The organism is Candidatus Nanopelagicales bacterium (assembly GCA_028687755.1).
GTDB lineage: Bacteria > Actinomycetota > Actinomycetes > S36-B12 > S36-B12 > UBA11398.
Genome location: JAQTZL010000003.1, coordinates 115,344 through 172,016, shown reverse-complemented (window position 1 = coordinate 172,016; position 56,673 = coordinate 115,344). Strand labels below are relative to the sequence as shown.

The following is a 56,673-nucleotide window of genomic DNA, read 5'->3' as shown; positions in this document are numbered from 1 at the left end:
TGGTCGATCTCATGGAACATTGACTGCTCGGTGAGACCAAAGGTGTAGTTACCGTTGCCGTCAAAGTGCTTTGGTGACAGGCCGCGGAAGTCACGGATACGAGGAAGCGCAAGTGAAAGCAAACGATCCAAGAATTCCCACATACGATCGCCACGAAGAGTCACATGTGCACCAATTGGCTGGCCTTCGCGCAACTTAAACTGTGCGATCGACTTACGTGCCTTGGTGACCTGTGGCTTTTGGCCTGTGATCTCGGTGAGGTCGCGGATTGCGCCTTCGATGAGCTTTGAGTCACGAGCAGCTTCGCCGACACCCATGTTGACCACAATCTTGACCAACCCTGGGACCTGCATGATGTTTGCGAATTCGAATTCGCTCTTCAGTGCAGGAACGATTTCTGCGCGGTACTTAGCCTTCAAACGAGGTGAAGTTGCAGTAGTCATGCTCAGATGTCCTTACCTGTGCGGCGCGAAACACGGATGCTGCGCTGTGCTTCGTACGTTGAGCCATCTGGACGACGCTTCTCAACGGTTTCCTTACGGAAGCCAATGCGAGTTGGACGACCGTCTTCGGGATCGATGATCATGACGTTTGAGGCATGAATGGGAGCTTCAACCGTGACGATGCCACCGGTCTGAGCGCCGCCGGCGTTCTGACCAATCTTGGTGTGCTTCTTGACACGGTTAACGCCTTCGACAATGACGCGCTGGGCTTGCGGAAATACTTCGATGACCTTTCCCTTGACGCCGCGATCCTTGCCAGAAATAACCTGAACGAGGTCGCCCTTACGGATATTGAGCTGTGACATGGTTACAGCACCTCCGGAGCCAACGAAATGATCTTCATGTATTTCTTGTCGCGCAGTTCGCGACCAACAGGTCCGAAGATGCGAGTGCCGCGAGGCTCTCCGTCAGCCTTGAGGATGACAGCAGCGTTCTCGTCGAAACGGATGTATGAACCATCCGGACGGCGGCGTTCTTTCTTCGTGCGAACGATGACAGCCTTAACGACGTCACCCTTCTTTACGCCTCCACCTGGAATGGCGTCTTTAACAGTGGCGACGATGATGTCACCAATGCCGGCGTAACGGCGCCCTGAGCCACCGAGTACACGAATGCACAAGAGCTCCTTGGCACCCGTGTTGTCGGCGACACGTAGTCGCGACTCTTGCTGAATCACTTCATTCTCCTGATCGTCTGCCGGTTCTCATTTACCGAGCCTGGCGGAACTGACTTACTTGGCCTTTTCGAGGATTTCCACAACGCGCCAGCGCTTTGTCGCTGACAACGGGCGGGTCTCCATCAGAAGCACGCGGTCACCGATACCGGCTGCGTTTGCCTCGTCATGCGCCTTCAGCTTGCTCGTGCGTCGCACGACCTTGCCGTAGAGCGGGTGCTTGAAACGGTCTTCGACCGCAACAACCACTGTCTTGTCCATCTTGTCGCTGACGACAAGACCCTCACGGGTCTTGCGGTATCCGCGCTTGACGTCACTCACACTTGCCTCTTTCGCACTCATGCTGCTCCACCCTGAACTGGGGTGATGCCTAGTTCACGCTCACGCAGGATCGTGTAGATCCGTGCGATGTCTTTGCGCACTGCGCGAAGTCGACCGTGGTTCTCAAGTTGTCCGGTTGCACCTTGGAAGCGAAGGTTGAAGAGTTCTTCCTTTGCTTCACGAAGCTTTGCGGTGAGTTCTGCGTCATCAAGATTACGCAACTCGCCGGCCTGGGTACCTGCTGCCATTAGTTCTCACCTGCTTCGTCGCGCCGAACAATTCGGCACTTCATTGGAAGCTTGTGCATGGCACGGGTCAGTGCTTCATGCGCAATCTTCGCATCTGGGTAATCGAGCTCAAACATGACCCGGCCTGGCTTCACGTTAGCGACCCACCATTCAGGTGAACCCTTACCGGAACCCATGCGAGTTTCTGCTGGCTTCTTGGTCAATGGACGGTCTGGGTAGATGTTGATCCAGACCTTGCCACCACGACGGATATGACGGGTGATCGCGATACGAGCCGATTCAATCTGGCGGTTCGTGATGTACCCATGCTCAAGAGCTTGGAGACCGTAGGTACCAAAGGTCACCTCGGTGCCACCTTTTGCCACACCAGTGCGGCTTGGGTGATGCTGCTTACGGTGCTTCACGCGACGTGGAATCAACATGATTAGCCTTCCGTTCCGACTGCTGCAGCCTCAACTGCAACTGGTGCAGCTTCGGTTGCTTCTACAGCAACAGCTTCAACGGTGCCTGCATCTTCAGCGCGAGGACGACGTGGTCGGCCAGCAGCAGCTGGACCCTTGCCCAAACGTGCTGCAGCAGCTGCTGCTTCACGCTCTGAGCGGGTAGCAAGGGCATCGCCCTTGTAGATCCAGACCTTGACACCAATGCGACCGAAAGTGGTGCGTGCTTCGTAGAAGCCGTAGTCGATGTCTGCGCGCAGGGTGTGCAATGGCACGCGACCTTCGCGGTAGAACTCGGTACGTGACATTTCAGCGCCACCAAGACGACCTGACACCTGAACACGAATGCCCTTAGCGCCGCTCTTCATGGTGCTCTGCATGCCCTTACGCATTGCGCGACGGAATGACACACGTGAGTTCAACTGCTCTGCGATGCCTTGAGCAACCAACTGCGAATCAAGCTCTGGGTTCTTGACCTCGAGGATGTTCAGTTGAACCTGCTTGCCGGTGAGCTTTTCAAGATCGCCACGGATGCGATCTGCTTCGGCGCCACGGCGACCAATCACAATGCCGGGACGGGCAGTGTGAATGTCGATGCGGACACGATCGCGGGTGCGCTCGATTTCAACCTTGGCAATGCCAGCGCGTTCCATGCCTTCAGACAAGACCTTGCGGATCTTGACGTCCTCTTGCACGTAGTCGCGGTAGCGCTGTCCTGGCTTCTGCGAATCAGCAAACCAGCGAGACTTGAAGTCCGTGGTGATTCCGAGGCGGAAACCATGTGGATTTACTTTTTGACCCATGGCCTAATCACCCTTCCTTTTGGTCTGACACAACCACGGTGATGTGGCTGCTGCGCTTGCGGATTCGGTAAGCCCGACCCTGTGAGCGTGGACGGATTCGCTTCATCGTTGGACCTTCGTCAACGTATGCCGCGCTCACGACGAGCGAACGGGCGTCCATCGCGTGGTTGTTCGTTGCGTTTGCAATTGCACTGGCAAGTACCTTGCCAATTGGCTCACTTGCTGCCTGTGGTGCAAATGCCAACACCGCCTGGGCGTCGCTTGCGTTCATGCCTCGAATGAGGTCAATCACGCGGCGCGCCTTCATGGGCGTGACGCGGACGTACCGCGCCTGGGCCCTGGCTTCCATCGCTATCCCCTTGCTTCGTCGTGTAATTCAGTAATTGATGATGTTGAGTGAGCGTTCGCGCTTAGCGACGCTTTGACTTGCGGTCGTCCTTGACGTGACCCTTGAAGGTACGTGTTGGGGCGAACTCACCAAGCTTGTGGCCGACCATGTTTTCGCTGACGAAAACTGGCACGTGCTTACGTCCGTCATGCACTGCCAGGGTGTGACCCAACATTGCAGGAACGATCATTGAGCGACGTGACCAAGTCTTGATCACGTTCTTTGATCCAGACTCGTTTTGTGCGTCGACCTTCTTGAGTAGATGGCCGTCGACAAACGGGCCCTTCTTGAGGCTACGTGGCATGACTTCCCTTAGCGCTTCTTGCCGGTCTTGCGGCGACGGACGATGAACTGATCGCTGGCCTTATTGCGCTTACGCGTACGGCCTTCTGGCTTACCGTTTGGATTCACTGGGTGACGTCCACCGGAAGTCTTACCTTCACCACCACCATGTGGATGGTCGACCGGGTTCATTGCCACACCACGAACGGTTGGGCGCTTGCCCTTCCAACGCATACGGCCGGCCTTGCCCCAGTTGATGTTTGACTGCTCAGCGTTACCAACTTCGCCGATGGTTGCGCGACAGCGCAGATCGACGTTGCGAATTTCGCCAGATGGCATACGCAACTGTGCGAATGGGCCGTCCTTTGCTACCAACTGAATGCTGGTACCAGCTGATCGAGCAATCTTTGCGCCGCCGCCTGGCTTGAGTTCCACAGCGTGAATCACGGTACCGACCGGGATATTGCGCATTGGAAGGCTGTTACCTGGCTTGATGTCGGCTGCAGGGCCGGTCTCAATGAGGTCGCCCTGCTTGAGCTTGTTTGGCGCCAAGATGTAACGCTTCTCGCCGTCCGCGTAGTGCAGCAATGCAATACGTGCGGTGCGGTTTGGATCGTATTCAATGTGCGCAACCTTGGCTGGCACACCATCTTTGTCTGCACGCTTGAAGTCGATGATGCGGTACGCACGCTTGTGACCGCCACCTTGGTGACGAGTCGTGATGCGACCGCTGTTGTTACGTCCACCCTTTTTCGGCAATGGACGAACGAGCGACTTCTCCGGCGTGGAGCGCGTGATCTCGACGAAGTCGGCTACTGACGAGCCACGAAGGCCCGGCGTAGTCGGCTTGTACTTACGGATTCCCATGTCTATTCCTCTGGTGATCGATGGCCGGTCAGGAGACCGGGCCTCCGAAGATGTCGATGCGGTCGCCAGCAGCTACTGAGACGATTGCGCGCTTAGTGTCGGCACGCTTACCAAAACCGGTCTTCGTGCGAAGGCGCTTGCCTTCACGGTTCATGGTGTTGACGGCAAGAACCTTCACACCAAAAACTTCTTCAACTGCGATTTTGATCTGTGTCTTGTTTGCCTTTGGTGAAACGATGAACGTGTACTTGTTCTCGTCGAGAAGTGCGTAGCTCTTCTCTGACACCACTGGTGCAATCAGAATGTCGCGTGGATCTGCGATTCTCATGCCGAAACCTCACCCTCAGTTGCAACAGCCTTCGCGCTTTTACCAGCTGGGCTACCAGCGATGAAGGCTTCGAGTGCATCTTCGGTGAAGAGCACGTGATCATTGACCAACACGTCGTAAGTGTTGAGTTGATCGATGTAAAGCACGTGCACCGTTGGAACGTTGCGCAAGCTCAATGCTGAGATGTCATCGGTACGAGTGATCGCAACGAGTACGCGACCTTCAATGCCAAGCGCCTTGAACAATGCAATTGCTTGCTTTGTCGATGGCGTTGCACCGGTTACGAGTTCAGATACAACATGCACCTTGTTATCGCGAGCGCGATCAGACAAAGCTCCGCGAAGTGCAGCTGCCTTCATCTTCTTAGGTGTGCGCTGTGAGTAATCACGTGGGTGTGGACCATGTGCGACACCGCCACCTGCGTAATGAGGTGCGCGAATCGAACCTTGGCGTGCACGGCCGGTGCCCTTTTGCTTGTAAGGCTTACGGCCACCACCGCGAACTTCACCACGACGCTTGGTGTCGTGTGTGCCCTGGCGTGCCGCAGCAAGCTGCGCAACAACAACCTGGTGGATCAACGGAACGTTGACCTGCACATCGAAGATCTCAGCAGGAAGATCGGCCTTGCCGGCAGCTTTGCCAGCCGGGGTGCGAACGTCAACAGAAGTCATCGTTACGCCTCCTTCACTGCGGTACGGACGAACACAAGTGCGCCCTTAGGTCCTGGAACTGCACCCTTAATCAGGAGCAAACCATTGGTTGCGTCAACCTTTTGAACGATCAGGTTCAATGTGGTCTGACGATCGCCACCCATACGGCCAGCCATCTTCATACCCTTGAACACGCGACCAGGGGTTGAACAACCGCCGATTGAGCCTGGGGAACGGTGCTTGCGAGTCACACCATGCGATGCGCGAAGACCATGGAAACCATGGCGCTTCATGCCGCCGGCAAAACCCTTGCCCTTGGTGGTAGCAACGACGTCGATGCGCTGGCCATCTTCGAAGGTTTCCGCAGTGAGCTCTTGGCCCAATGTGTATTCCGAAGCGTCTGCGGTGCGGATCTCAACGAGGTGGCGGCGAGGCGTAACGCCTGCCTTTTCGAAGTGACCTGCAGCAGGCTTGTTGACCTTGCGTGGATCGATCGCGCCGAAGGCGATTTGGACGGCTGAGTAACCGTCGTTCTCTGGAGTGCGGACCTGGGTCACAACACAAGGACCAGCCTGCACAACCGTGACAGGAACAACTTTGTTGTTCTCATCCCAGACCTGTGTCATGCCGAGCTTGGTGCCCAGTACACCCTTTACGTTGGTGCTCATTGTCTTCGTCGTCCCTACAGCTTGATCTCGATGTCGACACCAGCCGGAAGGTCAAGACGCATCAGCGAATCAACTGTCTTTGGCGTGGGGTCAAGAATGTCAATGAGGCGCTTGTGTGTGCGCATCTCGAAGTGCTCGCGAGAGTCCTTGTACTTGTGAGGTGAGCGAATCACGCAGTACACGTTCTTCTCAGTTGGCAGTGGCACTGGGCCAGCAACCGATGCACCAGTACGAATCACCGTCTCGACAATTTTGCGTGCCGATGAATCGATGACCTCGTGGTCATAGGCCTTAAGCCGGATTCGGATCTTTTGTCCCGCCATGGTGGCTGGTGTCCTTACTTCTCGTGTGCCAATGCTGTGATGTTGCTTTGTGGTGCAGGTCGTACTTTTGAGTTGATGTTGGGGGCGGTTACCCGCCCCCAACAATCAGCTACTAGTTCGTGATCTTGGTGACGCGGCCTGCGCCAACCGTGCGGCCACCTTCGCGGATTGCGAAGCGAAGGCCTTCTTCCATTGCAATTGACTGAATCAGTTCAACTGCCATGTCGGTGTTGTCGCCTGGCATAACCATGTCCTTGCCCTCAGGAAGGGTCACAACACCGGTCACGTCCGTGGTACGGAAGTAGAACTGTGGACGGTAGTTGTTGAAGAACGGCGTGTGACGGCCACCTTCGTCCTTGGAAAGGATGTAGACCGAAGCGTCGAAACCGGTGTGAGGAGTGATTGAGCCTGGCTTGCAGCAAACCTGGCCGCGCTCAACGTCTTCACGCTTGGTGCCACGAAGAAGGAGACCGACGTTTTCGCCAGCTTGACCTTCGTCGAGCAACTTGCGGAACATTTCGACACCGGTGACGGTGGTCTTGACTGGGATACCTGGGCGGATGCCAACGATTTCGATTTCTTCGTTGACCTTGATCATGCCGCGCTCGATACGACCGGTGACAACGGTGCCACGACCGGTGATCGTGAAGACGTCTTCCACTGGCATAAGGAATGGCTTGTCAATTTCGCGCTCTGGCGTTGGGATGTATTCGTCCACTGCGTTCATGAGGTTCATGATCGACTCGCCCCACTTCTCATCACCCTGGAGTGCTGGGAAGGCTGCAACGCGGACCACAGGAATGTCGTCGCCTGGGAATTCGTAGGTTGAAAGAAGTTCGCGAACTTCCATTTCTACGAGTTCAAGAAGGTCTTCGTCATCAACCATGTCGCACTTGTTGAGTGCAACCACGATTGAAGGTACGCCTACCTGACGAGCAAGAAGCACGTGCTCCTTGGTCTGTGGCATTGGGCCGTCGGTAGCTGCAACCACGAGGATTGCGCCGTCCATCTGAGCCGCGCCGGTGATCATGTTCTTGATGTAGTCAGCGTGACCTGGGCAGTCAACGTGAGCGTAGTGACGGCCTTCGGTCTGGTACTCGACGTGTGCGATCGAAATCGTGATACCACGCTGACGCTCTTCAGGCGCCTTATCGATCATGTCGAATGGGGTGAATGGGTTGACGTCTGGGTAACGGTCGTGCAGCACCTTGGTGATCGCAGCAGTCAGGGTCGTCTTGCCATGGTCAATGTGACCAATGGTGCCGATGTTGACGTGCGGCTTGGTGCGCTCAAATTTGGCCTTTGCCATTTGAGTTCTCCCTTGTTGTGTAGCCGTCCGGCGTTATCGCGGATCGGGTTTGGTTTCTTTGGATATGTTTTTTTCTTTTTTGATCCGCGACTATTCGCCGCGAGCCTTAGCGATGATCTCCACCTGCACATTTGAAGGAACCTGTGCGTAGGAGTCAAACTGCATGCTGTACGACGCACGCCCTTGTGTGCGGCTGCGTAGATCGCCTACGTAACCAAACATTTCGGACAGCGGCACAACAGCTTTCACAACACGAGCGCCGGAACGCTCTTCCATGGCCTGAATCTGGCCGCGTCGTGAGTTGAGGTCGCCGATAACGTCGCCCATGAAATCTTCTGGGGTCGTCACTTCAACAGCCATCATTGGTTCCAGGATTACTGCACCAGCCATGCGGGCAGCTTCACGGAACGCCATGGTGCCGGCGATCTTGAATGCGAGTTCTGACGAGTCAACATCGTGGTACGCGCCGTCTTGCAGCGTGACCTTGACGTCAACCATTGGGTAACCAGCAAGCACACCGTTTTCAAGTGAGTCCTGGCAACCTGCGTCAACTGAAGGAATGTATTCGCGAGGAATGCGACCACCGGTCACCTTGTTCACGAATGCGTAGCCACCACCCTCGTCGGTGTTTGGCTCGAGGTCGATGATGACGCGACCGAACTGACCTGAACCACCCGATTGCTTCTTGTGGGTGTAGTCAACCTTTTCGACCTTCTTGGTGATGGTCTCGCGGTACGCAACCTGAGGCTTACCAACGTTTGCTTCAACGTTGAATTCGCGCTTCATACGGTCAACGAGTACTTCAAGGTGAAGTTCGCCCATGCCACCGATGATGGTCTGGCCGGTTTCTTCATCTGAACGCACGTGGAACGTTGGGTCTTCATCAGACAAACGCTGAATTGCAATGCCGAGCTTGTCTTGGTCACCCTTTGACTTTGGCTCAATTGCAATGTGAATCACAGGAGCTGGGAAGGTCATGGATTCCAGAACCACAGGGTTTGCTGGATCGCACAGTGTTTCGCCAGTAGTGGTGTCCTTGAGACCCATCACTGCAACGATGTCGCCTGCGCCCACTGAGTCAATTTCTTCACGCTTGTTCGCATGCATTCGGTAAATCTTGCCAATGCGCTCTTTGCGATCCTTCACGCTGTTGAGCACTGCGGTACCAGTGTTCAAACGGCCTGAGTAAACGCGCACGTAGGTGAGCTTGCCCAAGTGTGGGTCGGTCATGATCTTGAATGCGAGTGCAGCGAATGGTTCTGCGTCACTTGGCTTGCGCTCGATGATGACGTCTTCGGCACCCATCTTGTGACCTTCAACTGCGGTCACGTCAAGCGGGCAAGGAAGGTAAGCAACCACTGCATCGAGCATTGGCTGAACACCCTTGTTCTTGAATGCAGAACCGGTGAGGATTGGGGTCAACTTGTACGCAAGTGTTGCGCGACGAATTGCAGCCTGAATTTCCTCAGTGCTCAAGTCTTCGCCTTCAAGGAACTTCTCCATGATTGCGTCGTCAGCTTCTGAAAGAGTTTCAAGCAACTTCTCGCGGTACTCAGCCGCTTGGTCAGCAAGCTCTGCTGGGATCTCTTCGATTACGTAGTCTTCGCCCTTTTGGGTTTCGCCACGCCAGGTCAATGCCTTCATCGTGATGAGGTCTACAACACCAAGGAAGTCGCCTTCAGCGCCGATAGGAATCTGAAGTACGAGTGGGGTTGCACCGAGGCGCTCAACAATCATGTCAACGCAACGGAAGAAATCAGCACCTGTGCGGTCAAGCTTGTTGACGAAACAGATACGTGGAACAGAGTACTTATCAGCCTGACGCCACACGGTTTCTGACTGTGGCTCAACGCCAGCAACACCGTCGAACACGGTGACAGCACCGTCGAGCACGCGAAGTGAACGCTCTACTTCAACAGTGAAGTCAACGTGACCTGGAGTGTCAATGATGTTGATGGTGTGGTTCTTCCACTCACAGGTGGTAGCAGCTGACGTGATCGTGATGCCACGCTCTTGCTCCTGCTCCATCCAGTCCATCGTTGCGCCGCCGTCGTGAACTTCACCGATCTTGTAGCTAACACCGGTGTAGAACAGGATGCGCTCGGTGGTCGTGGTCTTGCCCGCGTCGATGTGAGCCATGATGCCGATGTTGCGCACCTTGGCCAGATCGAGACTGGTCTGCGTTGACACGAGTGAACTCCGTTGCTTGAGGCGTGATTAAGAAAAGTTGAGGTATTACCAGCGGTAATGAGCGAAGGCCTTGTTGGACTCCGCCATCTTGTGGGTGTCTTCGCGCTTCTTGACGCTTGCGCCAAGACCGTTTGAAGCATCGAGCAGTTCGTTCATCAGGCGCTCGGTCATGGTCTTTTCGCGACGCTGACGTGAGTACGTGATCAACCAACGAAGTGCGAGGGTGGTCGAACGGCCAGCCTTGACTTCTACTGGAACCTGGTACGTCGCGCCACCAACACGGCGTGAGCGAACTTCCAAGGTTGGACGAATGTTGTCGAGTGCGCGCTTGAGCGTCTGCACAGGATCGGTGCCGGTCTTGGCAGCGCAACCTTCGAGAGCGCCATAGACAATCTTTTCGGCTGTTGAACGCTTGCCATCAAGGAGAACCTTGTTGATGAGCTGGGTAACGATTGGTGCCTGGTAGACCGGATCGATGATGATCGGCCGCTTGGGGGCAGGACCTTTACGAGGCATTAGGCCTTCTCCTTCTTCGCGCCGTACTTACTACGGGCTTGCTTGCGGTTCTTGACACCCTGGGTGTCAAGTGCGCCGCGGATGACCTTGTAACGAACACCAGGCAGATCGCGCACACGACCACCGCGGACGAGCACGATTGAGTGCTCCTGCAGGTTGTGGCCAACGCCTGGGATGTAGGCGGTGATTTCGATGCCAGAGGTCAGACGCACACGAGCGACCTTGCGAAGCGCTGAGTTCGGCTTCTTTGGAGTGGTGGTGTACACGCGGGTACACACGCCACGGCGCTGTGGGCTGCCTTTAAGCGCAGGGGCCTTGGTCTTGGAGACCTTGTCCTGCCGGCCCTTGCGGACCAGCTGCTGGATCGTTGGCACGTGTTGCCTTTCTCGTTGTTGACCTTGCTGTTTCTTACCCTCAGTCTCCGACCCACGCGGTCGGGTGTGTCGCACGCCTTACGGCAGCAACGAACACCAACATCGTGGATGGATCCCAGACGCGAGATTCGCGTCGATGCGTGCTTCGGGGGAAGTTCGCACAGCGGGATGTGCCTGAGGGGTCAGACACGAAGGGGAAGATTACCCGGCAATGTTGCCAAGAGTCAAAACGGGGTCCGCTTCCACCCGAAAACGGGCAAATTCCCTCACGGATGGGCAGGTTGGGAGCCAGCTCCCGCAAGAATCAAGACCACGCCGATGAAGGCGCCAACCACCACAATCGCCGCCCAAAACCCGATATTGACCCAAGCAATGATTTTGGCGGCCAGGGTGAGGCCTCCGCCAGAGAGCTGTCCGCCGTTGACTTCAACGGCTTTTGAGGCTTTTGCCGCAAAAATCAGGGCAACCACGGCCACAATCACAGGGCAGAAAACCCAAGAGACCACCGAGAGAACAAACGCGACGATCGCATCGCTTGAGGTGCGTGCCAACGGCGCTGCAGAGCCAGCCAAGGCAGCTACCGGTTCAACAAAGCCTTCTGGGCTTACTGAGGCACTCGGCCAGCTTTGCTGCTCTGGGGTGCTCTCCTGGTCACTCATGACTTCACCTTAACTGTATGAGCGCTCTGGCTTAGCCCGAAGCGCCCAGACTGCTACAGCAGACGCTGCGGCAACATTGAGTGAGTCCACTCCCCCAGACATAGGGATGCGCACACAGCAATCGCATGAATCCACCATGAGCTGCGACAGGCCAGTGCCTTCTGCACCAAACACCATGGCAAGACGTTCTGGTGGCTGTTGCTCAAACTCATCAAGGGAAATGGATTGATCACTTAACGCAAAAGCCGCAAGAGTGAAACCAGCCGTTTGTAATGTCACTCGATCACGCTTCCAATTAATGCGAGTCCACGGAACTTGAAACACTGTTCCCATGCTCACGCGAATTGATCGGCGGTAGTACGGATCTGCACATTGATCTGTAATCAAGACCGCATCCGCACCAAGGCTTGCAACTGAACGAAAAATCGCACCAATATTTGTGTGATCAACAACGCCATCAAGCACAACTACTCTGCGAGTTTCATCCCTCAGCAAGGTATGTAGTGAAGGCAATTCGGGTCGATACATCGAGGCGAGTGCTCCGCGGTGCACGTGAAACCCTGCAATGGTTTCAAGCTCTGTTTCCTGTGCAATGAAAATTGGCGTTGCGGGGCAACGGGTTTGCACTTCATCGATGAGCTCGGTCATTCGAGGTAACCACACATCTGACATCAAGAGCGAACGTGGTTGATGACCAGCGCGCAGCGCGCGAAGGATGACCTTCGAGCTTTCGGCGATATACAAACCATGCTCTGCTTCAAAGCTTGTACGCAGCGCAACATCAGTGAGATCGATGTAATCACGCAACCGTGCATCACTCGATGCTGTTACATGTTCAATCGGCACTTACTCATCCTTCTCTTTACATGCAAGAAGGGGAAGGACAAAAGTCCTTCCCCTTCTTGACTACGTGACTCTTTGCTTTATGCGTTGTATCCGCGGAAGTCGAACTCTTCCAGTGGCACTGCAGCACCTGAGTTGGTGGCAAAACCGCTGTAATCAAGCTCGTCGTAGTTCGCGAACGTTGCGTACATCGCATTCTTAGCTTCTTCAGTTGGCTCAACCCGAATGTTGCGGTACTGCGGCATGCCGGTACCTGCTGGGATGAGCTTGCCGAGGATGACGTTTTCCTTCAGGCCGAGCAATGGATCGCTCTTGCCATGGATCGCTGCGTCGGTAAGAACGCGAGTGGTTTCCTGGAAGGAAGCTGCTGACAACCAGCTTTCGGTTGCAAGCGACGCCTTGGTGATACCCATGAGTTCTGGGCGTCCAGCTGCTGGAGTGCCACCTTCAGAAACCACACGACGGTTGACCGTCTCGAAGTTTCCGCGCTCGATGACATCGCCAGTCAAGAAGCCTGAATCGCCATCATCGATGATCGTGATGCGCTTAAGCATCTGACGAACGATGACTTCGATGTGCTTATCGTGAATCGATACACCCTGTGAGCGGTATACCTCTTGCACCTGATCAACGAGGTACGACTGCACTGAACGCTGACCGAGGATACGAAGCACCTGCTTTGGATCAACTGCACCAACGGTGAGCTGATGACCAACCTGCACATGCTGTCCGTCTTCAACGAGCAAGCGGGTGCGCTTTGACACTGGCTGTGCAATTTCTTCACTGCCATCGTCAGGAACGACCACAAGCTTGCGAGTCTTGTCGGTGTCATCGATGCGTACGCGACCAGTGACTTCACTGATTGGCGCAACACCCTTAGGGGTGCGTGCTTCGAAGAGTTCAACAATACGTGGAAGACCGTGCGTGATGTCCTCGCCTGCCACACCACCGGTGTGGAAGGTACGCATGGTGAGCTGGGTACCAGGTTCACCAATGGACTGTGCAGCAACGATGCCAATTGCTTCGCCGACGTCAACCAACTTGCCGGTTGCCATTGACGTGCCGTAGCACATTGCACACGTGCCGACCTTGCTCTCACAGGTGAGAACCGAACGGGTACGCACTTCCGTTGCACCTTGTGACACGAGTTCATCAAGACGAGCAATGGTGATGATCTCGCCAGCTTCAGCGAGCACCTTTCCATCAACTTCAACTGCGCGACCCAAGGTACGGGTGGTGACAGCTGTTTCGATGTTTGGCAAAGCAACCATCTTGCCGTCACGAAGTTCGCCAACCTGAATCGCAGTGCTGCGATCGGTGAAGCAATCAACTTCGCGAACGATGACGTCCTGTGACACGTCGACCAGACGACGGGTCAAGTAACCCGAGTCAGCGGTACGAAGTGCGGTATCTGCAAGACCCTTACGAGCACCGTGGGTGGAGATGAAGTACTCGAGAACCGACAAGCCTTCACGGAAGTTGGACTTGATCGGACGAGGAATAATTTCACCCTTTGGGTTAGCTACCAGACCACGCATACCTGCGATCTGACGAACCTGCATGAAGTTACCGCGAGCACCCGAATCAACCATCATGTGAACTGGGTTGTTGCGAGGGAAGTTGGCCTGCATTGCCTGAGCGACTTCGTCAGTTGCGCGAGTCCAGATCTCAATGAGTTCTTGGCGGCGCTCTGAGTCAGTGATCAAACCACGCTCGTACTGCTGCTGCACCTTGTCGGCGAAGCCTTCAGCAACTGCAAGGAGGGCAGCCTTACCTGGAGGTGTCACAACATCGGAAATCGAAATCGTGACACCTGAGCGAGTTGCCCAGTAGAAGCCAAGTGCCTTCAACTTGTCGAGAGTCTCAGCAACATCAACCTTTGCGTAACGCTCAGCGAGGCTGTTGACCACGAGGCCAAGCATGCGCTTATCAATTTGAGCATTCACGAATGGGTAATCAGCTGGCAATGCTTCGTTGAAGATCGCGCGACCAAGGGTGGTCTTCAGGATGAATGGATCTCCTGGGGTCCAACCTTCTGGTGCTTGGAAATCTTCAGGTGGAAGACCATCGGTCAAACGGATGGTGATGTCTGACTGACGTGACAGTGACTTCGCATCAAAGGCCATGTATGCCTCAGCGATCGAGGAGAAGGCGCGGCCTTCACCTGGAGCACCTGGCTCATTCATGGTCAATGAGTAGATACCAAGAACCATGTCCTGCGTTGGCGTGGTGATAGCGCGACCGTTTGCTGGCGACAAAATGTTGTTGCTCGACAGCATGAGGATGCGTGCTTCAGCCTGTGCTTCAGCGCTCAATGGAAGGTGGACTGCCATCTGGTCACCGTCGAAGTCTGCGTTGAATGCAGTACACACGAGTGGGTGAATCTGGATGGCCTTACCTTCAATGAGTTGTGGTTCGAAGGCCTGGATGCCAAGACGGTGCAGGGTTGGTGCACGGTTCAGCAACACTGGATGCTCGGTGATGACTTCTTCAAGAACGTCCCACACGACTGAACGTGAACGTTCAACCATGCGCTTTGCGCTCTTGATGTTCTGAGCATGGTTGAGATCAACCAAGCGCTTCATCACGAATGGCTTGAAGAGCTCAAGTGCCATCTGCTTTGGCAGACCACACTGATGCAGTTTCAACTGTGGACCAACCACGATGACCGAACGGCCTGAGTAGTCCACGCGCTTACCGAGCAGGTTCTGACGGAAACGACCCTGCTTGCCCTTGAGCATGTCTGAAAGGGACTTGAGCGCACGGTTACCTGGACCAGTAACTGGACGGCCACGACGACCGTTGTCGAACAACGCGTCAACAGCTTCTTGGAGCATGCGCTTTTCGTTGTTCACGATGATCTCAGGAGCACCAAGATCAAGCAGACGCTTCAAACGGTTGTTGCGGTTGATCACACGACGGTAAAGGTCGTTGAGATCGGAGGTCGCAAAGCGGCCACCATCAAGCTGAACCATTGGGCGAAGATCTGGTGGAATGACAGGAACAGCGTCAAGCACCATGCCGGTTGGTGAGTTGGTGGTGGTCAGGAATGCGTTAACCACCTTGAGGCGCTTGAGTGCACGAGTCTTCTTCTGACCCTTGCCATTCATAACGATGTCGCGAAGCAAAACGTTTTCTGCTTCAAGATCGAAGCTTTCAAGACGCTTCTGGATTGCCTGGGCACCCATGCTGCCGTCAAACCAGCGGCCGTAACGGTCGCGCATTTCGCGGAACAACATTTCGTCACCTTCAAGGTCTTGAACCTTGAGTGTGCGGAAACGATCGAAGATGCGATCAAGACGTTCGATTTCAGTGTCGGCACGACGGCGCACTGCTGCCATCTCGCGCTCGCCTGATTCGCGAACCTTGCGGCGCACATCAGCCTTGGCGCCTTCAGCTTCGAGTTCAGCAAGGTCAGCTTCAAGCTTCTTGGCGCGAGCATCAATGTCAGCATCGCGACGGTTAGCAATCTGCTTCTTCTCAACACCGAGTTGGTTTTCCAATGAAGGCAATGCTTCATGGCGACCATCGACGTCGACCCACGTGATCATGTAGGCAGCGAAGTAGATGACCTTCTCGAGATCCTTAGGAGCAAGGTCGAGCAGGTAACCAAGACGACTTGGCACACCCTTGAAGTACCAGATGTGAGTTACAGGAGCAGCAAGCTCGATGTGACCCATGCGCTCACGACGAACCTTGGCGCGAGTGACCTCAACACCACAGCGTTCGCAGATGATGCCCTTGAAGCGCACGCGCTTGTACTTGCCGCAGTAGCACTCCCAGTCGCGAGTAGGTCCGAAGATTTTCTCGCAAAACAGGCCGTCCTTCTCAGGCTTGAGGGTGCGGTAGTTAATCGTTTCTGGCTTCTTCACCTCGCCATATGACCAGGTACGGATGTCATCCGCCGTGGCGAGGCCGATGCGTAATTCGTCGAAGAAATTGACGTCTAGCACTGAAGTGTCCTTCGTTCGTTTCCGGGAAGTTAGCTAAGGATTGAGCTGTAGATTTCTAAAGCTCTTCGACGCTGCTGCGCTCTGGGCGTGACAAGTCGATACCGAGTTCCTCGGCGGTGCGGAAGACATCTTCATCAGAGTCACGCAGTTCGATGAGCTGACCATTGCTGGACAACACCTCGACGTTAAGACACAACGACTGCATTTCCTTGACGAGAACCTTGAATGATTCAGGAATACCTGGTTCAGGAACGTTCTCGCCCTTAACGATGGCTTCGTATACCTTCACGCGACCAAGAACGTCATCGGACTTAATGGTCAAGAGCTCCTGAAGTGCATAGGCAGCGCCATATGCCTCAAGTGCCCATACTTCCATTTCGCCGAAGCGCTGGCCACCGAACTGTGCCTTACCGCCCAGTGGTTGCTGGGTGATCATTGAGTAAGGACCGGTTGAACGTGCGTGGATCTTGTCGTCAACCAAGTGCAGGAGCTTGAGGATGTAGATGTAACCAACGGTTACGCGGCCTGGGTAAGGCTCACCACTACGTCCGTCAAACAATTGCGCCTTGCCATCTGCACCAACGAGGGTGAACCCATCATCAGTTGGCAATGTTGATTCAAGAACCAATGCGAGTTCTTCTTCGCGAGCACCGTCGAACACAGGTGTTGCCACCTTCGTGCGACGTTCAGCCGACTGCACATCAAGTGGCAGGTTCTTTGCGCGTGGGTCAGTTGGATCAACCTTCCAACCCGTTGCTGCTGCCCAACCCAAGTGAGTTTCAAGAATCTGGCCGACGTTCATACGTCCTGGAACACCAAGTGGGTTCAGCACGATGTCGACTGGAGTTCCGTCTTCGAGGAATGGCATGTCTTCGGCAGGCAGAATCTTGGAGATAACACCCTTGTTACCGTGACGACCAGCAAGCTTGTCACCTTCGGTGATCTTGCGCTTCTGAGCGATGTAGACGCGAACCAAACGATTCACACCTGGTGGAAGCTCATCGCCTTCTTCGCGATCAAACACGCGAACGCCAATGACCTTGCCAGATTCACCGTGTGGAACCTTCAGTGAGGTATCGCGAACTTCGCGAGCCTTCTCGCCGAAGATTGCACGAAGCAAACGCTCTTCTGGCGTGAGTTCGGTTTCACCCTTAGGTGTGACCTTGCCAACGAGAATGTCACCAGGAACAACATCTGCACCGATGCGAATGATGCCGCGATCATCAAGATCAGCAAGCACTTCTTCTGCAACGTTAGGAATGTCGCGAGTGATTTCCTCTGGACCAAGCTTGGTGTCGCGTGCATCAACTTCATGCTCTTCAATGTGAATTGAAGAAAGCACGTCATCTTGCACAAGACGCTGGTTCAGGATGATCGCATCTTCGTAGTTGTGACCTTCCCATGGCATGAATGCCACGAGCAGGTTCTTACCAAGAGCCATTTCGCCGAGGTCAGTTGAAGGACCGTCAGCAAGAATCTGACCAACTTCAACGCGCTCGTTTGCACTGACAACTGGGCGCTGGTTAAAGCAGGTGCCCTGGTTTGAGCGATGGAACTTCTCCATGCTGTAGACCATGTATTCGCCGTTGTCTTGCATCACGGTGACTGCATCGGCTGATACTTCAGTGACAACACCAGCTGCTTGCGCAGTAACGATGTCTGCTGCGTCGTATGCCGCGCGGAATTCCATGCCGGTACCCACAAGTGGTGCCTCTGCACGAAGCAATGGCACTGCCTGGCGTTGCATGTTCGAACCCATGAGCGCGCGGTTTGCATCGTCATGCTCAAGGAACGGAATCATTGCGGTTGCAACTGACCACAGCTGACGTGGTGAAACGTCCATGTAGTCAACGTCGTTTGGAAGGATGTAATCGACTTCGCCACCCTTACGACGCACGAGAACGCGGTCGTCGAGCATCTTGCCGTTGCCATCAATCGTGGTGTTGGCCTGAGCCACCACATGCAGATCTTCTTCATCAGCAGTCAGGTAATCGACCTCGTCGAGAACGCGACCATTCACAACCTTGCGGTATGGAGTTTCGATGAAACCGAATGCATTGACGCGACCATAGGTTGCCAACGAACCGATCAGACCAATGTTTGGACCTTCAGGGGTTTCAATTGGGCACATGCGGCCGTAGTGCGATGGGTGAACGTCGCGGACCTCGAAGCCTGCGCGCTCACGTGAAAGACCGCCCGGTCCAAGTGCTGAAAGACGACGCTTGTGCGTCAAGCCAGCAAGTGGGTTGGTCTGGTCCATGAACTGTGACAACTGAGAAGTTCCGAAGAACTCCTTAATTGACGCAACTACTGGACGGATGTTGATCAACGTCTGTGGCGTGATTGCTTCAACATCTTGAGTGGTCATGCGCTCACGAACAACGCGCTCCATACGTGACAAACCGGTGCGGATCTGATTCTGAATCAGTTCGCCAACGGTACGAAGACGACGGTTACCGAAGTGATCAATGTCGTCAGTTTCAACGCGCACTGCGCCACGTGGGCCTTCGATGGTGGCTTCGCTTGCATGCAAGCACACCAAGTACTCAACCGTTTGGATGATGTCTTCGAGAGTCAACACACTCTGCGTCAATGGCAGATCAAGACCAAGCTTCTTGTTGATCTTGTAGCGACCAACCTTGGCAAGGTCATAACGCTTTGGGTTGAAGTAGAAGTTGTCGAGCAAGTTTCGAGCGTTTTCCAATGTAGGAGGTTCGCCAGGGCGCAGCTTGCGGTAAATGTCTAGAAGCGCATCTTCTTGGCTAGCAATGTGATCCTTCTCAAGAGTTGCCATGAAGGTTTCGTACTTACCGAAACGCTCAACAATCTCTTCAGTGGTCATGCCCAAAGCCTTCAACAGCACGGTGACCGGCTGCTTGCGCTTGCGGTCAACACGAACTGCAACAAGATCCTTCTTATCAATTTCAAACTCAAGCCATGCACCACGGCTCGGGATGATCTTGGTTGCGAAGACATCTTTGTCAGTTGCCTTGTCAACAGAGCGATCGAAGTACACGCCTGGTGAACGAACAATCTGAGAAACAACAACACGCTCGGTGCCGTTGATGACGAAGGTGCCCTTGTTGGTCATCAGTGGGAAGTCACCCATGAAGACGGTCTGGGACTTGATTTCGCCAGTCTCGTTGTTCATGAACTCTGCAGTCACAAACAATGGGGCTGAGTACGTGAAGTCTTTGTCCTTGCACTGCTCAACGGTGTACTTCGGAGGCTCAAAGCGATGATCGCGGAACGACAGCGACATGGCGCCAGCGAAATCCTCAATCGGGCTGATCTCTTCGAAGATTTCCGTCAGGCCTGAGACCTGAGGAATTTCGTTGTTGCCTTCAGCAATGGACTTGGCAACAGCCGACTTCCACAGCTCACCGCCAAGCAGCCAGTCAAAGCTTGCAGTCTGCAACTTCAACAGGTCTGGTGCAGCAAGCGGCTCGCGAATCTTTGCGAACGAGGCTCGGTGGAGTCCAGGGGAAAGCGGCGTGACGTTTGCCGTACGCGTGGGGGCCAAAGCAGTTCCTTCCACAGAAAGCTATTTCCAACTTGCGAAACCTGAATCAATGCCGACAATCCGGACAGTCAAGGAGCAGACCCCTTGAACACCCGGTGGTGTGTGCATAGAAATGGCAGCGCGAAGCGGCAGTCTACCCGAAGGGCAAACCGCTGTCGACCCCGCCCCCATCAGCGATCACCCTCGATGTTTTGTTCGTCGGACCAGAATCTGCGACAGCTGCGACCTGGTGAAACGAACAAATCCTCGGTAACCGATATGGCGCACGGGACTGCGGAGCAAACGATGGACCCGAAAGCTCAAAAGGTCAAGCGCATTGTGGGAAATTCGTGAATCTTGGGGATAAATGCCCGCAAAATCCCTCTAAACAACGAAGAAGGGGCCGACCCGAAGGCCGACCCCTTGCAACGTAAAGGAATTACTTAACGGTGACCTTTGCGCCAGCGCCTTCGAGCTGAGCCTTAGCGGCTTCAGCTGCATCCTTTGAAACCTTCTCAAGGATTGCCTTTGGAGCAGCCTCAACGAGGTCCTTAGCTTCCTTAAGACCAAGGTTGGTAAGTGCACGCACTTCCTTGATCACAGGAATCTTGTTGTCGCCTGCTGCTTCGAGGATGACATCGAACTCATCCTGGTCGCCGCCTGCAGCGCCAGCGTCGCCGCCGCCTGCTGCTGCAACTGCTGCAACTGCTACTGGAGCTGCTGCGGTTACGTCAAAGGTCTCTTCGAACATCTTGACGAACTCTGAGAGTTCGAGAAGGGTCATCTCCTTGAATGCTTCAAGCAGATCATCGGTGCTCAACTTCGCCATGGTGGCGTCCTTTCAGGTAGAACCGGCCGAGGGCCGGGCAATTGTGGGCTTTAGCCCTCGGTGGTTTCCTCAACAGCTGCCTCAACGGCTTCAGTTTCGGTGGTTACTTCTGCAACAACTTCAACAACTTCTTCTGCTGGAGCTGCTGGTGCTTCCTCGACAACTGCTGCCGGGGCTGCTGCCTGAGCCGATGGATCTGACTCGAGCTTGGTCTGCAATGCGCCAAGAGCGCGTGCGGTCTTTGCCAGTGGTGCAGCGAAGAGTGCGGCAGCTTGAGACTGCTTTGCCTTCATCGCGCCAGCAAGCTTGGACAGGAGAACCTCGCGTGATTCAAGATCAGCAATCTTCTGGACGTCAGATGCGCTGAGCACCTTGCCGTCCATGATGCCGCCCTTGATGACAAGCGCTGCGTTTTCCTTTGCGAAAGCCTTGATGCTCTTAGCTGCTTCCACTGCGTCACCCTTAACAAACGCAATTGCGCTTGGGCCAACCAACAGGTCGTCAATGCCAGTAACACCAGCGTCTTTTGCTGCGATCTTTGTCAAGGTGTTCTTGACAACCGCGAAGGTGACCGTTGGTCCCAACGTACGGCGCAACTCTTTGAGCTGAGCAACGGTGAGGCCACGGTATTCAGTTAGCACTGCTGCACTTGAGGTGCTGAAGTGCTCTGCGAGCTCGGTGACTGCTGTCACCTTTGTCGCCTTAGCCATGGGGCTCCTTTCATTTGGCCCCACCATGCAAAACGCCCCGGCGCAGGCGCACGGGGCTTAGCCGCACGTATGCGGCTTCACTTCATGTCCTACGCGGGTCGCTCACAAGTTGTGGAGCCTTCGACGAACCTTGCGGTTCGTGACCAGCGGTCTTCGGTCGGGTTGAACTGTACGGGTCGCGGGCCGCGCCGTCAAAACGGCTGCTACCGGGCAAAACCGTGACCAAGAACGTACATTCAAGATATGAACCTTAAGAAAATTAGCCTTATCGCGACTTCAAGTGCAGCCATCCTGCTTGGCAGCGCCACGCTGGCATCTGCCGATGTCACGACAACCACCGTGCCAACCTGGGCAAAGGCCGCAACCACTCTCGGCGCAGATGGCTCACTGTGGCAACCAACCTTTACTGCTGGCTTGAAACAAAGTGGCGGCATCTCTGTCTCTGTCGGCACGCCGGTCAAGCAATTTGGTAATGGAGCTGTTGCTACCTACAAGGTTGGCAAGAAGCAAATGGTGATGTTTGAAAACTGGGCTGGTGTTCCGGCTGCTGTTGATCCAACTCCGAGCACTCGACGCCTTCTTGTTGGTAACCCAACGATCAAACTTGGTGGCCCAGATACCCCAATTGCAATTAAGACTCAGGTGAGCGCTGATTGCTACACCGCCAAGGCGAAGAACGGTTTACTTCCAGCACCGCCTGCAAATTTGCGTTGCAAGGAATCTGATGTTTCTAAATATGGTGGCGAACTTCGTATGACAGCAAAGCCTTCGAACACAATGGGTTCGCCTGGGAACACGGATGTCGTTATTCAGGTAAGCCCTGGCGTCAGCTACCAGCAACTCCTCAAGATCGCATCTGAACTTCAGCAGGTAGCAGGTCTTTAACTGTTACAACACAAAGACGAAGGCCCGCTCAATTGAGCGGGCCTTCGTTCGTTTGGAGAGTTAAGGCTTAGGCCTCATCCTCAACAAGCAGGTTCTTTACACGGTTTGAATCAACCTGAATGCCAGGTCCCATCGTTGAAGAAAGCACTGCCTTCTTGATGTAGCGACCCTTGGAAGCTGAAGGCTTCAAACGCATCACTTCGTCAAGCGCGGCTGCGTAGTTTTCAACGAGCTGAACTTCAGTGAACGAAGCCTTGCCAATTGGGAACTGCAGGTTTGAATGCTTATCAACACGGAATTCAATCTTTCCGCCCTTGATGTCATCCACGGCCTTTGCAACATCCATCGTGACGGTGCCGGTCTTTGGGTTTGGCATGAGGCCACGGGGACCAAGCACCTTGCCCAATGTGCCGACCTTGCCCATGAGATCAGGTGTACAGACGGCTGCATCGAAGTCGGTCCAACCACCGCGAACCTTTTCGATGAGGTCATCTGAACCTACGAAGTCTGCGCCTGCAGCGCGGGCTTCTTCTGCCTTGTCGGCGTTAGCAAAAACCAGGACCCGGACGGTCTTGCCAGTGCCGTGAGGCAGATTGACGGTGCCACGCACCATCTGGTCAGCCTTACGTGGATCCACACCGAGGCGCATTGACACCTCAACTGTTGGATCGAACTTTGACTTCGTGGTCTCTTTCACCAGGCGAACTGCTGCCAATGGTGCGTAGAGCTCATCTGCATTGATCTTCTCTGCCGCTTCGCGGTAGGCCTTGCTGCGCTTCATGTCTGCTCCTTCGCAGGTAGTGGTGTGCGAGCCGCGCTGGCTCTCCCACATGGTGGAAAAACGATTGAGTTATGCGGAAACCGTGATACCCATTTGACGGGCGGTGCCTTCGATGATCTTCATCGCTGCATCAATGTCATTGGCATTGAGGTCAGGCATTTTGGTTTCTGCAATCTGACGGACCTGATCTTTAGTGATCGAGCCTGCCTTGGTTTGGTGCGGAACACCCGATCCCTTTTCAATGCCTGCGGCCTTGAGAATGAGTCGGGACGCAGGAGGGGTCTTGAGTACGAAATCGAACGTACGATCTTCGTACACCGTGATCTCAACAGGGATCACGTTGCCCTTCTGGCTTTCTGTTGCGGCGTTGTAAGCCTTGCAGAATTCCATGATGTTGACGCCGTGCTGGCCAAGGGCTGGGCCCACTGGCGGCGCGGGGTTTGCTGCGCCTGCCTGAATTTGAAGCTTGATCAGGCCGGCAACCTTCTTCTTCGGTGCCATGGTGTTTCGGGTCCTTACGTGTTGGTGTTACCTAAAAGCGGCGCTTCTAGGAATCTATGTGGTCGTTAGTTCTTCACGACCTGGTTGAACGCGAGCTCAACTGGGGTTTCGCGACCGAAGATCTCGACCAGGCCAGTGACCTTTTGAGCTTCGATGTTGATCTCGGAGATCGTTGCATGCAACGTGGCAAATGGTCCATCGACCACAGTGACTGAATCGCCCACAGAGAAATCGATTTCCATTTGTGGAGCGGACGATGCTGCTGCACCGCCTGCATTGCTGCCACCTGCTGCGGCTCCTGCCTTCTTCTCAGGAACTGGAGCAAGAATCGCGGTGACTTCGTCAACTGACAGCGGTGATGGCTGATGGCCATGCCCTACGAAGCCGGTGACACCTGGTGTGTGGCGAACCACGCCCCACGACTCATCAGTGAGATCGCAACGCACGAGTACGTAACCTGGGAACTTGTTGCGCTTGACTAGCTTGCGAACGCCGCCCTTGATTTCGGTAACTTCTTCAATCGGCACTTCAACCTGGAAGATGTAATCCTCCATGTTGAGCGACTGAGTACGAGTTTCAAGATTTTGCTTTACCTTGTTTTCGTAACCTGCGTACGAGTGAATGACGTACCAGTCACCAGGAGCGCGACGCATTTGCTCGCGAAACGCTTCAACTGGATCAAGCTCTTCTTCTTCAGCGCCGGTCTCGTCGATCGTTTCAATTGCGGTTTCTTGCGCAACTTCAACGGCAGCGTCAAGCACAACTTCTGACTCAACATCGAGCGCAGGCTCGAGTGAATCAACAATCGTCTCTTCGATTGCGTCGACAACCAGATCGTTCAGGTCCTGCTCGGACACGGCGGGTTTCTCCTCGTTCGGGGAAGGGCTAGTGGGTAGGCACATCATCCGAAGATGAAGAGCACACCCTTGGTAAAGATGTAATCAAGTCCAGCGATGATGCCGGCCATGATCAGCACGAACACCAGTACGACAGTGGTGTAGGCAATGAGTTCCTTGCGCGTTGGCCAAATGACCTTGCGCAATTCAGCAATGACTTGGCGTACGAACAAAGCTGAACGCGTGAAGAAATTCTTCTTCGCACGTTCTGCTGGCGTCGAAGCTTTTGGCTTCGTGCCTTCCGTATCCGTCATTCCCTTGCCTTTACTTCAGTCGTTCCGAGGTCGTACTTCGTGCGCAGGGCAGGAGGGACTCGAACCCCCAACCGACGGTTTTGGAGACCGTTACTCTACCAATTGAGCTACTACCCTAAGTCGATCCTTTAGCTCGCCTTGGGCAGGCTACCGCCAACGGTTCAACCGGAGCGCACAGTCTAGGCCGAGGCTTTCCCAAGGTCCAATCCGGCCGATTTGCGCACAAATCCCAGTGCGCTACTCATCCCAATTCGGGTCGGTATGGAGTTCAACATTGAGCCAATAATTCAGGCCCGGCTCGGCCAATTTTGTTCCTAGCGCCTTGCGGATCTGGTCGACGTCGCTGATAGACCACTGTCCTTCAGGCACCAAGTAATCCACTTCGACGTAAACCTTGCGCCCCAACTTCCCAATCAGCATCGAAACCGGGTCAGGGAGTCCGAATTGGGCGGTGAGCTCGGTGACTGCCTGCTCTATAGGTTCACGGGTATCTACATCTGGTGCACCCTCGAGAAGTTCGCGCATGGTGGTGCGAATCATCGCGATAGGGGTGGGAGCGACCACTACTGCCGCAATGAGCACCAGCGCAGGGTCGACGTAGCCTGAAAGCCAGGCCCACGGAGTGTCCTTGAGCAGGATTGCCGTGATGAACCCCACCAACATGGCTACACCCAGGTACACCGCTGCCAACCATTGCGCTGCTTCAGCTGCAACGAGCTCTGAATCAGTACTCATGCGACGCAGCACCACATAGATCACCAGTGAGCCGATGAAGGCCAAAATTGCGTACACCAAGGCTGCACCCAGTTCGGTGTCACCACCGCCATTTAAAATAATTTGGATGGCATCAATCACGGCATAACTAAACGCGCCAGTGAGCACAAGCCCTTGAATACCAAGCACCAGCGGGCCCAAGGCCTCGCGGCCAAAGGGGTAGCGAGATGAAGGACCCTTCTTGACGAGGTGTGACACCTGCAGCGTCAGTGCTGAGAGCACGGTGCCAATCACTCCGTAAAGCCCGTCGAACAAAATGATCTGTGAGGAAACGATCAATCCCCAAGCAATACCGACTACAGAGACCACCGCAGCGGCCGACAACGAAATGACAAGTGAGCGCTGCTCTGCGGCCAACACTGCTTGGTGATGATCCACTGATTGCAGCTGATTGCTCATGTCGCCATTCAATCAGCATGAATGAGGCTGATGATTGCGCTAATGCCTTGCGCTGGAAGAATGTTCTCCATGACTGCACGCGTATCTGATCGCATTGCCGCTATTGCCGAATCTGCCACCTTGGCCGTTGATGCCAAGGCAAAGGCCCTAAAAGCAGCCGGACGTCCCGTCATCGGTTTTGGAGCTGGCGAGCCAGACTTCCCAACCCCTGATTACATCGTCGCCGCTGCCATCAAGGCCTGTTCAGATCCAAAGTGGCACCGCTACACACCAGCTGGTGGTTTACCAGAACTCAAAGAAGCCGTCGCTTTGAAAACCAAGCGCGACTCGGGCTACGAGGTTGCCGCAAGTCAGGTGCTCATTACCAATGGTGGCAAGCAAGCGTTGTACAACGCCTTTGCTGCGCTCCTTGACCCAGGCGACGAAGTCATCTTGCCTGCGCCGTACTGGACCACGTACCCAGAATCCATTCGCCTTGCAGGTGGTGTTCCGGTTGAAGTGATGACTGACGAAACCAGTGGCTACCGCGCAACAATTGCGCAACTTGATGCTGCGCGCACACCGCGCACCAAGGCACTCGTGTTTGTTTCACCTTCGAACCCAACCGGCGCGGTCTACTCCCCTGCTGAAGTTAAAGCAATTGGTGAATGGGCAGTCGCCAATGGCATCTGGGTGGTCACTGACGAGATCTACGAACACCTGGTCTACGGCGATGCTCAGTTCGCATCAATGCCTACGCTCGTTCCAGAACTCGCAAACACTTGCATCGTTGTCAATGGTGTTGCAAAGACGTACGCCATGACCGGTTGGCGTGTGGGCTGGTTGATCGGACCGGCAGACATCGTCAAGGGCGCGACAAACTTGCAATCACACGCAACCTCAAACGTTGCCAACGTGTCACAGGTTGCTGCGCTTGCAGCAGTAACCGGCAACCTTGATGCAGTTGATGAAATGAAGGTGGCCTTCGATCGTCGCCGCAAACTCATCACTGGAATGCTCGATGCGATTCCTGGCGTGAACTGCCCACTTCCTGAAGGTGCGTTTTACGTGTACCCATCAGTGAAGGATCTGATCGGAAAGAGTCTGCGCGGGCAGAAGATTGAATCGTCAGCTCAACTTTCGGGTCTCATTCTTGACGAAGTTGAAGTAGCTGTTGTTCCAGGTGAAGCCTTTGGCACGCCTGGCTACTTGCGTTTGTCATACGCAACAAGTGATAACGACATCACTGAAGGCGTGACTCGAATTGCAACACTTCTTGGTGAAGTGGACTAAAGCTCAATACCTACGCAACGCACTTCGGGATGTAATTCAATTCCGAAGTGCGTTTGCACTTTGCGGCGAACTTCGCGCGCTAGTTCAACAATGTCTTGAGCTGTTGCGCCACCTCTATTTGTCAACGCCAATGTGTGCTTCGTTGAAATACTCGCACGATCGCTCAACGCAAAGCCTCTGCTAATACCTGCGTTTTCGATGAGCCAAGCCGCGCTGAGTTTTACTCCACCACTATCTCGATACCGAGGGCATTCCTGTGGCAACGCATCTGCAACAGATTGCTCAACAATCGGATTTGTGAAGAACGAACCTGCACTCCACGTGTCATGGTCTTCGCGAATCAGCACCATGCCTTTACTGAAGCGCAGTTCCAAAACCGCTTCGCGAATTTCACTTGGTAACGCCGTTTCTCCAACCTCAAGACCCAGCACATCAGCCAACTGTGTGTACGCAATGCGACTCATGCCCGTGCGCCCAAGTGCAAATGTCACGGCTAACACGACAAATCGTTCCGGCTCCACTTTAAAGATGCTGCTGCGATAGGTGAATGCGCATTCTTGTGGCGAAAGGTCGCGAACTTCATTGAGTTGTCGGTCCCAGACTCGAACAGTGGCAATCAGATTCGACACTTCTGTTCCATATGCCCCAACATTTTGAATTGGTGTGGCTCCAACAGTTCCGGGAATTCCTGACAACGCTTCAAGCCCGTTGATTCCTGACGATAAACAAGTTGCTACGAATTGATCCCATGGTTCACCGCAGGCAGCTGTTACGAATACAAGGTCACCAATTTCTTGAACCTGCACACCACGCACATCTGTATGCACAACAAGTCCCGCAAAGCCTTCATCAGCAATAAGCAGGTTTGAGCCCCCACCAATGAGTAACACTGGCACTTCTTGTGCATCAGCCTGCCCAACAGCAGAAATGAGTTCGGGTTCAGATGCCGCACTGATGAAATTCACGGCTTCGCCACCGACATGCAAGGTGGTGTAGTCAGCAAGGCGCACAGGAGCAGCCTAGAGAGTGTCAGGTGAGTTGAACGATTGCTTGGGCACGACCGAGCACGGTTTGCCCTTCAAATTTTGCGGTGATGGCTACTTTTACTTGATTTCCTTCAAGCAGCTCGGTCACTTTTGCGGTCACTTCAACAACAACACCTGCATCATCGTTAGGTACGACAACAGGGCGGGTGAAGCGCACGCCATAGTCAATGACGGCACCAGGATCGCCAACCCAATCGGTGACCACACGAACGGCAGTGGCCATGGTGAGCATGCCGTGCGCAATCACATTGGGTAAGCCGACTTCAGTGGCGATGCGTTCATTCCAGTGAATGGTGTTGAAGTCGCCCGATGCACCTGCGTACTTCACCAAGGTGAGGCGATCAATGGGATAAGTCGCAGCTGGGAGTTCGGTTCCCACTTCAACATCAGCAAACTTCACTTGCGCGCTCATTCGTCTGCACCTCGCGAAACGAGCATGGACGAAGCAGTAGCTACAGGTTCACCGTCAACGGTAGTGATGATGCCCTTGGTAGTGATCATGTCGTTGCCGGCCATTGATCGAATGTTCTCGATCACAGTCGTCACGATCAACTCATCCCCCGCACAAATTGGGCGGGTGTAAGTAAAGGTTTGCTCACCGTGCACCACACGGGAGTAATCCAGACCTAATTCAGGATCAAAGAGTGCAGCATTTGCGGCTTCGAGAGAGACGACGATCGCAAATGTAGGTGGCGCAATCACATCCGAATAGCCAAGGGCCTTGGCGGCCTGCGGATCGTGATACGCCGGGTTGGTATCACCAATGGCGCGCGCAAATTCCCGGATCTTTTCCCGGCCAACTACGTAAGAAGGCCCTGCTGGGTAAGTCCGTCCGATGAATTGCGGATTGAGCGCCATAAGGCAAACCGACTAGCGGGTTTCCTTGTGCACGGTGTGCTTGTTGCAGTTCATGCAGTGCTTCTTCATTTCCAAGCGATCCGGGTCGTTACGACGGTTCTTCTTGGTGATGTAGTTGCGGTGCTTGCAGTCCTCGCACGCCAAGGTGATCTTGGGGCGAACGTCACTTGCCTTGGCCATTGTCTGTCTCTCTCTAACAGTCGTGCATAGTCGAACCTGAATCGTACTTCTTCGTGTGCATCGTGCTCACCAGTAGCGAGGACCGGATTTGAACCGGCGACACAGCGATTATGAGCCGCTTGCTCTACCAACTGAGCTACCCCGCTCTAGGCGGCAATGGCAAAATCACCACTGCTGCCTTACGAGCCCCCATACGGAATCGAACCGTAGACCTTCTCCTTACCATGGAGACGCTCTGCCGACTGAGCTATGGGGGCGCTAAAGCCCGGTAAGACTACACGGAACCTTCGGTGAGCAGAAATCGCATCCACATTCGGGCAAAGTTGGCCCAATTCCCCTCAAAGGCACCACACTGGACCCATGAATTGGACCTCTGCGGACCTGCCCCAACTTCAGGGTCGACGGGTCATCGTGACTGGCTCAAATGCAGGTTTAGGGTTCCAAACCGCTCAGGCTCTGGCCATCGCCGGTGCCGATGTCACGTTGGCAGTCCGCGACCTCGCCAAGGGATCCGCTGCTGCGGCCTCAATCACCTCTACCGGTGGTCGATTTGTGAGCGTGAGTCACCTGGATGTGGCTGATCAGAGCAGTGTTCATGCTTTCGCGGATCGCTGGAGTCAAGATCACCCCGAGGGGTTGGACTTACTCATCAATAACGCCGGGATCATGGCGATCCCTCGACGCCTAAGTGTTGATGGATTTGAATTACAGCTCGCGACCAACCATCTGGGCCATTTCACACTCACTGCACTATTGATGCCAGCGCTCATTGCCAAGCCTCAATCACGCATCGTCAACGTTGCCTCCAATGCACACAAGATGGTCAAGGCAATGAACTTCGAGGACCTCATGGGTGAGAAGAAATATGGCGCTTGGAATCAGTACGGGCAATCAAAACTTGCAAATTTGCTGTTCACGAGTGAATTACAACGACGCCTTGACCTCATCGGAAGTTCAACCAAAGCAATGGTTGCCCATCCCGGATATTCGGCAACCAATCTGACATCTGGAAGTGCTCGCCTACGTCAGAAGGCACTCCAGGCAAAGGTTTCCGATGCTGTGAGCAATCTCTTTGGTCAAGACGCGCAACAAGGTGCGCTTCCGATTCTTTTTGCAGCGACCGCCCCGAACCTTGCAGGCAATAGCTACGTGGGCCCTGATGGCTGGAAAGAGTGGAAGGGCAAGCCGACACTCGTTGAACGCACTTCTGCAGCAAGTGACTCAAATGCAGCGCGTGAACTTTGGGATGTCAGCGAAGTGCTCACTGGTGTGCGTTTCCCCTTAGACGCATAGAGTTACAAACATGACACCGGGACGCATTGCACTTGTCGGAAGTGGCGAATATCTGCCTGTCATGCACGACATTGAAGCCTGGCTCCTTCAAGGTCGCCCAGCAAAATACGTTCAGATTGCAACTGCGGCTGCGCCCGAAGGCGATACCTCGCTTGCGCATTGGCACGACCTTGGCGCACAAGCTGCTGCGCGGCTTGGTGTCGAACAAGTTGTCCTTGATGTGCACGATCGCAACGATGCTAATGATCAACGCTGGGTTGATCTCATCGCTGGCGCTGGCCTCATCTATCTATCTGGTGGCAATCCTTCCTTCTTGTCCGAGACTTTGCGCAATTCACTCGTGTGGAACGCCATCGTGACTGAGTGGCGCAACGGCGCATCCCTTGCCGGATGTAGTGCGGGTGCAATGTCGATGTGCGGGTACGTACCAGATTTTCGCCATCCACGAAGTGGCGGTGTCGAAGGCTTAGGTCTGCTGCCTGACACCCGAGTGCTTCCGCATTTTGATCGCTTATCCCACTGGATGCCGGACTTCACCTTGAAGCCCTTAGTCGCCAAGAATGCACACACACTTGGCATCGATGAAGACACAGCTCTGCTTGGTGAAAGCAACGGAACAGATGTTTGGGATTTCACTCCGCGCGGTCGCCTCGATGCCTGGGCCATCGAATCCAGCGGCAAGCACCGCATTGAATCAACTGTCGCAATTCGCGTGCTTTAACTTCCATCAAGTTCTTCGCGCACTTCACGTTCACGCCGCGCGTGCACATTTGTATCAACGTTGTAATTCCACAGTGCAGGTGTGAGTATCGCGGCCAGACCGACGCCGACTACACACAACAGTCCGCCACTGGCGAATGAGAAACGCAGCGATGTCAACGATGCAACTGTGGAACTTCGTACCTGCCCTAGAAGTGGCCCAACGGAATAACTCAGCATTTCTATGCCTGCCATTCGCCCGCGCACACCATCGGGAATTGTTTGATTCCAGACCAATCCTCGAAAGATCCCACTCACGATGTCTGCTGCACCGGCAAGCATGAGAAAGAGCAACACCCACCAAATATTCGGTGCGATACCAACGAGTGCAATACATAGGCCCCACAACGCTGCAGCAATAACCACAAAGCGACCATGCCTTTTCATGCGTGAAGTCCAACCACTGGTGAGCGTCACAAAAAGAGCACCAACCGCCGTAGCCGCATACAGCATTCCAAGTGCCCACGGTGCGTCAAATTCTTGCGCAAGAAATGGATATAGGGCGATAGGGAAGGCGAAAATCATTGCAATGAGATCAACGATGTAGGTGCCCAATAAGTCCTTACGACTCAACGCATATTTCATTCCTTCAAAAATGTGAGCAACCCCTGCGCGTTCCGTTACTTCCTTAATTGGTTCCAGACTGCGCAGCTTGAACAAGAAGAAAGCTGAAACCACATACGAGACCAAGTCAATTGCATAAGCAAGACCAACACCACCAAAAGCAATAATCAAACCGCCAATGGCCGGGCCAACAATGGATCCAACGTTGTAACGCACCATCCGCAATGCCCCCGCGGCTGCGAGCTCATCATGTTTCACCACTCTTGGCATGATCGCATTAAGAGAGGGACTTTGAAGGCCGCTTTCTGCCGCCAAGAAGAAGGCGATGACGTAGATCAACCAAAGCTGAGGTTGCGGGATCATTGCGTTGAGACACAGCACCGCCAGCAAGATGATCGCTGCAGCTTCGGTCCACAACACTATTTTTCGGCGATCCAAAGTGTCAGCAAGTGCACCGCCGTATAAACCAAACAAGATCAAGGGCACGAGTTCAACCAGCCCAACTGCACCTACAGCAACAAAGGAGTTGGTGAGGTGCGCGACCTGGAATGGGATCGCCACATACGTGATCATCGAACCCAGATACGTGATCATCCCGCTGGCGAACAGGTTGCGGAAGTCATTGGAAGTGCGCAGCGGAGTGATATCGATACTCCACTTGGCCATGGCTGGAGTCTGCCAATAAGTGGTCAGAAAATAATTAAGGCCCCGATCTTTACGGATCGGGGCCTTTCGCGTGGCAGCTGAAGGATTCGAACCTTCGAAGGCGTAAACCGGCGGATTTACAGTCCGCTCCCATTGGCCGCTCGGGCAAGCTGCCTTGCTCCACTGCCCTCTCGGGCAGCGCAGGAAACAATACACGCGCCCACTTGGGCCCGGCACCGCGCGTAAGCAAGTGACCTTTTGGGCACAATGGTCACCGTTAAGGAGGATTCATGGCTGATAGCAGTTTCGACATAGTGTCCAAGGTGGATCGGCAAGAAGCCGATAACGCCCTGAACCAAACCGCCAAGGAATTGGCGCAACGCTTCGATTTCAAAAACACCGACACCACGATCGAGTGGAAGGGTGAACTCGGTGTAGAAATCACCTCAGGCACCGAGGAGCGCGCAAAGGCGGCCCTAGATGTGTTCAAGGAAAAAATCATCAAGCGCGGCATGAGCCTCAAAAGCTTCGAAGCGCAAGACCCACGTGCGTCAGGTAAGGAATACAAGATCACTGGCGAATTCAAGGCTGGTATCAGCTCAGAGCAAGCAAAAAAGCTTGGCAAGTTGATTCGCGACGAAGGCCCTAAGAGTGTGAAGTCTCAGGTCATTGGTGAAGAACTGCGCATTTCAAGCAAGAGCCGTGATGATCTTCAGGAAGTGCAAGAACTCGTGCGCAATGCTGATCTTGATTTCGCAACACAGTTCGTGAACTACCGCTAACGATCGTTATTCGTGCGCACGGCGCACAAGGTCAGCACTAAGACTGACTAAGCCTTCGCGCTGGTGCGCTGCAAGACCACCTTGGTCACTCCATTGCAGCGCATCAGTGGGACACACATCAATGCAAAGACCGCAATACATGCACAGCGCGAAGTCAATACTGAATTCATCAAGCACATGAACGGTCTTCGGGCGTCGACCTTCTGATATTTGTTCTGAATGGCGTTCAATTTCCATGCATTGACTTGGGCATTCACGCACACAAATAAGGCAAGCCGTGCAATCACTTTCAAGTAATCCAATTGAGCGACGCTGCGTCATCACTGCACCGCTTTGCGCATTGGAGACGGTGCTGGAAATTCTCTGAACAGCAGTGGTCTTGTATCCGATAGACCGACGAACGTCACACCAAACATTTCCTGGGCCTCACGTTCGTACCACGTAGCACCTAAATAAATGGTGGATAACGATTCAACACTGCCGTCAACCAATGTTGAGTGGCACGCAGATTCATTCGTGTGCGAATTCACTACTCGAGCAACTATCTCTGACTGCTCTCCGCGATCAATCACTGCGAGAAAATCAAACCAGGTCAATCCCCTGGTGGACAGCTCACGAAACGTGGCAGCCCATTGACCAGACTCAATGCGCACAGGAGATGTCGTCATTGCGAACCCACCAACGAACACACGCCATCAATAATCACATCTGGCCTTGGCGGGCATCCGGCAATGAAGCCGCTGGCCGGGATGAGCTCGGTAATTCCGTTGACCACAGTCTCGGCATCCCAATAGGGCCCACCAGAGCTGGCGCAGGCCCCAACAGCGATCGCCACTTTTGGTTCTGGCACCGCACTCCATTGCTGTTCAACCACTGGGGCCAATAATTTGGTTACTGTGCCTGAGATAAGCACCACATTGATTCGGGCAGGTTCATGGGTTGAGGTCTCAACAACAATGAGGTTTTGTGTCACAGCCGACCCGACTTCTAGGGCACAACAGGCCAATTCACTCACGATCAGGCGAATCCCTGGGTCGTTGGCCACCCGATAGGCGGGCATTCCAGCACCGATCAGCATTTCCGCAGCGTACTGAACGACCCATCGTGCGGGACAGGCGCAAAGCCTTTGCAGCCTTGAGGCGCGGCCACGGGGCACAATAGTTTGCGTTGTGCCAGCAAAACCCCGGTTGTGCACGCCAAGAACTCATGGGGTGAAGGGGTAACTCGTGGCCAAGTCAGTAGTGCAGCTCAACAAGGTGATTATTCGCTTTGCCGGCGACTCAGGCGATGGCATGCAGATGACTGGTGACCGATTCACCTCCGAAACTGCAGGCTTGGGTAACGACTTAGCGACCTTGCCTGACTTCCCTGCCGAGATTCGCGCACCGCAGGGCACTTTGGCTGGCGTCAGCGCCTTTCAGTTGCACTTCGCCGATCACGATGTTCTGACCCCTGGCGATCAACCTGATGTGCTTGTAGCGATGAACCCCGCTGCTCTCAAGGCAAATATCAAGGATCTCCCGCACGGCAAGGAACTCATCGTCAACACAGACGAATTCACCAAGCGTGCCTGGGAAAAGGTTGGCTACACCACTAATCCACTCGAGGATGAAGACTTCCTTGAGATGTATCACGTACATCCCGTTGCGATCACCTCGATGACTGTGGAAGCACTCAAAGACATTGACATGTCAAAGAAAGATGCCGAGCGCGCAAAGAACATGTTCTCGCTCGGATTGCTGTGCTGGTTGTACAACCGACCATTTGAAGCAACCCTTGAATTCTTAAATGAAAAGTTTGGCAAGCGCCCAACAATTCTTCAAGCAAATGTCACAGCATTTAACGCTGGCTGGTCATTTGGCGAAACCACTGAAGACTTCGCGATTCAATACGAAATTAACCCTGCGGAAAAGGCGCCGGGCGTCTACCGCAACATCACGGGTAACCCAGCTCTTGCGTATGGACTCATCGCAGCATCAGTGCAATCCGGACGCCCTCTCTTCTTGGGCACCTACCCCATTACACCTGCATCAGACATCCTGCATGAACTTTCAAAGCACAAGGAATTTGGCGTTGTCACAGTTCAGGCTGAAGATGAAATCGCAGGTATCGGTGCGGCTATTGGCGCTTCCTACGGTGGCTCACTTGGTGTGACAACAACGTCCGGCCCAGGAATCGCATTGAAGTCAGAAGCCATTGGCCTTGCGGTCACTCTTGAACTTCCACTTGTGATCGTTGACGTCCAACGCGGTGGCCCATCAACTGGTTTACCCACCAAGACTGAGCAGTCAGATTTGCTGCAAGCAATGTTTGGTCGCAACGGCGAATCCCCCGTGCCGGTTATCGCACCTCAATCACCATCGGATTGTTTCCATGCAGCACTTGAGGCGTGCCGCATTGCGATCGAATACCGCACTCCAGTGTTTCTGCTTTCTGATGGCTACCTCGCCAATGGTTCTGAACCTTGGCTGGTTCCAGATGCATCAACGTTTAAGAAGATTGATCCAAACTTCGCGACCGAAACCAATCACGTTGATAAGGACGGAAATCCAGAATTCTGGCCATACCTTCGTGATCCTGAAACTCTCGCGCGCCCATGGGCAATTCCTGGTACGAAAGGCCTCGAGCACCGAATCGGCGGCATTGAAAAGGCCAATGGTTCAGGTGCGATTTCCTATGATCCAGATAACCACGACACCATGGTTCGCCTGCGTCAGGCAAAGGTTGATGGCATTGCCAACACCATCGCGCCTTTGGAAGTCGACGACCCATCGGGTGCAGCTCGCGTGTTGATTCTGGGCTGGGGTTCTACCTATGGCCCAATCAGCGCAGCAGTGCGCATTGCCCGCGAAGCTGGACACAATGTTGCCAAGACGCACATTCGTCACATCAATCCATTCCCAAGCAACTTGGGTGAGATTTTGAAGTCATACGACAAGGTGATCGTTCCCGAGATGAACCTCGGTCAGCTTTCAATGTTGCTGCGAGCCAAGTACCTCGTGGACATCATGAGTTACAACCAAGTACGCGGTATGCCATTTAAGTCGGAGGAACTCGCCGACGTCATTGTTGAAGTCATCGAGACCGAAGGGGCCTCAGCATGAGCAAGTTCCCATCACTTTCACTAGTGCCTGCAGCCACCGAGCCTCAGAGCGCGAAAGATTTCAAGAGCGATCAAGAAGTCCGCTGGTGCCCAGGCTGCGGTGACTACGCAATTCTTGCTGCAGTGCAGAGCTTTTTGCCCGATCTTGGTATCGCCCGCGAAAACATTGTGTTCGTTTCAGGAATCGGTTGCTCATCTCGCTTCCCTTACTACCTAAACACCTATGGCATGCACTCCATTCATGGCCGCGCACCTTCAATTGCGACAGGCCTTGCCACTGCACGTGAAGATCTTTCTGTTTGGGTGATCACTGGCGATGGCGATGCACTTTCAATCGGTGGCAACCACTTGATCCATGCGCTTCGCCGCAACGTGAACCTGAAGATCCTGTTGTTCAACAATCGCATTTACGGCCTGACCAAGGGTCAGTACTCGCCAACAAGCGAGCAGGGCAAGATCACGAAGTCAACGCCAGAAGGTTCACTGGACTACTCATTCAATCCGGTTTCCTTGGCACTTGGCGCCGAAGCAACCTTCGTTGCTCGCACCATTGACTCAGACCGAAAGCATCTACAAGGTGTTCTCGCCGCTGCAGCAGCCCATGAAGGCACTGCGCTCGTTGAGATCTATCAGAACTGCAATATCTTCAACGACAATGCTTGGGAACCACTCAAGGATGCGGACACTCGCGAAGATCTCATGATCCGCCTTGAACAAGGTGAACCAATCATGTTCGGTAAAGAAAAAGACAAAGGCGTAATTCGCACACCTGATGGCCACCTTCATGTCGTTGATGTTGCCGAGGTTGGCACTGATGCGCTCATTCGTCACGATGCGCATGCCGCAGACCCAGGTCTTGCCTTTGCTTTGTCGCGATTGTCTGATGTCTACTCATTGCAGAACACCCCGATCGGCATCTTCCGCGATGTGAACCGCCCAAGCTACGACCGCTTGGTGCGCGAGCAGGTTGCATCAGTTAAGGAACGCCGCGGTGCGGGTGACCTTCAGGGGCTTCTCACCGGCCATGACACCTGGACAGTGGGCTAAATAGACTCAACGTATGCCGAGGACCCAAAGAGCAGTAGGAATTCTGCTCGGGTCCTCGGCATATACATTGTGGGCCTTGTTCCCGTTTTACTTCGAGGCCATCAACGAAGTTTCAATCGTTGAAATCATTGCTAACCGGATCATTTGGTCATTTGTTTTCTTATGCATCGTGATCACCCTGACTCGGCGTTGGCACGTGATTCGCACAGCTTTTACGAATAAGCGAAGCCTTGGACTCTTAACCGTTGCCGCGATCTTCCTAGCCGCTAACTGGAGCACGTACGTTTTTTCCATCGTCACCAATAACGCTCTCGCATCATCCCTTGGCTACTTCATCACGCCTCTCGCAGTTGTCGCCCTTGGTGTGATCGTGCTGAAGGAGAAACTTCGGCGAGCTCAATGGGTTGCGGTAGCTGTTGCACTCCTTGCCGTAGTGGTGATCACCTTGAGTTACGGAACCGTGCCTTGGATCGCCATTATTTTGGCGATTTCGTGGTCAATCTATGGATACATCAAGAAGTACTTGGACTTTCCTGCCATTGAAAGCGTTGCAGTCGAAGCGACAGTGCTCCTACCCGTAGCCATCATCATTTTGATCGTGATGGGCCTGAATCACTCTGCTTCACTGTTTTCCGGGCAACTCAACGTCGTGGGCTTACTCATGCTTGCAGGCCCTGTCACAGCAATTCCTTTGATGCTCTTTGCCGGGTCCGCAACCCGCGTCCCGCTGACTGTGCTTGGCGTTTTGGAGTACATCACGCCAGTTGGTTTATTCATTATTGGATTGGTCTTTTTTCACGAAGCAATGTCACCGGAACGATGGATTGGTTTCACACTGATTTGGATCGCATTAGTGATTTTTACTGTGGATGAAATTCGTCATCCACACACGGCTGCGGCTGGGGATGAATACCTCATCCCAGAAGAATGACTCAGCCCGTACGAGATACGACATAATCACACAGTGCTTCCAACGCAGCGCGTGCAGAGGTGTCGGGCAGCTCACTCAGTGAATCTCGAGCATTGTCTGCCCACGTGCGCGCCTGCGAACGCGCTTCATCAATAGCGCTGTGGCTACGCAATAACGAAAGTGCTTCCGCGTGCTCACCATCATCTGGCAAAGGCCGAGAAAGTAAATCCTGCAAACGAGCATCTGTTACTTCGGTACTGGCCATCGCAATCAAGCCCGCCAACGTTGGGATGCCCTCGCGCAGATCGGTACCTGGAGTCTTACCGGACTGCTCAGATTCTGAGGTGATGTCTACGAGATCGTCAGCAAGCTGGAAGGCAACGCCAATGCATTCACCAAACTTAGTGAGCACTTCCGTTGTGGCTGAATCCGCACCAGAAAGCATTGCACCAAAGCGACCAGCGGTTGCAATCAGCGAACCCGTTTTATCAGCGAGCACTTCGATGTGATGCCGCACTGGATCTGCACCATCAACGGGGCCAACAGTCTCGCGAATCTGACCGATACATAGGCGTTCGAAGGTGCGTGCCTGAATACGCACGGCATCTGGGCCAAGATCGGCCAAAATATCGGACGCTCGAGCGAAGAGGAAATCTCCAGTCAAGATTGCGATTGAGTTATCCCAGCGCGCATTTGCAGACGCTGCACCGCGGCGCATTTTTGCTTCGTCCATCACATCATCGTGATACAAGGTTGCTAAATGCGTGAGTTCAACAACCACTGCTGCGTCAATAACTTCCTTGCGATCAGGATCACCGAACTGTGCAGCAAGGAGCGTTAAGAGCGGACGGAATCGTTTCCCGCCTGCATCGACTAGGTGCGCGGACGTTTCCGTGACGAACGGATACTCGCTTTTTATTGCTTCATGAAGGGCGACTTCCACCCGCTCCATGGCAGCGGTCATCGAGGCCTCAAGGGCTGGGTCACTTGAGAGCGAACCTAAGGGTTGAGGACTCATATCAGCTCGTTACTAGCGGATGAAGACGCCGGCGTTGTCAATGAGATCAAGCAGAGGCTGGGGGAAGACACCCAGCAACACCGTAACCGTTGCAGCAGCAGCCAATGCAATCGTGGTGAACACTGAAGGAATAGCCACCGTTGCAGTCTCGTCGGTTGGCTCAGTGAAGAACATCAACACCACTACGCGCATGTAGAAGAACGCCGCGATCAGCGAGGCAATGACGGCCGCAATAACCAACCATGTATCACCCGATGCATACGCAGCAGTGAACACGTAGAACTTGCCAATGAAACCGCTCGTCAGTGGAATACCGGTGAGTGCCAGCATGAAAATGGTAAAGAGTGTGGCAATAAACGGCGACTTGCGACCAAGGCCAGCCCACTGCGACAGGTGCGTTGCTTCACCATTCTCATCGCGAACCATCGAAATCACAGCAAAGACGCCAATGGTGGTGAACGCGTAGGCGATCAGGTAGAAGATCGAACCGGCAAGACCTGCGGCACTTGCAGCAACAACGCCAAGGAGGATGAAACCTGCCTGCGCGATGGACGAGTATGCGATCATCCGCTTCATGTCTGTTTGCGTGAGCGCCAGGATTGCTCCCACGAACATGGTCAGTATGGAAATGACCCACAGCATTGGTGCCCAGTCCCAGCGCATGCCGCCAAGAGCCACGTAGAGCAAACGCAAGAGTGCGCCAAACGCAGCAATCTTTACCGCTGCTGCCATGAAGCCAGTCAGCGGCGTTGGCGCTCCTTGGTACACATCTGGTGCCCATTGGTGGAATGGTGCTGCACCAATCTTGAAGAGCAGCCCAGCAACAACCAAGCCGATTGCGATCAAGATGAGTGCCGTTTCACCGGTCTTAGAACCCAGAGAGCTTGCGATGCCAGCGAATGTGATCGACCCACTGAAGCCGTATAACAATGCTGCGCCATAAAGGAAGAACGCGGAGGCGAAAGCGCCAAGCACAAAGTACTTGAGTGCGGCTTCCTGTGAGAGTAGACGGCGGCGGCGAGCCATACCTGCAAGCAGATACAAAGGAAGTGACATAACTTCCAACGCCACGAACATCATCAGAAGATCGTTTGCAATCGGGAACAACATCATGCCGCCGACTGCGAATAGGAAGAAGGCCCATATTTCTGTTTGGAAGTAACCTCGGGCGGTGAACTGACGCTCATCTTCTGAGCCTGGAAGCGACGATGCGCGGGCAGCGAATGCGTCGCCATTTGGATCCAGTCCGCGTTCTGCCATAAGCAGCGCACCCAAGATCGATATGACGACAACAGCTCCTTGCAGAATGAGTCCTGGGCCATCAATGGCTAGAGCACCCTGACCCGCGGTGTCGCGAACTCCGTTGAGATTGATCACGGCGATCAGTGCCGCAATCAATGAAACGAAGACCAGGATCAACTGAGCTGGTCGACGTGCTCCACGCGGAAGAAATGTTTCAAATAGCACTGACACCACGCCGGCGCCAAGCACAATAAGTACGGGAGCTAACAATCGATAATCAAGGGATGGCATCTCCCAAGGAGTTGCATCCACCGCGTGGACCACTGTTGCTACGGCGTTCACTGCTGGGCTCCTTGCGACGTGGTGCTAATAATGCCAACGGTTGGCTCAGGGTTCGTTGCCCCAACCATCGTCATGACGTTTTCCACGGCTGGGTTCACGACATTGAGGACAGGGGCTGGGTACAGACCCAAGAAGATGGTCAATGCAGCGATAGGAACCAGCGCAGTGATCTCTCGACCTGTCAGATCTTTGATGTGTTCAAGTCCGCTGCCAACGGCACCCGTCATCGACTTTTGGTACACACGCAGGACGTATGCAGCTGTAATCACAATGCCAAGCGTCGCGATGCCACCCACCCACATGTAGCGCTCAAAGGCACCCAGTAGCACCATGAATTCGCCAACGAACGACACCAAACCTGGCAACGCAAGCGACGACAATGCCGCGAATAGGAAGAAGCCCGCGAGTACTGGTGCCGGCTTGTTGACACCCGAGTAATCCGACAACAAACTCGAGCCATTACGACGCTGCATTAAGTAGCCAGCCGTGAGGAACAGGGCGGCTGTCGACAGACCGTGAGCAATCATGTAGACCGTTGCACCGCTAATACCGATACTGGTGAACACGAAGATGCCCAAAATGATGAAGCCAAAGTGCGACATAGATGAGTAGGCAAAGAGACGCTTGAGATCGTTTTGACCCAATGCAACAAATGCACCGTAGAAAATTCCGATCACAGCGAGCGCAATGATGACTGGCGCATAGAAATCACTGGCCGCCGGGAAGATTGGCAAGCAGTAGCGAATCATGCCGAAGGTGCCAACCTTGTCGAGCACACCAATGAGCAACACCGCTGTGCCTGGTTTTGAAGCGGCAGCAGCATCTGGCAGCCACGTGTGGAACGGCCACATTGGCGCCTTAATCGCAAAGGCGAGGAAGAAGCCAAGGAAGAGAATTTTCTGAGTGTTCGGATCAATCCCCGCACCTAGCAAAATCTGCGAGAAATTGAACGTTCCTGTGACAACGTACAAGCCGATCATGGCAGCGAGCATGAACAGCCCACCGACCAAGCTGTAGATCAAGAACTTCATCGCAGCGTATGAACGCTGGGCGCCGCCGTAGCGACCAATCATGAAATAGACCGGGATAAGCATCGCTTCGAAGAAGACGTAGAACAAGAAGACATCGGTGGCAGCAAAGACGCCGATCATCATGGTCTCGAGCAGCAGGATAAGCGCGAAGTAACCCTTGACGCTGCCTACGCTTTCAGACTGCGGCTGCTCAACATCGTTCCAGCCAGCAAGGATCGTGATAGGCACAAGCACCGCAGAAAGTGCGATGAGTACCAAACCAATGCCATCGACACCCAATGAATAGGTAACCCCAAAGCTTGGAATCCAGTCATGCGTCTCGCGGAACTGGAATACAAATTCACTCTGGCCATCGAACTGCAACGCCATAACTACAACTAACGCGAGCACAATCAATGAGATCGCAAAAGCTAGCTGCTTAGCCAATAGCGGCATTGATTTTGGCAACAGCGCTACAACAACGCTGCCGACAAGTGGGACCAGACCGAGAACGGTCAGCCAAGGGAACGAATTCACGAGAGCCTCACCAATACGAGTGCCAAGACAACCAAGACTGCGCCGCCGACCATGGATAGTGCGTAGGACCGAATGAAGCCAGACTGGTACGGACGCAAACGAGCTGACAACCCACCGAAGAACGCAGCACTCCCGTTGACTAAACCGTCAATCCAAGAACCGTCGAACCACACCAAGAAGCGCGACAACCAAAATGACGGCTGCACAACGAGAGTGTTGTTCACAGCATCGCCATACAGATCTTCACGAGCTGCGCGAGTCAACCAATTGCCACGTGGAGCAACGATTGGCACTTCACGCCGTGCGTACTGAATCCAGCCGTAGGCTGCACCTGCAAGCACTAACACCAGCGTGATGATTATCAGCGCCCACTCTGGGATAGCAATGTGCTTTTCTTCGAAGCCAGTGACAGGTTCCAGCCAGGTTTCGATATTGCCCCAGAAAAGCAATGCCATACCCATGAAGGTTGAACCGATAGCCAAGATGATCAACGGAATCGTCATCACCTTTGGTGATTCATGTGGATGAACGCCGTCTTCCCAACGCGCCTTGCCAAAGAAGGTCATCGCAGCCATACGAGTCATGTAGAAGCCTGTGATAGCTGCAGCGATGATGGTCAGCACGCCGACGAAGGTGTTGCTTTCGAATGCAGCGTGAATAATCGAATCTTTGGACCAGAAGCCAGAAAACGGTGGAATACCCATAATCGACAATGTGCCAATAATGAATGTTGCATACGTAACAACCATCGCAGTGCGCAAGGCACCGTAGCGACGCATATTGACGTTGTCGTTCATGCCGTGCATGACCGAGCCAGCACCCAAGAACAACCCTGCCTTGAAGACACCGTGAGTCAACAGATGGAAGATCGCGAACACGTAACCAACTGGTCCAAGGCCTGCAGCCAGAACCATGTAGCCAATCTGGCTCATTGTGGAACCAGCAAGTGACTTCTTGATGTCGTCTTTGGCAGAACCGATGATCGCGCCCATAAACATAGTGATCACACCAATGACCACAACTGCAGTTGCAGCCCAAACTGCCGCATCGAAGATCGCGTTACTTCGGGTAATGAGGTAAACGCCCGCGGTGACCATCGTTGCTGCGTGAATGAGTGCCGACACCGGAGTCGGGCCTTCCATCGCATCGAGCAACCAGGCCTGCAGTGGGAATTGGGCTGACTTTCCGGCAGCAGCAAGCAGCAGCAAAAGACCAATAGCAGTGAGAGTACCTTCGCTGGCTTGGCTTGTAGCGCCAAAGACTTCTTCAAATCCAACCGAACCGAAGGTCACAAACATGACCATGATTGCCAGGCTCAGACCGACGTCACCAACACGGTTGATGATGAATGCCTTCTTGCCAGCGGCAGCAGCCGTTGGCTTGATTTGCCAGAAACTGATCAACAGGAAGGAGGCCAGGCCAACGCCTTCCCAGCCGACATACAACAAGAGGTAGTTGTTCGCCAGAACCAACAACAACATCGCGGCAACAAAGAGGTTCAGGTAGCCGAAGAACTTGCGCTTGTCTGGATCGTGGCTCATGTAGCCAAGGGAGTAGATATGAATCAAGGTGCCGACAATGGTGATGAGCAGCACGAACACCATTGACAGCTGATCAATCTGGAAAGCCATGTCGACCTGGAAGTTTCCAGCAAACATCCAACTAAATTCATTTTGACTAAAGGTGCGTTGTTCCGCGCCGTTACCCATCATTGCGATCAACATCCAGATCGCGATAACTGCGTCGACGAACACAGTGAAGACACCCAAGTATGGGCCCCACTTATTTGTCTTTCGCCCGCTGAACAGCAGGATTGCGGCTCCAGCTAGCGGCAGCGCAATCAAGAGCCACAGCAGCGAGAACACGCCGGTTGCCGGCATTACCTCTTGCACGATGCGTCCTAGTCCTAGTACTTCAGCAGGTTGGGTTCGTCAATGGAAGCTGATCGGCGTGATCGGAAGATCTGCACAATGATTGCTAAGCCCACTACAACTTCAGCGGCTGCAACAACCATCACGAAGAACGCCACGACCTGGCCGTCCAGATTTCCATTCATTCGGGCAAACGCCACGAAAGCCAGGTTCGCTGCATTGAGCATGAGTTCCACACTCATGAACACAACGATGGCATTGCGGCGCACTAGAACCCCGAGGGTTCCAATACCGAACAGCAGGGCAGAAAGAATCACGTAATTGGATGGATTCATAGCGAATCGGCCTCCTCGATTGCGCGACCGTCATTAATGTCCACTGGCGCAACTTCTCCGCGAGCGCGTAACGCGCCCGGGATGCTTGCATCTGTTGGTGTTCCATCAGGTAGCAATGCAGGCGTATCTACTGCGTTGTGGCGTGCATAGATACCTGGGCTTGGACGGTTTCCAGGGTGCTCATCACTCTTGAAGCGAGCGACTGACAACTGTGCCTGCGTTGGCTTTGGCTGCCAGTGTTCGCGATGTGCAAGCACCATGGCACCCATGGCCGCAGTGATCAGGAGTGCTGACGTCACTTCGAAGACCACAAGGTAATCAGTGAAGATCAGGTGAGCGATGCTCTGAACGTTGCCGCCATCAACTCGATTTGCAGCATCAAGACCAACTGCTGGCAAACCGGCAAGTGAACTGCCAAGACCCCAGACCATAATCACGATCAGCAATAAGCCAAGAAGCAGTGCCAAGAACCGCTGTCCCTTGATGGTTTCAATGAGTGAGTCGGATGAATCCACACCAACAACCATGAGGACGAACAAAAAGAGCATCATGACTGCGCCGGTGTACACGATCACCTGGACCATGCCCAGGAATGGTGCGTTGTTCGCGATGTAGAGCACTGCGAGGCTAATCATGGTCAATGCCATCCATAGCGCGCTGTGCACAGCCTTGCGTGAAGTGATCAAACCTACGGCTCCCAGAACCGACAGAACTGCACACACCCAAAACACAATGGCTTCGCCGGTGTTCACTGTGTTCACGAGTTTGCCTCCCGTTCAACGAGGTCAGGGCCCTTAACACGATTGGCGTAGTAGTCCTGCTCTGTGGTGCCTTCTGCCATCGCGTGTGGTGCAGGAACCATGCCAGCCAACAACGGACCGAGCAGATCCTTCTTTTCGTAGATCAGATCTGCGCGATTGTTGTCGGCCAATTCGAATTCGTTAGTCATCGTGAGCGCACGCGTTGGGCAGGCTTCAATGCATAGACCACAGAAGATGCAGCGCGCATAGTTGATTTGGTACACACGCCCGTACCGCTCACCTGGTGAGAATCGCTCTTCATCAGTGTTTGATGCACCTTCAACATAGATCGCGTCGGCCGGGCAAGCCCAGGCACACAGTTCGCAACCCACACACTTTTCCAAACCATCTGCCCAACGGTTGAGTTGGTGACGGCCGTGGAAACGTGGCTGTGGTGGGTACTTATGGGCATCTTCTGGGTACTGCTCAGTGACCACCTTCTTGAACATGGTCGCGAAGGTGACCCAGAATCCCCGGATTGCTTGGGGCAGCTCAGCCATCGATGGCCTCCTGCGTAGTAACGGATGATGTTGCGCGGCGCGTTGGCAAGGTCACTTGCTGTCCTGGCATTGGTGGGACGGGGTAACCGCCCGCCATCGCATCGAACGGACGAGCTTGTGCCTTGCTTTCAGCTTCTTCAAGTTCAGCGGCCTTGCGATCTGATCGGGACTGCAAAAGCCACGATCCAATGAGCAGCACCACAATGATGGCACCGCCGATCAACAAGACCTGTGTGTTACTCATCGTGATGTCGTTTCGCACTACGCGTGCGGTTGCGACAATCAGGATCCAAGCGATCGATACTGGAATAAGCACCTTCCAGCCGAACTTCATGAACTGGTCGTAACGCAAACGAGGCAGCGTGCCGCGTAGCCAGATGAAGACAAAGATAAAGATTTGAACCTTGAGTAGCCACCAAAGAATTGGCCAGTAACCAGTGTTCGATGCTTCCCAAAGTGAAATTGGCCAAGGTGCACGCCAGCCGCCAAGGAAGAGTGTGGTTGCCAATGCGGAAACGGTCACCATGTTGATGTATTCGGCCAAGAAGAAGAGTGCGAACTTCATGGAGGAGTATTCCGTGTGGAAACCACCAACGAGTTCGCCTTCTGCTTCTGGAAGGTCAAATGGTGCACGGTTGGTTTCGCCCACCATGGCCGTGACGTAGATCAAGAACGATGGCAACAAAATTACGGCGAACCAGATCGGCTCCTGTGAAGCAACGATCTCTGAAGTCGACATTGATCCTGCGTACAGGAACACCGCCACGAAAGACAGACCCATCGCAATTTCATAAGAGATCATCTGTGCACTTGATCGCAATCCACCAAGCAACGGATAGATCGAACCGGAGGCCCAACCCGCAAGCACAATGCCGTAGATACCAATCGAAGCAATTGCGAGCACGTAGAGAACTGAAACTGGGAAGTCCGTGAGCTGCAGTGGAGTCTCAACACCGAACATATTCACAAGCGGACCGAAGGGAATCACTGCAAATGCAACGAACGCCATTGTCGCCGAAATGATTGGAGCGATCCAATACACGGCAAGGTGAACACCCTTAGGAACGATTTCTTCCTTGAGTGCAAGCTTCACGCCATCCATTAAGGATTGCAATAAACCAAATGGGCCAACCCGGTTTGGTCCGATGCGGTGTTGCATGCGCGATACAACGCGGCGTTCCCACCAAATAGTAAAGAGCGTGAGCAACACCAAGAGTACGAAGATGCCAAGTACTTTGACGATGACGATCCACCAAGGATCTACACCAAACCATCCCCACTGGCCTTCGGTCATGCGACACCTCCTGCAGTTACGGCAACCGAAGATCCGATGCGAGCACCAAGATCACGGTAAATGGAGCAATCGGTTGAGTTCATCGGCACGAAGATCACGTTGTCGATGACATCGCCAATAACAAGTGGCAACACAACGGAGCCTGACGGACCTGCAACAGTAACCGTTGCGGGTGAACCAAGTTGGGCACTCGAGTTCGCGGATACCAATGCGACAACTTCACGAGCTGTAGCCGCTAAGAATGGTTCGCCTTCTTGCATCACGCCTGCGTCGAGCAATTCGCGCCATGAAGCCAAACGGAATCCATCAACATCCTTGGCACTGCCCTGGAGTGCAGGTGCGTCTTCACGAGCCCCATTCCAGTGACCTAGGCCTGCAATTTCACGACGAATACCGGCAACATCCCAAGCACCAGCTTGTTTGCCGATCGCATTTGCGATCATTCCCAGCACCGTTGCATCAGTCATTGCGAGAGCATCCTTAAAGACCTGCCCAAACGGACGTGGACGGCCTTCCCAATCCACAAACGTTCCAGCCTTCTCGGTGACCAAGGCAATCGGCAATACGACGTCTGCAGATTGGGTGAACTCTGAGTGGTGATGATCAAGGGAAACTACGAAGCCAGCACGGCGCACAGCGGCGGCGGTAACTTCTGGTTCAGGAAGATCCACAGCATCAACGCCACCAACAACAAGTGCCCAGAGTGTTTCGCGGCTAGCTGCGTTCAGAATGCTGTCACCAGAAAGACCAACTGAACTTGGCAGTGCATCTGCATCAATACCCCACACTGCAGAAACTTCTGCGCGAGCTGACGCATCTGTGAGTGGACGGCCACCTGGAAGCAAACCTGCAAGTGCACCTGCATCAAGTGCACCGCGCTCCCCTGCTCGGCGTGGAACCCAAGCAAGGGCTGCACCTGTATCGCTCGCCAACTTGGCAACTGCAGATGCAGCACCTTCGCTCGCTGCAATGCGTTCGCCCACCAGAATTACAGCACCAGGTTGAGTAAGTGCCTGCTTGAGATCTGCGGAAAGATTGTTAAGCGCTGCTGCTTCATCGCCAGGCGCAGCGGTGATCAAAGTGCCACCCATTTTGTTCAAGCCGCGAGTTGCAACTGCACCAATACTTGCCACTTTGGTGTGTGCCTTACGCAAGCGCAAGAAGACCATTGGTGACTCATCTTCAGGTTCAAATGAAACCAACAGCACAAACGGTGCCGACTCAAGGGCGTCATAAGTAACCTTGATTGGAGTTCCCGCGATTGTTGAACGAAGCAACTGTGTTTCTTCAGCTGAGGTCGCACGTGCGCGGAAGTCAATGTTGTCGGTGCCAAGAATTGCGCGAGCAAACTTTGCGTATGCGTATGCATCTTCTTGAGTCAGGCGACCACCGGTGAGCACACCAGTTGATGCGCCAGCTTGTGTCAGCCCGCGAGCTGCAACGTCAATGGCTTCTGGCCATGATGCTGGGCGAAGTTCACCGTTTTCGCGCACCAACGGTGTGCTGATGCGACCTTCAGTGAGGTATGGGAATGCGAAACGACCCTTGTCGCAGTTCCAATCTTCGTTGACTTCAGGGTTTTCCCACGCCAAACGCCGCGTAATTTCACCACGACGGTAGTCCGTGCGCAGTGAACAACCTGATGCACAGTGCTCACAGGTTGTTGGTACTGAAACCAAATCGAATGGGCGGGAACGGAAGCGGTACGCCGCACTGGTCAGTGCACCCACTGGGCAAATTTGTACCGTGTTGCCTGAGAAGTAGGAATCAAAGGGCTGATCGTCCGCAGTGCCGACTTGCTGGCTTGCGCCGCGCTCAAGAAGTTCGATCATTGGATCGCCAGCGATCTGATCTGCAAAGCGCGTGCAACGTGCGCAGGAAACACAACGCTCGCGATCGAGAAGAATCTGAGCGCTGACGTTAATTGGCTTTTCGAACGTGCGCTTTTCACCTTCAAAGCGTGATTCTGGTCGACCAACAGACATCGCTTGGTTTTGAAGTGGGCATTCGCCGCCCTTGTCGCATACAGGGCAATCAAGTGGGTGATTGATGAGCAGGAACTCCATCACGCCTTCTTGTGCTTCCTTAGCGACCTCGGATGACTGCTGCGTACGAATGGTCATGCCATCGTTCACAACCTGCGCACATGCAGGCTGCGGCTTTGGCATGCCTTCAACTTCGATCAAGCAAGCGCGACAAGCAGCAACCGGCTCGAGCAATGGGTGGTCACAAAAACGTGGGATCTCCACGCCGATCATTTCGGCGGCGCGGATTGCCAAGGTGCCCTTGGGGACAGCAATGGCAACGCCATCAATGTTCACATTGACCATTGGCACCACTTCAGTGGTGAGGTTTTCGCTCATCGGGTTGCAGCTCCCGCGTAGATGTAGGAAGCCACCGGATCGAATGCATCATCGACCGGTGAATTGGTTGCCGCGACAAATTCGTCACGGAAGTACTTGAGTGCAGCTGGGAACGGCGTCGCTGCCGCATCACCCAACGCACAGAACGAACGGCCAGAAATCTGGTTACACGCACTGACCAGCAGTTCGAGATCTGATTCCTTGGCGTGACCGTGCTCGAAGTTTTCCAGCATGCCGGTGATCCAGTACGTGCCTTCACGGCACGGTGTGCACTTTCCGCAGGACTCATGCTTATAGAACTCAAGCCATCGAGTAACTGCCTTTACGACGCTGACCGTTTCGTCGAAGATCATTGGTGTTCCGGTGCCAAGCATGGTTCCGGCAGCAGCCATCTCTTCGTAGGTCATCGGTAGATCAAGATGTTCTTCAGTAAGCAAAGGCACCGATGAACCGCCTGGAAGCCAGAACTTCACCTTTCCGCCACCACGGACACCGCCGGCATATTCCAAGAGCTGACGCATCGTGATGCCCAGTGGTGCTTCGAAGATGCCCGGGTTGTTCACGTGCCCGGAAACTGCCCACACCTTGAAGCCCGGTGACTTCTCCGTACCAAATGAACGGAACCAATCAACACCGCGATCAATGATGTACGGGATATTGCAGATGGTTTCAACGTTGTTGATCACTGTTGGTGATGCATACAAACCTGCGACAGCAGGAAACGGTGGCTTCAAACGCGGTTGACCGCGGAAACCCTCGAGTGAATCAAGGAGCGCAGTTTCCTCACCGCAGATATATGCACCTGCACCTGAATGCACAACGATTTCAAGGTCAAATCCTGAACCCAAGATGTTCTTGCCCACAAGCCCGGCACGTCGCGCTTCCGCAACTGCACTTGCCACCTTACGAAGAGCGTTTGGTACCTCACCGCGAATGTAGATGAAGGCGTGGTTTGCGCGAATCGCAAACGACGTAATGATCACGCCTTCGATCAACGCGTGCGGGTTGGCCATCATGATGGGAATGTCTTTGCAGGCACCAGGCTCTGACTCGTCAGCGTTCACCACGAGGTAGTGAGGCTTGCCATCATTTTGTGGAACGAAGCTCCACTTCATTCCCGTAGGGAAACCTGCGCCACCGCGGCCACGCAGGCCAGAATCCTTAACAGTGCTGATAATTGCGTCAGGATCTTGCTTCAACGCCTTTTCAAGAGCGACATATCCACCAACGCGCTTGTATCCATCCAGCGTGTAGAGATCTGGTTGATCCCAGTGCTCGGTAATTACGGGGGTAAGAGTCATGACTTAGCCCTCCTGTCCGGAACGAGGGGCCGCCATGTTGTGTTCTTTTGCGTAACGCAAACCTGCGAGCATCTTGGCATCGACCGAACTACCTTCTCCGGCAAGGCCGTCGTCAGGGAACGCCAAAGTGTGCTCAGTTGCTTGGAAGTTACGGATAACTGGACCGCGCGTTGATTCAACGCGTTCGCCACGCGATAAACGCTCAACAACATCCAGTGCCGATGTTGGTGTGACGTCGTCCATGAATTCCCAGTCGACGGTCATAACTGGCGCGTGCGTACATGCTGCCTGACATTCAATGCGCTCAAGTGAGAACTTGCCATCAGCAGTCGGTTCGTTGTGACCAACACCAAGGCGTTCAGAAAGTGCTTCGTACACGGCATCGCCACCAAGGAGGCCACACAACGTGTTGACGCAAACACCAATGTGGTGTTCGCCAACTGGCTTGCGCTTGTACATCGTGTAGAACGTTGAAACTCCAGTGACTTCAGCAGGCGATATGCCAAGCACCTCAGCACAAGCAGCAATGCCCTCGCTCGTGACTTCACCTTCGGCGCTTTGCACAAGATGCAGCATTGGCAGTAGCGCAGAGCGCGGCTGTGGGTAGCGTGCGACAAGTTCGCGCATGCTCGCAAGTGTCTGCTCGTTAATGGCCATGTTCTCTCACCTCTCGACCGCGTTAGCGATCGACTCCGCCCATAACTGGATCGATGCTTGCAACAGCTGCGATGACGTCAGCAATCTGACCGCCTTCGCACATAGCCGCAACTGACTGAAGATTCGTGAATGACGGATCGCGGAAGTGCACACGGAATGGACGAGTGCCACCAGCACTCACCAAGTGACATCCAAGTTCTCCACGTGGTGCTTCAATCGCCGTGTAGACCTGACCAACAGGAACACGGAAACCTTCAGTAACCAACTTGAAGTGGTGGATCAACGCTTCCATTGACTCCGACATGATTTCGCGGATGTGTTCAAGGGAGTTGCCCTGGCCATCGCTGCCAACAGACAACTGAGCTGGCCATGCAATCTTCTTGTCTTCAACCATCACTGGACCTGGCTGCAAGCGATCAAGTGCCTGCTCAACGATGCGAATTGATTGCTCCATTTCGCGAATGCGAATGAGGAAGCGGCCGTATGCATCGTTAGTGGTTTCAGTAACGATTTCGAACTCGTAGTTTTCATAGCCACAGTAAGGCTGAGACTTACGAAGGTCTTGAGGGAAACCAGTCGCGCGAAGCACTGGACCAGTAACACCAAGAGCCATACAACCGGTGAGATCAAGGAACCCGATGCCGACGGTGCGACCCATCCAGATGTTGTTATCAACTAAGAGATCAGCAGTGTCTTTCAAGCGCTTGCGAAGTAGCGGAATAGTTTCGCGAATCTTTTCTTCTGCGCCAGCAGGAAGATCCTGAGCAACGCCGCCCGGACGGATGTACGCATTGTTCATGCGAAGGCCGGTGATCATTTCGAAAATGTCGAGAATGAGTTCGCGTTCGCGGAAACCAAATTCCATCGCGGTGAGCGCACCTAGCTCCATGCCACCAGTTGCAAGCGCCACGAGGTGAGATGAAATTCGGTTGAGTTCCATCATCATCACGCGAATGACGTTGGCACGTTCTGGAATTTGATCGGTAATGCCAAGAAGCTTTTCAATTGCTAGGCAGTACACCGCTTCGTTAAAGAACGGTGCTAGGTAGTCCATACGTGTTGCGTACGTAACACCTTGGGTAAATGAACGGAACTCCATGTTCTTTTCAATACCGGTGTGTAGGTAACCAATGCCGCAGCGGGCTTCAGTGACGTACTCGCCTTCAATTTCAAGAATCAAACGGAGCACACCGTGAGTTGACGGGTGCTGCGGACCCATGTTGATGACGATGCGCTCTGAATCGCTATCGGGGTCAACAGTGATTGAATCCCAGTCGCCGCCGCCAACGTTGAAGATGCGTCCCTCTTCGGAATCACCGAGGTTGGCATATGGATCGTTGGCCTGCGCTGGTGCACTGGTGTAGGTGACGTTATCTGTGGTCATGAGTTGTACGACCTCCGCTGATCTGGTGGCGGAATAGTTGCGCCCTTGTATTCAACTGGAATGCCACCCAATGGGTAGTCCTTACGCTGTGGGTGACCTGGCCAATCATCTGGCATTTCAATGCGCGTCAATGCTGGATGGCCATCAAAGATGATGCCAAAGAAGTCAAAGGTTTCGCGCTCATGCCAGTCATTGGTTGGGTACACGCTGACTGAGGAAGGAATGTGGCGATCTGAATCAGGAGTCACCACTTCAACCCGGACGCGGCGGTTGTGGGTGATCGACATTAGGTGGTAAACCGCATGCAATTCGCGGCCAGTGTCGCCTGGGTAATGAACGCCGCTGACGCCTGTTGAAAATTCGAAGCGCAGGCCTGGCTCATCACGCAGGGTTGAGAGCACTGTGACAAGTTGCGCGCGGCGAATGAAGAAGGTGATTTCGTTGAAGGAAATCACAACTTTTTCAATTGCATCTGCCGCACTGATGTTGCGAGCTTTCAACGAGAGCTCGAGTTCATCTGCAACTTCATCAAACCATCCACCGAACGGGCGAACTGATGCTTCTGGCATGTGCATGAGTTCAACGAGTCCACCAAAACCGCTAGTGTCGCCGGAACCTGATGCACCGAAAGCGCCTTCGCGCACATGGAAGACTTCAAACTGACTCACACCAGCGGGAACGACTGGCACTACAGGAGTGTCACTCATCGTAAGAGCCCCTTCATGTCTGAAGTGGATGGCGCAACGAGAGCTTCTGCTTCCAACTCGCGCATTTGTGCGCGACGGTTTGATCCGAGCTTCATGTCTTGAATTTCATCGTGCAATTTCAAGATTGCATCGATCAACATTTCAGGCCGAGGGGGGCAACCAGGCAAGTAGATGTCGACTGGAACAACGTGATCAACACCTTGCACGATTGCGTAGTTGTTAAACATGCCACCGCTTGACGAACATACGCCCATAGCTAGAACCCACTTTGGGTTTGGCATTTGGTCGTAAATCTGACGAAGCACTGGGGCCATTTTCTGGCTCACCCGGCCGGCAACGATCATGAGATCGGCTTGACGTGGTGAAGCACGGAACACTTCCATGCCAAAACGTGCGATGTCGAAACGTGGGCCGCCAACGGCCATCATCTCAATTGCGCAGCAGGCAAGACCGAAGGTTGCTGGCCACAGTGACCCTTTACGCGCGTATCCAGCCAGCTTTTCAACTGACGTCAACAGGACGCCAGACGGCAGGTTCTCTTCAAGACCCATGCGAACTCCCGGTTAATCCCACTCGAGTCCACGACGACGCCACACGTATGCGTAGACGACGAGGACGGTGACGATGAACAGCCCCATTTCGATCAAGCCGAAAACAGCCATGCGATCGAAGGCAACTGCCCACGGATACAAAAAGACGATTTCAATGTCAAACACGATGAAGAGCATTGCGGTGAGGTAGTACTTCACCGGGAAACGTCCGCCACCCACGGGTTGCGGAGTTGGCTCGATGCCACATTCGTAGGCATCCACCTTGGCGCGGTTGTAACGCTTGGGGCCAGTAATGGGTGCGATCACTGCTGAGAACACAGCGAAACCAAATGCGAGCAGACCCAATACGAGGATCGGCGTATATACGTTCACTCAACGCTCCTGAGGTTCGCAAACATTGTGGCCAGATTGCGCGTTTGTGAACGGCTTCACGACCGGCGTAAGCATAGTGGCGGCTATGAGGGACACGCGCTACGGGTTCACTGCTCGGTGGACAGCCACGATGCCTCCGGAAAGGTTGCGCCACTGGACCTGGCCAAACCCTGCATCGGTGAGCTCTTGCCCTAGGTCAGCTTGATCGGGCCAGGCTCGGATTGACTCTGCCAAATACACGTACGCATCTGGATTGGTCGCAACTTTGGTTGCGACAGCCGGGAGGGCTTTCATCAGATATTCGGTGTACACCGTGCGAAACGGCTTGAAGGTGGGATGGGAGAACTCACAGATCACTAAACGCCCACCAGGCTTGAGCACCCTGCGAAATTCAGCCAATCCGCGGGCTCGGTCGGCCAGATTGCGTAAACCGAAGGAAATTGTGGCCGCATCGAAGGATTTGTCACGATATGGGAGGTTTAGTCCGTCTCCAGCCACAAATGGCAGCTCAGGCTGGCGCTCATGGCCGACTCGCAGCATTCCTAGGGAAAAATCGGTGGGAATCACGGTTGCCCCAGCCTTAGCAAACGGCACACTAGAAGTGCCGGTACCGGCAGCAAGGTCCAAAATCATTTCGCCCGGTTGAGGTTTGACCGCTTGGAGGACCGCTCGGCGCCAGATGCGGGTTTGACCTAAGGCCAACACATCATTTGCGAGGTCATAGCGCTCAGCAACCCCATCGAACATGGCCGCAACTGCAGAAGGATCTTTGGATAAGTCAGCACGAGTCACGCAAGCATCCTTGCACCGCGGCCAGTCTTGCGCACATCTAGGCTAGGTATGTGCCTGACCCAAGTATTGAGCTCGCCAAACAAGCCGGGCGCAACATCGTGCGCATCGGTGCGCCCATTCAGGTTCGCACTCGCCACCTTGATGATCCAGGCAACTTGCTAGCCCTCCTTCCTTCCGGTGACGCAGTCAGTTGGGTGCGCAATGGCGAGGGCATGGTTGGCTGGGGAATCGCTGCCAGCCTTGAAGTCAGCGGTGCTGAACGTTTTAGTCGCGCACAGCGCTGGTGGTCCAATTTCTGCGCTCAAGCCGCAATTGACGACACTGTGTCCATCCCCGGCACTGGTCCAGTTGCATTTGCCTCATTTGCTTTCGATCCAGAACCAGGCCGATCAATCATCATCGTGCCGCGCGTTCTCATTGGGCGCAAGAACGGACAATCGTGGATCACCACAATTGGAACCGACGGCGATCCACGCCATGAATTGCGCGCAGTCAGCATTCCTAAGGCTCCGGTCAATGTGCAATGGACTGATGGCAGTCAAACTTCAACGAACTGGAAGCTTGCCGTTGAAGAGGCAATCACCCGCATCAACCACAACGAGCTCGATAAAGTTGTGCTTGCACGCGACATCATTGGCCAAGTTGAAGGAAGCATTGATGCGCGAAGCGTATTGAGCGCATTAGCAACTTCGTATCCATCGTGCTGGACGTTCAATGTTTCCGGACTCATAGGTGCAACACCTGAACTGTTGGTGCGTCGAACTGGTGATCTCGTTACCAGCCGAGTTCTTGCAGGAACCGTGCGTAGCCAAGGCGACGCGAAAGTGGATGCAAACATGGCGCAGGCGCTGCTTGCATCCGAAAAAGATCTTGCTGAACATGAATATGCCGTGCGTTCGGTCGCACGCTCCCTTGCTGCGCACTGCACGGACCTCGATGTTCCTGATCAACCACATGTGTTGCAACTTGCCAATGTGCAACATCTTGCAACCGATGTGACTGGTCGCCTCGCTGACGATGTACCAGTGCTTGCTCTTGCTGCGCTCTTGCATCCAACAGCTGCGGTCTGCGGAACGCCGACGGAGCGCGCACTTGCCACTATTCGCGAACTCGAAGGCATGGATCGAGGGCGTTATGCAGGGCCAGTTGGTTGGATTGATGCTCACGGTGATGGTGAATTTGGCATCGCCTTGCGATGTGCAGAAATTAACCAAGACGCTGGAACAATCAGAGCCTTTGCCGGGTGCGGGATTGTCGCTGGATCAGATT

Annotated in this window: 62 protein-coding genes and 4 tRNA genes (2 of these 66 running past the window's edge); 9 read left to right on the top strand and 57 right to left on the bottom strand. The window is 54.1% G+C overall.

The features are described from left to right. The 24 genes from rplE to rplJ form a co-directional block, all read right to left on the bottom strand. On the bottom strand, positions 1 to 443 hold the 5' portion of the coding sequence (rplE, locus tag PHN51_06210) for a 50S ribosomal protein L5 (protein ID MDD2818372.1). 115 nt of this gene lie to the left of the window's left edge; 443 of the gene's 558 nt are visible here — the first part of the coding sequence; its start codon is at positions 441 to 443; the stop codon falls past the left edge of the window. 2 nt (positions 444 to 445) lie between these two features. Next, on the bottom strand, positions 446 to 808 hold the full coding sequence (rplX, locus tag PHN51_06205; GenBank protein ID MDD2818371.1) for a 50S ribosomal protein L24: 363 nt from the start codon (positions 806 to 808) through the stop codon (positions 446 to 448). Positions 809 to 810: 2 nt separating this feature from the next. Further along, a complete protein-coding gene (gene rplN / locus PHN51_06200) occupies positions 811 to 1,179 on the bottom strand; it encodes a 50S ribosomal protein L14 (protein ID MDD2818370.1) in 369 nt (122 codons plus the stop codon). Between the two features lie 54 nt (positions 1,180 to 1,233). Next, a complete protein-coding gene (gene rpsQ / locus PHN51_06195; protein MDD2818369.1) occupies positions 1,234 to 1,518 on the bottom strand; it encodes a 30S ribosomal protein S17 in 285 nt (94 codons plus the stop codon). Next, positions 1,515 to 1,745 carry a 50S ribosomal protein L29 gene (gene rpmC, locus PHN51_06190; protein MDD2818368.1) on the bottom strand — a complete coding sequence of 77 codons (231 nt, stop codon included), beginning with the start codon at positions 1,743 to 1,745 and terminating at the stop codon, positions 1,515 to 1,517. Before rpmC ends, rpsQ begins: the two co-directional genes overlap by 4 nt. Next, complete coding sequence (gene rplP / locus PHN51_06185) at positions 1,745 to 2,167, bottom strand: 50S ribosomal protein L16 (GenBank protein MDD2818367.1); 423 nt, start codon at positions 2,165 to 2,167, stop codon at positions 1,745 to 1,747. Before rplP ends, rpmC begins: the two co-directional genes overlap by 1 nt. Before the next feature lie 2 nt (positions 2,168 to 2,169). Then, entirely contained in the window at positions 2,170 to 2,988 is an 819-nt protein-coding gene (gene rpsC, locus PHN51_06180) for a 30S ribosomal protein S3 (protein ID MDD2818366.1), read from the bottom strand. A gap of 7 nt (positions 2,989 to 2,995) precedes the next feature. After that, the gene (rplV, locus tag PHN51_06175) at positions 2,996 to 3,337 is read right to left on the bottom strand and encodes a 50S ribosomal protein L22 (protein ID MDD2818365.1); all 342 of its coding nucleotides are present in this window, start codon (positions 3,335 to 3,337) and stop codon (positions 2,996 to 2,998) included. Positions 3,338 to 3,398: 61 nt separating this feature from the next. After that, positions 3,399 to 3,680, bottom strand: coding sequence for a 30S ribosomal protein S19 (rpsS, locus tag PHN51_06170; GenBank protein ID MDD2818364.1), 282 nt, complete (start codon positions 3,678 to 3,680; stop codon positions 3,399 to 3,401). Positions 3,681 to 3,688: 8 nt separating this feature from the next. After that, on the bottom strand, positions 3,689 to 4,525 hold the full coding sequence (gene rplB / locus PHN51_06165) for a 50S ribosomal protein L2 (protein MDD2818363.1): 837 nt from the start codon (positions 4,523 to 4,525) through the stop codon (positions 3,689 to 3,691). 28 nt (positions 4,526 to 4,553) lie between these two features. Next, complete coding sequence (rplW, locus tag PHN51_06160; GenBank protein ID MDD2818362.1) at positions 4,554 to 4,853, bottom strand: 50S ribosomal protein L23; 300 nt, start codon at positions 4,851 to 4,853, stop codon at positions 4,554 to 4,556. Beyond that, positions 4,850 to 5,524, bottom strand: a complete 675-nt coding sequence (gene rplD, locus PHN51_06155; GenBank protein MDD2818361.1) for a 50S ribosomal protein L4 — start codon at positions 5,522 to 5,524, stop codon at positions 4,850 to 4,852. The genes rplW and rplD overlap by 4 nt, the downstream gene beginning before the upstream one ends. A gap of 2 nt (positions 5,525 to 5,526) precedes the next feature. Beyond that, positions 5,527 to 6,171, bottom strand: coding sequence for a 50S ribosomal protein L3 (gene rplC, locus PHN51_06150; protein MDD2818360.1), 645 nt, complete (start codon positions 6,169 to 6,171; stop codon positions 5,527 to 5,529). Positions 6,172 to 6,185: 14 nt separating this feature from the next. Further along, the gene (gene rpsJ, locus PHN51_06145; protein MDD2818359.1) at positions 6,186 to 6,494 is read right to left on the bottom strand and encodes a 30S ribosomal protein S10; all 309 of its coding nucleotides are present in this window, start codon (positions 6,492 to 6,494) and stop codon (positions 6,186 to 6,188) included. Positions 6,495 to 6,606: 112 nt separating this feature from the next. Further along, a complete protein-coding gene (gene tuf / locus PHN51_06140) occupies positions 6,607 to 7,803 on the bottom strand; it encodes an elongation factor Tu (GenBank protein ID MDD2818358.1) in 1,197 nt (398 codons plus the stop codon). A gap of 90 nt (positions 7,804 to 7,893) precedes the next feature. Further along, positions 7,894 to 9,993 carry an elongation factor G gene (gene fusA / locus PHN51_06135; GenBank protein MDD2818357.1) on the bottom strand — a complete coding sequence of 700 codons (2,100 nt, stop codon included), beginning with the start codon at positions 9,991 to 9,993 and terminating at the stop codon, positions 7,894 to 7,896. Positions 9,994 to 10,038: 45 nt separating this feature from the next. Beyond that, positions 10,039 to 10,509: a 30S ribosomal protein S7 gene (gene rpsG, locus PHN51_06130; protein ID MDD2818356.1), complete on the bottom strand. Its 471-nt coding sequence runs from the start codon at positions 10,507 to 10,509 to the stop codon at positions 10,039 to 10,041. Next, positions 10,509 to 10,883, bottom strand: coding sequence for a 30S ribosomal protein S12 (gene rpsL / locus PHN51_06125; GenBank protein ID MDD2818355.1), 375 nt, complete (start codon positions 10,881 to 10,883; stop codon positions 10,509 to 10,511). The genes rpsG and rpsL overlap by 1 nt, the downstream gene beginning before the upstream one ends. A 266-nt stretch (positions 10,884 to 11,149) precedes the next feature. Next, positions 11,150 to 11,542 (bottom strand): hypothetical protein, encoded by a 393-nt coding sequence (locus tag PHN51_06120; GenBank protein MDD2818354.1) that lies wholly within the window; start codon positions 11,540 to 11,542, stop codon positions 11,150 to 11,152. Positions 11,543 to 11,551: 9 nt separating this feature from the next. After that, positions 11,552 to 12,388 carry an RNA methyltransferase gene (locus PHN51_06115; protein MDD2818353.1) on the bottom strand — a complete coding sequence of 279 codons (837 nt, stop codon included), beginning with the start codon at positions 12,386 to 12,388 and terminating at the stop codon, positions 11,552 to 11,554. 77 nt (positions 12,389 to 12,465) lie between these two features. Further along, positions 12,466 to 16,338, bottom strand: coding sequence for a DNA-directed RNA polymerase subunit beta' (locus PHN51_06110; protein ID MDD2818352.1), 3,873 nt, complete (start codon positions 16,336 to 16,338; stop codon positions 12,466 to 12,468). Positions 16,339 to 16,393: 55 nt separating this feature from the next. Then, the gene (gene rpoB, locus PHN51_06105) at positions 16,394 to 19,861 is read right to left on the bottom strand and encodes a DNA-directed RNA polymerase subunit beta (GenBank protein MDD2818351.1); all 3,468 of its coding nucleotides are present in this window, start codon (positions 19,859 to 19,861) and stop codon (positions 16,394 to 16,396) included. A 418-nt stretch (positions 19,862 to 20,279) separates the two neighbouring features. Then, the gene (gene rplL, locus PHN51_06100; GenBank protein MDD2818350.1) at positions 20,280 to 20,669 is read right to left on the bottom strand and encodes a 50S ribosomal protein L7/L12; all 390 of its coding nucleotides are present in this window, start codon (positions 20,667 to 20,669) and stop codon (positions 20,280 to 20,282) included. 50 nt (positions 20,670 to 20,719) lie between these two features. Beyond that, positions 20,720 to 21,379, bottom strand: coding sequence for a 50S ribosomal protein L10 (gene rplJ, locus PHN51_06095; GenBank protein MDD2818349.1), 660 nt, complete (start codon positions 21,377 to 21,379; stop codon positions 20,720 to 20,722). A 243-nt stretch (positions 21,380 to 21,622) separates the two neighbouring features. On the opposite strand from rplJ, the gene PHN51_06090 reads away from it, so the two are divergent. Further along, on the top strand, positions 21,623 to 22,264 hold the full coding sequence (locus PHN51_06090) for a hypothetical protein (GenBank protein MDD2818348.1): 642 nt from the start codon (positions 21,623 to 21,625) through the stop codon (positions 22,262 to 22,264). A gap of 67 nt (positions 22,265 to 22,331) precedes the next feature. Here the strand turns inward: PHN51_06090 and rplA are convergent, their stop codons facing one another. From rplA to PHN51_06060, 6 genes are all read right to left on the bottom strand, one after another. Beyond that, complete coding sequence (gene rplA, locus PHN51_06085; protein ID MDD2818347.1) at positions 22,332 to 23,045, bottom strand: 50S ribosomal protein L1; 714 nt, start codon at positions 23,043 to 23,045, stop codon at positions 22,332 to 22,334. 69 nt (positions 23,046 to 23,114) lie between these two features. After that, complete coding sequence (gene rplK, locus PHN51_06080) at positions 23,115 to 23,546, bottom strand: 50S ribosomal protein L11 (GenBank protein ID MDD2818346.1); 432 nt, start codon at positions 23,544 to 23,546, stop codon at positions 23,115 to 23,117. A gap of 65 nt (positions 23,547 to 23,611) precedes the next feature. Then, on the bottom strand, positions 23,612 to 24,403 hold the full coding sequence (gene nusG / locus PHN51_06075) for a transcription termination/antitermination protein NusG (GenBank protein ID MDD2818345.1): 792 nt from the start codon (positions 24,401 to 24,403) through the stop codon (positions 23,612 to 23,614). A gap of 44 nt (positions 24,404 to 24,447) precedes the next feature. Further along, on the bottom strand, positions 24,448 to 24,696 hold the full coding sequence (secE, locus tag PHN51_06070) for a preprotein translocase subunit SecE (protein MDD2818344.1): 249 nt from the start codon (positions 24,694 to 24,696) through the stop codon (positions 24,448 to 24,450). A gap of 44 nt (positions 24,697 to 24,740) precedes the next feature. After that, positions 24,741 to 24,813, bottom strand: a tRNA-Trp gene (locus PHN51_06065). A gap of 120 nt (positions 24,814 to 24,933) precedes the next feature. Then, complete coding sequence (locus PHN51_06060) at positions 24,934 to 25,869, bottom strand: cation transporter (protein MDD2818343.1); 936 nt, start codon at positions 25,867 to 25,869, stop codon at positions 24,934 to 24,936. A gap of 69 nt (positions 25,870 to 25,938) precedes the next feature. Here PHN51_06060 and PHN51_06055 point away from each other — a divergent pair, with 69 nt between their 5' ends. Next, on the top strand, positions 25,939 to 27,141 hold the full coding sequence (locus PHN51_06055) for a pyridoxal phosphate-dependent aminotransferase (protein ID MDD2818342.1): 1,203 nt from the start codon (positions 25,939 to 25,941) through the stop codon (positions 27,139 to 27,141). Here the strand turns inward: PHN51_06055 and PHN51_06050 are convergent. The 6 genes from PHN51_06050 to PHN51_06025 all read right to left on the bottom strand — a co-directional run bounded on the left by PHN51_06050 (position 27,138) and on the right by PHN51_06025 (position 29,482). After that, positions 27,138 to 28,151 (bottom strand): UDP-N-acetylmuramate dehydrogenase, encoded by a 1,014-nt coding sequence (locus PHN51_06050; GenBank protein ID MDD2818341.1) that lies wholly within the window; start codon positions 28,149 to 28,151, stop codon positions 27,138 to 27,140. The two genes, PHN51_06055 and PHN51_06050, sit on opposite strands and share 4 nt — an antisense overlap. Positions 28,152 to 28,170: 19 nt before the next feature. Further along, positions 28,171 to 28,599, bottom strand: a complete 429-nt coding sequence (locus tag PHN51_06045; GenBank protein ID MDD2818340.1) for a MaoC family dehydratase — start codon at positions 28,597 to 28,599, stop codon at positions 28,171 to 28,173. Then, positions 28,596 to 29,045 (bottom strand): MaoC family dehydratase N-terminal domain-containing protein, encoded by a 450-nt coding sequence (locus PHN51_06040; protein MDD2818339.1) that lies wholly within the window; start codon positions 29,043 to 29,045, stop codon positions 28,596 to 28,598. The genes PHN51_06045 and PHN51_06040 overlap by 4 nt, the downstream gene beginning before the upstream one ends. 12 nt (positions 29,046 to 29,057) lie before the next feature. After that, complete coding sequence (gene rpmG, locus PHN51_06035; protein ID MDD2818338.1) at positions 29,058 to 29,225, bottom strand: 50S ribosomal protein L33; 168 nt, start codon at positions 29,223 to 29,225, stop codon at positions 29,058 to 29,060. A gap of 73 nt (positions 29,226 to 29,298) precedes the next feature. Beyond that, positions 29,299 to 29,371: transfer RNA gene (locus PHN51_06030), tRNA-Met, on the bottom strand. A 38-nt stretch (positions 29,372 to 29,409) separates the two neighbouring features. Beyond that, positions 29,410 to 29,482 (bottom strand) — tRNA-Thr (locus PHN51_06025). A 103-nt stretch (positions 29,483 to 29,585) separates the two neighbouring features. Here PHN51_06025 and PHN51_06020 point away from each other — a divergent pair. Both PHN51_06020 and PHN51_06015 read left to right on the top strand, forming a co-directional pair. After that, positions 29,586 to 30,518 (top strand): oxidoreductase, encoded by a 933-nt coding sequence (locus PHN51_06020; GenBank protein MDD2818337.1) that lies wholly within the window; start codon positions 29,586 to 29,588, stop codon positions 30,516 to 30,518. A gap of 10 nt (positions 30,519 to 30,528) precedes the next feature. Beyond that, positions 30,529 to 31,239: a Type 1 glutamine amidotransferase-like domain-containing protein gene (locus PHN51_06015; protein MDD2818336.1), complete on the top strand. Its 711-nt coding sequence runs from the start codon at positions 30,529 to 30,531 to the stop codon at positions 31,237 to 31,239. Here the strand turns inward: PHN51_06015 and PHN51_06010 are convergent. After that, positions 31,236 to 32,507, bottom strand: coding sequence for an MFS transporter (locus PHN51_06010; GenBank protein MDD2818335.1), 1,272 nt, complete (start codon positions 32,505 to 32,507; stop codon positions 31,236 to 31,238). The two genes, PHN51_06015 and PHN51_06010, sit on opposite strands and share 4 nt — an antisense overlap. A gap of 71 nt (positions 32,508 to 32,578) precedes the next feature. Then, positions 32,579 to 32,661, bottom strand: a tRNA-Tyr gene (locus PHN51_06005). A 115-nt stretch (positions 32,662 to 32,776) separates the two neighbouring features. On the opposite strand from PHN51_06005, the gene PHN51_06000 reads away from it, so the two are divergent. Continuing rightward, a complete protein-coding gene (locus PHN51_06000; protein ID MDD2818334.1) occupies positions 32,777 to 33,268 on the top strand; it encodes a YajQ family cyclic di-GMP-binding protein in 492 nt (163 codons plus the stop codon). Between the two features lie 6 nt (positions 33,269 to 33,274). Here the strand turns inward: PHN51_06000 and PHN51_05995 are convergent, their stop codons facing one another. The 3 genes from PHN51_05995 to PHN51_05985 are packed head-to-tail and all read right to left on the bottom strand — an operon-like array spanning position 33,275 to position 34,346. Beyond that, positions 33,275 to 33,589, bottom strand: coding sequence for a 4Fe-4S binding protein (locus PHN51_05995; protein ID MDD2818333.1), 315 nt, complete (start codon positions 33,587 to 33,589; stop codon positions 33,275 to 33,277). After that, entirely contained in the window at positions 33,589 to 33,936 is a 348-nt protein-coding gene (locus PHN51_05990; GenBank protein MDD2818332.1) for an NADH-quinone oxidoreductase subunit C, read from the bottom strand. Before PHN51_05990 ends, PHN51_05995 begins: the two co-directional genes overlap by 1 nt. Further along, entirely contained in the window at positions 33,933 to 34,346 is a 414-nt protein-coding gene (locus PHN51_05985; GenBank protein ID MDD2818331.1) for a hypothetical protein, read from the bottom strand. Before PHN51_05985 ends, PHN51_05990 begins: the two co-directional genes overlap by 4 nt. A 148-nt stretch (positions 34,347 to 34,494) precedes the next feature. On the opposite strand from PHN51_05985, the gene PHN51_05980 reads away from it, so the two are divergent. Genes PHN51_05980 through rarD form a run of 3 tightly spaced genes read left to right on the top strand, consistent with a single transcriptional unit; the run spans position 34,495 to position 38,349 of the window. Then, positions 34,495 to 36,372, top strand: coding sequence for a 2-oxoacid:acceptor oxidoreductase subunit alpha (locus tag PHN51_05980; protein ID MDD2818330.1), 1,878 nt, complete (start codon positions 34,495 to 34,497; stop codon positions 36,370 to 36,372). Then, entirely contained in the window at positions 36,369 to 37,418 is a 1,050-nt protein-coding gene (locus tag PHN51_05975) for a 2-oxoacid:ferredoxin oxidoreductase subunit beta (protein ID MDD2818329.1), read from the top strand. The genes PHN51_05980 and PHN51_05975 overlap by 4 nt, the downstream gene beginning before the upstream one ends. A 13-nt stretch (positions 37,419 to 37,431) precedes the next feature. After that, positions 37,432 to 38,349 (top strand): EamA family transporter RarD, encoded by a 918-nt coding sequence (gene rarD, locus PHN51_05970; GenBank protein ID MDD2818328.1) that lies wholly within the window; start codon positions 37,432 to 37,434, stop codon positions 38,347 to 38,349. A 1-nt stretch (position 38,350) separates the two neighbouring features. Here rarD and PHN51_05965 read toward each other — a convergent pair whose 3' ends face one another. The 16 genes from PHN51_05965 to PHN51_05890 form a co-directional block, all read right to left on the bottom strand. Beyond that, positions 38,351 to 39,346, bottom strand: a complete 996-nt coding sequence (locus tag PHN51_05965) for a polyprenyl synthetase family protein (protein MDD2818327.1) — start codon at positions 39,344 to 39,346, stop codon at positions 38,351 to 38,353. Positions 39,347 to 39,358: 12 nt separating this feature from the next. Continuing rightward, a complete protein-coding gene (gene nuoN / locus PHN51_05960; protein MDD2818326.1) occupies positions 39,359 to 40,930 on the bottom strand; it encodes an NADH-quinone oxidoreductase subunit NuoN in 1,572 nt (523 codons plus the stop codon). Then, a complete protein-coding gene (locus PHN51_05955; GenBank protein ID MDD2818325.1) occupies positions 40,927 to 42,477 on the bottom strand; it encodes an NADH-quinone oxidoreductase subunit M in 1,551 nt (516 codons plus the stop codon). Before PHN51_05955 ends, nuoN begins: the two co-directional genes overlap by 4 nt. Continuing rightward, complete coding sequence (nuoL, locus tag PHN51_05950; GenBank protein ID MDD2818324.1) at positions 42,474 to 44,369, bottom strand: NADH-quinone oxidoreductase subunit L; 1,896 nt, start codon at positions 44,367 to 44,369, stop codon at positions 42,474 to 42,476. Before nuoL ends, PHN51_05955 begins: the two co-directional genes overlap by 4 nt. A 14-nt stretch (positions 44,370 to 44,383) precedes the next feature. Further along, the gene (nuoK, locus tag PHN51_05945) at positions 44,384 to 44,683 is read right to left on the bottom strand and encodes an NADH-quinone oxidoreductase subunit NuoK (protein MDD2818323.1); all 300 of its coding nucleotides are present in this window, start codon (positions 44,681 to 44,683) and stop codon (positions 44,384 to 44,386) included. Then, a complete protein-coding gene (locus tag PHN51_05940; protein MDD2818322.1) occupies positions 44,680 to 45,444 on the bottom strand; it encodes an NADH-quinone oxidoreductase subunit J in 765 nt (254 codons plus the stop codon). The genes nuoK and PHN51_05940 overlap by 4 nt, the downstream gene beginning before the upstream one ends. Continuing rightward, entirely contained in the window at positions 45,441 to 45,983 is a 543-nt protein-coding gene (gene nuoI, locus PHN51_05935; GenBank protein ID MDD2818321.1) for an NADH-quinone oxidoreductase subunit NuoI, read from the bottom strand. Before nuoI ends, PHN51_05940 begins: the two co-directional genes overlap by 4 nt. Next, positions 45,976 to 47,277, bottom strand: a complete 1,302-nt coding sequence (nuoH, locus tag PHN51_05930) for an NADH-quinone oxidoreductase subunit NuoH (GenBank protein ID MDD2818320.1) — start codon at positions 47,275 to 47,277, stop codon at positions 45,976 to 45,978. Before nuoH ends, nuoI begins: the two co-directional genes overlap by 8 nt. After that, on the bottom strand, positions 47,274 to 49,640 hold the full coding sequence (locus PHN51_05925; GenBank protein MDD2818319.1) for an NADH-quinone oxidoreductase subunit G: 2,367 nt from the start codon (positions 49,638 to 49,640) through the stop codon (positions 47,274 to 47,276). The genes nuoH and PHN51_05925 overlap by 4 nt, the downstream gene beginning before the upstream one ends. Further along, positions 49,637 to 50,941 (bottom strand): NADH-quinone oxidoreductase subunit NuoF, encoded by a 1,305-nt coding sequence (gene nuoF, locus PHN51_05920; protein MDD2818318.1) that lies wholly within the window; start codon positions 50,939 to 50,941, stop codon positions 49,637 to 49,639. Before nuoF ends, PHN51_05925 begins: the two co-directional genes overlap by 4 nt. 3 nt (positions 50,942 to 50,944) lie before the next feature. After that, positions 50,945 to 51,598, bottom strand: a complete 654-nt coding sequence (gene nuoE / locus PHN51_05915; protein MDD2818317.1) for an NADH-quinone oxidoreductase subunit NuoE — start codon at positions 51,596 to 51,598, stop codon at positions 50,945 to 50,947. 22 nt (positions 51,599 to 51,620) lie between these two features. Continuing rightward, positions 51,621 to 52,982: an NADH-quinone oxidoreductase subunit D gene (locus tag PHN51_05910; protein MDD2818316.1), complete on the bottom strand. Its 1,362-nt coding sequence runs from the start codon at positions 52,980 to 52,982 to the stop codon at positions 51,621 to 51,623. Next, on the bottom strand, positions 52,979 to 53,689 hold the full coding sequence (locus PHN51_05905; GenBank protein ID MDD2818315.1) for an NADH-quinone oxidoreductase subunit C: 711 nt from the start codon (positions 53,687 to 53,689) through the stop codon (positions 52,979 to 52,981). Before PHN51_05905 ends, PHN51_05910 begins: the two co-directional genes overlap by 4 nt. Further along, positions 53,686 to 54,240: an NADH-quinone oxidoreductase subunit B gene (locus PHN51_05900; protein ID MDD2818314.1), complete on the bottom strand. Its 555-nt coding sequence runs from the start codon at positions 54,238 to 54,240 to the stop codon at positions 53,686 to 53,688. The genes PHN51_05905 and PHN51_05900 overlap by 4 nt, the downstream gene beginning before the upstream one ends. 12 nt (positions 54,241 to 54,252) lie before the next feature. Then, positions 54,253 to 54,612 carry an NADH-quinone oxidoreductase subunit A gene (locus PHN51_05895; protein MDD2818313.1) on the bottom strand — a complete coding sequence of 120 codons (360 nt, stop codon included), beginning with the start codon at positions 54,610 to 54,612 and terminating at the stop codon, positions 54,253 to 54,255. Between the two features lie 99 nt (positions 54,613 to 54,711). Then, positions 54,712 to 55,404, bottom strand: coding sequence for a demethylmenaquinone methyltransferase (locus PHN51_05890; protein MDD2818312.1), 693 nt, complete (start codon positions 55,402 to 55,404; stop codon positions 54,712 to 54,714). A gap of 50 nt (positions 55,405 to 55,454) precedes the next feature. Here PHN51_05890 and PHN51_05885 point away from each other — a divergent pair, with 50 nt between their 5' ends. Further along, positions 55,455 to 56,673, top strand: the 5' portion of a protein-coding gene (locus PHN51_05885) for an isochorismate synthase (protein MDD2818311.1). 68 nt of this gene lie beyond the right edge of the window; the window shows 1,219 of its 1,287 coding nt (coding positions 1–1,219); the start codon lies at positions 55,455 to 55,457; its stop codon lies beyond the right edge, outside the window.

Bases quoted from the DNA above. Each gene is read 5' to 3' on its own strand.
- PHN51_06010 (MDD2818335.1), bottom strand. From the start codon at position 32,507: ATGGCCAAGTGGAGTATCGATATCACTCCGCTGCGCACTTCCAATGAC.
- PHN51_06040 (MDD2818339.1), bottom strand. From the start codon at position 29,045: ATGGCGCTCAATCCGCAATTCATCGGACGGACTTACCCAGCAGGGCCT.
- PHN51_05925 (MDD2818319.1), bottom strand. From the start codon at position 49,640: ATGAGCGAAAACCTCACCACTGAAGTGGTGCCAATGGTCAATGTGAAC.
- tuf (MDD2818358.1), bottom strand. From the start codon at position 7,803: ATGGCAAAGGCCAAATTTGAGCGCACCAAGCCGCACGTCAACATCGGC.
- nuoK (MDD2818323.1), bottom strand. From the start codon at position 44,683: ATGAATCCATCCAATTACGTGATTCTTTCTGCCCTGCTGTTCGGTATT.
- rplC (MDD2818360.1), bottom strand. From the start codon at position 6,171: ATGAGCACCAACGTAAAGGGTGTACTGGGCACCAAGCTCGGCATGACA.
- rplA (MDD2818347.1), bottom strand. From the start codon at position 23,045: ATGAAGCGCAGCAAGGCCTACCGCGAAGCGGCAGAGAAGATCAATGCA.
- PHN51_05990 (MDD2818332.1), bottom strand. From the start codon at position 33,936: ATGACGACATCTCCTGTGCGCATTGAGTCTGGTCAATGGGCTGCCACG.
- PHN51_05965 (MDD2818327.1), bottom strand. From the start codon at position 39,346: ATGAGTCCTCAACCCTTAGGTTCGCTCTCAAGTGACCCAGCCCTTGAG.
- rpsC (MDD2818366.1), bottom strand. From the start codon at position 2,988: ATGGGTCAAAAAGTAAATCCACATGGTTTCCGCCTCGGAATCACCACG.
- PHN51_06055 (MDD2818342.1), top strand. From the start codon at position 25,939: ATGACTGCACGCGTATCTGATCGCATTGCCGCTATTGCCGAATCTGCC.
- PHN51_06090 (MDD2818348.1), top strand. From the start codon at position 21,623: ATGAACCTTAAGAAAATTAGCCTTATCGCGACTTCAAGTGCAGCCATC.
- rplJ (MDD2818349.1), bottom strand. From the start codon at position 21,379: ATGGCTAAGGCGACAAAGGTGACAGCAGTCACCGAGCTCGCAGAGCAC.
- PHN51_05910 (MDD2818316.1), bottom strand. From the start codon at position 52,982: ATGACCACAGATAACGTCACCTACACCAGTGCACCAGCGCAGGCCAAC.
- rplB (MDD2818363.1), bottom strand. From the start codon at position 4,525: ATGGGAATCCGTAAGTACAAGCCGACTACGCCGGGCCTTCGTGGCTCG.
- rplV (MDD2818365.1), bottom strand. From the start codon at position 3,337: ATGGAAGCCAGGGCCCAGGCGCGGTACGTCCGCGTCACGCCCATGAAG.
- secE (MDD2818344.1), bottom strand. From the start codon at position 24,696: ATGACGGATACGGAAGGCACGAAGCCAAAAGCTTCGACGCCAGCAGAA.
- rplL (MDD2818350.1), bottom strand. From the start codon at position 20,669: ATGGCGAAGTTGAGCACCGATGATCTGCTTGAAGCATTCAAGGAGATG.
- PHN51_06060 (MDD2818343.1), bottom strand. From the start codon at position 25,869: ATGAGCAATCAGCTGCAATCAGTGGATCATCACCAAGCAGTGTTGGCC.
- PHN51_06000 (MDD2818334.1), top strand. From the start codon at position 32,777: ATGGCTGATAGCAGTTTCGACATAGTGTCCAAGGTGGATCGGCAAGAA.
- rpmC (MDD2818368.1), bottom strand. From the start codon at position 1,745: ATGGCAGCAGGTACCCAGGCCGGCGAGTTGCGTAATCTTGATGACGCA.
- nuoH (MDD2818320.1), bottom strand. From the start codon at position 47,277: ATGACCGAAGGCCAGTGGGGATGGTTTGGTGTAGATCCTTGGTGGATC.
- PHN51_06045 (MDD2818340.1), bottom strand. From the start codon at position 28,599: ATGAGCGCGCAAGTGAAGTTTGCTGATGTTGAAGTGGGAACCGAACTC.
- nuoE (MDD2818317.1), bottom strand. From the start codon at position 51,598: ATGGCCATTAACGAGCAGACACTTGCGAGCATGCGCGAACTTGTCGCA.
- PHN51_05905 (MDD2818315.1), bottom strand. From the start codon at position 53,689: ATGAGTGACACTCCTGTAGTGCCAGTCGTTCCCGCTGGTGTGAGTCAG.
- rplP (MDD2818367.1), bottom strand. From the start codon at position 2,167: ATGTTGATTCCACGTCGCGTGAAGCACCGTAAGCAGCATCACCCAAGC.
- rplX (MDD2818371.1), bottom strand. From the start codon at position 808: ATGTCACAGCTCAATATCCGTAAGGGCGACCTCGTTCAGGTTATTTCT.
- rpmG (MDD2818338.1), bottom strand. From the start codon at position 29,225: ATGGCCAAGGCAAGTGACGTTCGCCCCAAGATCACCTTGGCGTGCGAG.
- PHN51_06120 (MDD2818354.1), bottom strand. From the start codon at position 11,542: ATGAGTGACCAGGAGAGCACCCCAGAGCAGCAAAGCTGGCCGAGTGCC.
- rpsG (MDD2818356.1), bottom strand. From the start codon at position 10,509: ATGCCTCGTAAAGGTCCTGCCCCCAAGCGGCCGATCATCATCGATCCG.
- rplK (MDD2818346.1), bottom strand. From the start codon at position 23,546: ATGGCACCGAAGAAGAAGGTTGCCGGCCTGATCAAGCTTCAAATTCAG.
- rplD (MDD2818361.1), bottom strand. From the start codon at position 5,524: ATGACTTCTGTTGACGTTCGCACCCCGGCTGGCAAAGCTGCCGGCAAG.
- rpsQ (MDD2818369.1), bottom strand. From the start codon at position 1,518: ATGAGTGCGAAAGAGGCAAGTGTGAGTGACGTCAAGCGCGGATACCGC.
- rpsS (MDD2818364.1), bottom strand. From the start codon at position 3,680: ATGCCACGTAGCCTCAAGAAGGGCCCGTTTGTCGACGGCCATCTACTC.
- PHN51_06015 (MDD2818336.1), top strand. From the start codon at position 30,529: ATGACACCGGGACGCATTGCACTTGTCGGAAGTGGCGAATATCTGCCT.
- rplW (MDD2818362.1), bottom strand. From the start codon at position 4,853: ATGAGAATCGCAGATCCACGCGACATTCTGATTGCACCAGTGGTGTCA.
- rarD (MDD2818328.1), top strand. From the start codon at position 37,432: ATGCCGAGGACCCAAAGAGCAGTAGGAATTCTGCTCGGGTCCTCGGCA.
- PHN51_05975 (MDD2818329.1), top strand. From the start codon at position 36,369: ATGAGCAAGTTCCCATCACTTTCACTAGTGCCTGCAGCCACCGAGCCT.
- PHN51_05995 (MDD2818333.1), bottom strand. From the start codon at position 33,589: ATGACGCAGCGTCGCTCAATTGGATTACTTGAAAGTGATTGCACGGCT.
- rpsJ (MDD2818359.1), bottom strand. From the start codon at position 6,494: ATGGCGGGACAAAAGATCCGAATCCGGCTTAAGGCCTATGACCACGAG.
- nuoI (MDD2818321.1), bottom strand. From the start codon at position 45,983: ATGGCTGAGCTGCCCCAAGCAATCCGGGGATTCTGGGTCACCTTCGCG.
- nuoF (MDD2818318.1), bottom strand. From the start codon at position 50,941: ATGACTCTTACCCCCGTAATTACCGAGCACTGGGATCAACCAGATCTC.
- PHN51_05900 (MDD2818314.1), bottom strand. From the start codon at position 54,240: ATGGGTCTTGAAGAGAACCTGCCGTCTGGCGTCCTGTTGACGTCAGTT.
- PHN51_05985 (MDD2818331.1), bottom strand. From the start codon at position 34,346: ATGCTGATCGGTGCTGGAATGCCCGCCTATCGGGTGGCCAACGACCCA.
- PHN51_06020 (MDD2818337.1), top strand. From the start codon at position 29,586: ATGAATTGGACCTCTGCGGACCTGCCCCAACTTCAGGGTCGACGGGTC.